This window comes from Pantoea sp. AS142, assembly GCF_037152305.1.
In the GTDB taxonomy this organism is placed as follows: Bacteria; Pseudomonadota; Gammaproteobacteria; order Enterobacterales; family Enterobacteriaceae; genus Pantoea.
This window is the reverse complement of sequence record NZ_JBBCMO010000017.1, coordinates 1-48,045: the sequence shown is the minus strand read 5'-3', so window position 1 is coordinate 48,045 and position 48,045 is coordinate 1. Positions and strand designations below refer to the sequence as shown.

At 52.7% G+C, this 48,045-nt stretch carries 40 protein-coding genes and 5 pseudogenes; 11 read left to right on the top strand and 34 right to left on the bottom strand.

Annotation, left to right across the window (positions count from 1 at the left end; genetic code table 11):
• The first annotated feature begins 338 nt into the window (after positions 1-338).
• Positions 339-1,628 (top strand): MFS family transporter, encoded by a 1,290-nt coding sequence (locus WFO64_RS21825; RefSeq protein ID WP_337014264.1) that lies wholly within the window; start codon positions 339-341, stop codon positions 1,626-1,628.
• Positions 1,629-1,633: 5 nt separating this feature from the next.
• Here WFO64_RS21825 and WFO64_RS21820 read toward each other — a convergent pair.
• The 5 genes and pseudogenes from WFO64_RS21820 to trxC all read right to left on the bottom strand — a co-directional run bounded on the left by WFO64_RS21820 (position 1,634) and on the right by trxC (position 7,435).
• Positions 1,634-1,958: pseudogene (locus tag WFO64_RS21820) on the bottom strand (YfiM family lipoprotein).
• A gap of 26 nt (positions 1,959-1,984) precedes the next feature.
• Positions 1,985-3,340, bottom strand: a complete 1,356-nt coding sequence (gene pssA / locus WFO64_RS21815; RefSeq protein WP_337014267.1) for a CDP-diacylglycerol--serine O-phosphatidyltransferase — start codon at positions 3,338-3,340, stop codon at positions 1,985-1,987.
• 119 nt (positions 3,341-3,459) lie between these two features.
• Complete coding sequence (locus WFO64_RS21805) at positions 3,460-6,117, bottom strand: bifunctional acetate--CoA ligase family protein/GNAT family N-acetyltransferase (protein WP_337014262.1); 2,658 nt, start codon at positions 6,115-6,117, stop codon at positions 3,460-3,462.
• Between the two features lie 139 nt (positions 6,118-6,256).
• Positions 6,257-6,934, bottom strand: coding sequence for a tRNA-uridine aminocarboxypropyltransferase (locus WFO64_RS21800; RefSeq protein WP_337014260.1), 678 nt, complete (start codon positions 6,932-6,934; stop codon positions 6,257-6,259).
• Between the two features lie 81 nt (positions 6,935-7,015).
• Positions 7,016-7,435, bottom strand: coding sequence for a thioredoxin TrxC (trxC, locus tag WFO64_RS21795; RefSeq protein ID WP_337014258.1), 420 nt, complete (start codon positions 7,433-7,435; stop codon positions 7,016-7,018).
• Positions 7,436-7,594: 159 nt separating this feature from the next.
• On the opposite strand from trxC, the gene WFO64_RS21790 reads away from it, so the two are divergent.
• Positions 7,595-8,776, top strand: coding sequence for a tRNA/rRNA methyltransferase (locus tag WFO64_RS21790; RefSeq protein WP_337014256.1), 1,182 nt, complete (start codon positions 7,595-7,597; stop codon positions 8,774-8,776).
• A 36-nt stretch (positions 8,777-8,812) separates the two neighbouring features.
• Here the strand turns inward: WFO64_RS21790 and emrB are convergent, their stop codons facing one another.
• The 12 genes from emrB to WFO64_RS21730 form a co-directional block, all read right to left on the bottom strand.
• Positions 8,813-10,345: a multidrug efflux MFS transporter permease subunit EmrB gene (gene emrB / locus WFO64_RS21785; RefSeq protein WP_337014254.1), complete on the bottom strand. Its 1,533-nt coding sequence runs from the start codon at positions 10,343-10,345 to the stop codon at positions 8,813-8,815.
• A gap of 16 nt (positions 10,346-10,361) precedes the next feature.
• Entirely contained in the window at positions 10,362-11,534 is a 1,173-nt protein-coding gene (gene emrA, locus WFO64_RS21780) for a multidrug efflux MFS transporter periplasmic adaptor subunit EmrA (RefSeq protein ID WP_337014252.1), read from the bottom strand.
• 149 nt (positions 11,535-11,683) lie between these two features.
• Complete coding sequence (gene mprA, locus WFO64_RS21775) at positions 11,684-12,214, bottom strand: transcriptional repressor MprA (protein ID WP_337014250.1); 531 nt, start codon at positions 12,212-12,214, stop codon at positions 11,684-11,686.
• 303 nt (positions 12,215-12,517) lie between these two features.
• Positions 12,518-13,705 carry an MFS transporter gene (locus tag WFO64_RS21770; protein ID WP_337014248.1) on the bottom strand — a complete coding sequence of 396 codons (1,188 nt, stop codon included), beginning with the start codon at positions 13,703-13,705 and terminating at the stop codon, positions 12,518-12,520.
• 148 nt (positions 13,706-13,853) lie between these two features.
• Positions 13,854-14,852 (bottom strand): glycine betaine/L-proline ABC transporter substrate-binding protein ProX, encoded by a 999-nt coding sequence (proX, locus tag WFO64_RS21765; protein WP_337014246.1) that lies wholly within the window; start codon positions 14,850-14,852, stop codon positions 13,854-13,856.
• Between the two features lie 61 nt (positions 14,853-14,913).
• A complete protein-coding gene (proW, locus tag WFO64_RS21760; protein WP_337014244.1) occupies positions 14,914-16,005 on the bottom strand; it encodes a glycine betaine/L-proline ABC transporter permease ProW in 1,092 nt (363 codons plus the stop codon).
• A gap of 2 nt (positions 16,006-16,007) precedes the next feature.
• On the bottom strand, positions 16,008-17,198 hold the full coding sequence (gene proV / locus WFO64_RS21755; protein ID WP_337014242.1) for a glycine betaine/L-proline ABC transporter ATP-binding protein ProV: 1,191 nt from the start codon (positions 17,196-17,198) through the stop codon (positions 16,008-16,010).
• Positions 17,199-17,698: 500 nt separating this feature from the next.
• A complete protein-coding gene (gene nrdF, locus WFO64_RS21750) occupies positions 17,699-18,658 on the bottom strand; it encodes a class 1b ribonucleoside-diphosphate reductase subunit beta (protein WP_337014240.1) in 960 nt (319 codons plus the stop codon).
• 8 nt (positions 18,659-18,666) lie between these two features.
• Positions 18,667-20,805 carry a class 1b ribonucleoside-diphosphate reductase subunit alpha gene (nrdE, locus tag WFO64_RS21745; protein ID WP_337014238.1) on the bottom strand — a complete coding sequence of 713 codons (2,139 nt, stop codon included), beginning with the start codon at positions 20,803-20,805 and terminating at the stop codon, positions 18,667-18,669.
• Positions 20,775-21,188, bottom strand: coding sequence for a class Ib ribonucleoside-diphosphate reductase assembly flavoprotein NrdI (gene nrdI / locus WFO64_RS21740; RefSeq protein ID WP_292991213.1), 414 nt, complete (start codon positions 21,186-21,188; stop codon positions 20,775-20,777). The genes nrdE and nrdI overlap by 31 nt, the downstream gene beginning before the upstream one ends.
• A 7-nt stretch (positions 21,189-21,195) precedes the next feature.
• Positions 21,196-21,438 carry a redoxin NrdH gene (locus WFO64_RS21735; protein ID WP_337014236.1) on the bottom strand — a complete coding sequence of 81 codons (243 nt, stop codon included), beginning with the start codon at positions 21,436-21,438 and terminating at the stop codon, positions 21,196-21,198.
• Between the two features lie 296 nt (positions 21,439-21,734).
• Complete coding sequence (locus WFO64_RS21730) at positions 21,735-22,052, bottom strand: DUF883 family protein (RefSeq protein WP_337014235.1); 318 nt, start codon at positions 22,050-22,052, stop codon at positions 21,735-21,737.
• A 152-nt stretch (positions 22,053-22,204) separates the two neighbouring features.
• Here WFO64_RS21730 and WFO64_RS21725 point away from each other — a divergent pair, with 152 nt between their 5' ends.
• From WFO64_RS21725 to WFO64_RS21710, 4 genes are all read left to right on the top strand, one after another.
• Positions 22,205-22,540, top strand: a complete 336-nt coding sequence (locus WFO64_RS21725) for a DUF2002 family protein (RefSeq protein WP_337014233.1) — start codon at positions 22,205-22,207, stop codon at positions 22,538-22,540.
• A gap of 134 nt (positions 22,541-22,674) precedes the next feature.
• A complete protein-coding gene (gene mmuP / locus WFO64_RS21720) occupies positions 22,675-24,084 on the top strand; it encodes an S-methylmethionine permease (RefSeq protein WP_337014231.1) in 1,410 nt (469 codons plus the stop codon).
• On the top strand, positions 24,074-25,009 hold the full coding sequence (gene mmuM / locus WFO64_RS21715) for a homocysteine S-methyltransferase (protein WP_337014229.1): 936 nt from the start codon (positions 24,074-24,076) through the stop codon (positions 25,007-25,009). The genes mmuP and mmuM overlap by 11 nt, the downstream gene beginning before the upstream one ends.
• Before the next feature lie 85 nt (positions 25,010-25,094).
• Positions 25,095-25,514 carry a hypothetical protein gene (locus WFO64_RS21710; protein ID WP_337014227.1) on the top strand — a complete coding sequence of 140 codons (420 nt, stop codon included), beginning with the start codon at positions 25,095-25,097 and terminating at the stop codon, positions 25,512-25,514.
• Here the strand turns inward: WFO64_RS21710 and speG are convergent, their stop codons facing one another.
• From speG to WFO64_RS21680, 6 genes are all read right to left on the bottom strand, one after another.
• A complete protein-coding gene (gene speG / locus WFO64_RS21705; protein WP_337014225.1) occupies positions 25,515-26,060 on the bottom strand; it encodes a spermidine N1-acetyltransferase in 546 nt (181 codons plus the stop codon).
• A gap of 259 nt (positions 26,061-26,319) precedes the next feature.
• Positions 26,320-26,997, bottom strand: a complete 678-nt coding sequence (locus WFO64_RS21700) for an ABC transporter ATP-binding protein (protein WP_337014224.1) — start codon at positions 26,995-26,997, stop codon at positions 26,320-26,322.
• The gene (locus WFO64_RS21695; protein ID WP_337014223.1) at positions 26,990-27,820 is read right to left on the bottom strand and encodes an ABC transporter ATP-binding protein; all 831 of its coding nucleotides are present in this window, start codon (positions 27,818-27,820) and stop codon (positions 26,990-26,992) included. The genes WFO64_RS21700 and WFO64_RS21695 overlap by 8 nt, the downstream gene beginning before the upstream one ends.
• Complete coding sequence (locus WFO64_RS21690; protein WP_010257750.1) at positions 27,810-28,667, bottom strand: ABC transporter permease; 858 nt, start codon at positions 28,665-28,667, stop codon at positions 27,810-27,812. The genes WFO64_RS21695 and WFO64_RS21690 overlap by 11 nt, the downstream gene beginning before the upstream one ends.
• A complete protein-coding gene (locus WFO64_RS21685; protein ID WP_337014222.1) occupies positions 28,664-29,716 on the bottom strand; it encodes an ABC transporter permease in 1,053 nt (350 codons plus the stop codon). Before WFO64_RS21685 ends, WFO64_RS21690 begins: the two co-directional genes overlap by 4 nt.
• Positions 29,716-31,284, bottom strand: a complete 1,569-nt coding sequence (locus WFO64_RS21680) for an ABC transporter substrate-binding protein (RefSeq protein WP_337014221.1) — start codon at positions 31,282-31,284, stop codon at positions 29,716-29,718. The genes WFO64_RS21685 and WFO64_RS21680 overlap by 1 nt, the downstream gene beginning before the upstream one ends.
• A 658-nt stretch (positions 31,285-31,942) precedes the next feature.
• Between WFO64_RS21680 and mgtA the strand changes: the two genes are divergently transcribed.
• Both mgtA and mgtU read left to right on the top strand, forming a co-directional pair.
• On the top strand, positions 31,943-34,645 hold the full coding sequence (gene mgtA, locus WFO64_RS21675; protein ID WP_337014219.1) for a magnesium-translocating P-type ATPase: 2,703 nt from the start codon (positions 31,943-31,945) through the stop codon (positions 34,643-34,645).
• 10 nt (positions 34,646-34,655) lie between these two features.
• Positions 34,656-34,742 carry a magnesium transporter protection protein MgtU gene (gene mgtU, locus WFO64_RS22640; RefSeq protein ID WP_442956173.1) on the top strand — a complete coding sequence of 29 codons (87 nt, stop codon included), beginning with the start codon at positions 34,656-34,658 and terminating at the stop codon, positions 34,740-34,742.
• Between the two features lie 58 nt (positions 34,743-34,800).
• Here mgtU and WFO64_RS21670 read toward each other — a convergent pair whose 3' ends face one another.
• The 3 genes from WFO64_RS21670 to WFO64_RS21660 all read right to left on the bottom strand — a co-directional run bounded on the left by WFO64_RS21670 (position 34,801) and on the right by WFO64_RS21660 (position 36,970).
• Positions 34,801-35,655, bottom strand: a complete 855-nt coding sequence (locus tag WFO64_RS21670; protein WP_337014217.1) for a PA4780 family RIO1-like protein kinase — start codon at positions 35,653-35,655, stop codon at positions 34,801-34,803.
• A 324-nt stretch (positions 35,656-35,979) separates the two neighbouring features.
• Complete coding sequence (locus WFO64_RS21665; RefSeq protein WP_337014215.1) at positions 35,980-36,468, bottom strand: cold-shock protein; 489 nt, start codon at positions 36,466-36,468, stop codon at positions 35,980-35,982.
• 256 nt (positions 36,469-36,724) lie between these two features.
• Positions 36,725-36,970, bottom strand: coding sequence for a YmjA family protein (locus tag WFO64_RS21660; protein ID WP_337014214.1), 246 nt, complete (start codon positions 36,968-36,970; stop codon positions 36,725-36,727).
• 306 nt (positions 36,971-37,276) lie between these two features.
• On the opposite strand from WFO64_RS21660, the gene WFO64_RS21655 reads away from it, so the two are divergent.
• Positions 37,277-39,313: a prolyl oligopeptidase family serine peptidase gene (locus WFO64_RS21655; RefSeq protein ID WP_337014212.1), complete on the top strand. Its 2,037-nt coding sequence runs from the start codon at positions 37,277-37,279 to the stop codon at positions 39,311-39,313.
• Positions 39,314-39,505: 192 nt separating this feature from the next.
• Here the strand turns inward: WFO64_RS21655 and WFO64_RS21650 are convergent.
• From WFO64_RS21650 to WFO64_RS21630, 5 genes and pseudogenes are all read right to left on the bottom strand, one after another.
• A pseudogene (locus WFO64_RS21650) lies at positions 39,506-39,784 on the bottom strand (integrase arm-type DNA-binding domain-containing protein); the annotation flags it as partial.
• Between the two features lie 121 nt (positions 39,785-39,905).
• A complete protein-coding gene (locus WFO64_RS21645; RefSeq protein WP_337014210.1) occupies positions 39,906-40,373 on the bottom strand; it encodes a hypothetical protein in 468 nt (155 codons plus the stop codon).
• Between the two features lie 94 nt (positions 40,374-40,467).
• Positions 40,468-40,854, bottom strand: coding sequence for a hypothetical protein (locus WFO64_RS21640; protein WP_337014208.1), 387 nt, complete (start codon positions 40,852-40,854; stop codon positions 40,468-40,470).
• 25 nt (positions 40,855-40,879) lie between these two features.
• Positions 40,880-41,086 carry a hypothetical protein gene (locus tag WFO64_RS21635; protein WP_337014206.1) on the bottom strand — a complete coding sequence of 69 codons (207 nt, stop codon included), beginning with the start codon at positions 41,084-41,086 and terminating at the stop codon, positions 40,880-40,882.
• A gap of 232 nt (positions 41,087-41,318) precedes the next feature.
• Positions 41,319-42,478, bottom strand: a pseudogene (locus WFO64_RS21630) (primase-like DNA-binding domain-containing protein).
• Between the two features lie 802 nt (positions 42,479-43,280).
• Here WFO64_RS21630 and WFO64_RS21625 point away from each other — a divergent pair.
• Complete coding sequence (locus WFO64_RS21625) at positions 43,281-44,633, top strand: SIR2 family NAD-dependent protein deacylase (protein ID WP_337014204.1); 1,353 nt, start codon at positions 43,281-43,283, stop codon at positions 44,631-44,633.
• 117 nt (positions 44,634-44,750) lie between these two features.
• The gene (locus WFO64_RS21620; RefSeq protein ID WP_337014202.1) at positions 44,751-46,442 is read left to right on the top strand and encodes a HEPN domain-containing protein; all 1,692 of its coding nucleotides are present in this window, start codon (positions 44,751-44,753) and stop codon (positions 46,440-46,442) included.
• Between the two features lie 232 nt (positions 46,443-46,674).
• On the opposite strand, the gene WFO64_RS21615 is transcribed toward WFO64_RS21620, so the two are convergent.
• The 3 genes and pseudogenes from WFO64_RS21615 to WFO64_RS21605 form a co-directional block, all read right to left on the bottom strand.
• Positions 46,675-47,316 carry a hypothetical protein gene (locus WFO64_RS21615; RefSeq protein WP_337014200.1) on the bottom strand — a complete coding sequence of 214 codons (642 nt, stop codon included), beginning with the start codon at positions 47,314-47,316 and terminating at the stop codon, positions 46,675-46,677.
• 312 nt (positions 47,317-47,628) lie between these two features.
• Positions 47,629-47,934 (bottom strand): annotated as a pseudogene (locus WFO64_RS21610) (winged helix-turn-helix domain-containing protein); the annotation flags it as partial.
• Positions 47,935-47,950: 16 nt separating this feature from the next.
• Positions 47,951-48,045, bottom strand: a pseudogene (locus tag WFO64_RS21605) (integrase); the annotation flags it as partial.

The window sequence follows — 48,045 nt, the reverse complement described above, 5'->3', positions numbered from 1 at the left end:
AACGCCGTAGCGCCGATGGTAGTGTGGGGTCTCCCCATGCGAGAGTAGGGAACTGCCAGGCATTAAATAAGTGAAGAAGCCCCGCACTGCCGTGCGGGGCTTTTTTACGTCTGTTATTTGCCACTTTAAGCTGAAAGAGTGACCTGTGAGTCTCTATCCGTAACCTCAATTCCCTCCGTTTTTTCCTGCTGAAGTGCCAGCAACCCACTGATTATTCGATAATTAGCGATGTAGGTCACAATAATAATCTCGGATTACACCGCCTTTACCTCCAGTAGACTTAAATGCTTTACTCACTCCTTTAAATGCTGTTGAGCAGCAAGGAACAGAGGTAAGGCATGACACCCACAAATAATAAAACTCAGACGGATGATACAAAGAAACGTATCTGGGCTATCGTCGGCGCGTCATCAGGCAATTTGGTTGAGTGGTTCGACTTCTATGTCTATTCATTCTTCTCGCTTTACTTTGCGCACATTTTTTTCCCACAGAGTGATGCCACAACTCAGTTATTACAGACGGCGGGCGTTTTTGCAGTAGGATTTTTAATGCGTCCGATTGGCGGCTGGCTGTTCGGCTATATTGGCGACAAACACGGCCGAAAAAATTCGATGCTGATTTCGGTCTGCATGATGTGTATTGGTTCATTGGTGATCGCCTGCCTGCCTGGTTATTCAACGATCGGTGTTGCTGCTCCGGTCATTCTGCTATTGGCGCGTATGTTTCAGGGATTATCAGTGGGCGGGGAGTATGGGACCAGCGCAACGTACATGAGCGAAGTAGCACTGGAAGGGCGTAAGGGATTTTACGCATCATTTCAGTATGTCACGCTGATTGGTGGCCAGCTAGCGGCGGTAATGACCGTAGTGGTACTACAATTTCTGCTCACTGATGCAGAGCTGCGAAGCTGGGGCTGGCGTATTCCGTTCCTCCTCGGCGCATTGCTCGCCATTGTCGCATTATGGTTACGACGTTCTCTGGAAGAAACTTCAGATAAGACGAGCCGCGAACATCGCGATGCGGGTAGCGTAATCGGGTTACTGCGCAATCATACCCGCCCCTTCCTGATGGTGCTGGGTTTTACCGCTGGCGGTTCCCTGAGTTTTTACACCTTCACCACATATATGCAGAAGTATCTGGTTAATACGTCAGGTATGGATCCTAAAACGGCCAGTGGTCTGATGACCGGTGCGTTGCTGGTCTTTATGCTGATTCAGCCGGTCATTGGTGCCCTGTCAGATAAAATCGGTCGCCGCACCTCGATGATGATTTTTGGCGCGGGCGCAGCCATCTGTACCGTGCCGATTCTGACCCTGCTGCAAAGCGTGCAGAGCCCTGGAGTGGCTTTCCTGTTAATACTGCTGGCATTGCTGATTACCAGTTTCTACACCGCCATCAGCGGCATTCTTAAAGCAGAAATGTTTCCGCCGCAGGTACGTGCATTAGGCGTAGGACTCTCCTATGCGGTAGCGAATGCGATCTTCGGTGGATCGGCGGAGTATGTTGCATTGCTGATGAAGCAACAGGGGATTGAGACCACTTTCTTCTGGTATGTTTCAACAATGGGCGCGATGGCATTTCTGGTGTCGCTGTTGCTGCACAAGCGCGGCAAGGGGATTAAGCTTTAACAAGGCTACTGACTCAAATTCCACAGGGCAATGCAGCTGGCAGCACCGGCGGCATCCCAGGCAAAATCTTTCCAGTTCCAGCTCCAGCTCCAGCCGCTGCCATTCGGCGGCTGTCATACCCCTCTTTTCCCGTCCCAAGACTTAACGAAAACAGGATACCGATAGTCTGGCTTTGCCGGTCAGAAAGGTGCTGACGCTGTCCATATTCACTGCCTGCAGCAGCTAAAGCTACACGACAAAGTGTTCCGCTTTATCCCGTCCGGTCCATTGGTCCTGCGCCATATGGGAGCATCCACTACACAACAGCACAGCAAGCAGCACAATTCGCATAGCAGATGCCTTATAGCAGGCGAGGATTAAAGAATACGGCTGATCAGGCGATCGATACGTATCCGGCGCAGACGGCGAATCAGTTTCCGCACTTTGGCCGGATAATCAGCAATACTCTCAAGCTCACGGAAATGGGTCACTATCGTGGTGTGCTGCCGGATTAATGTCAGCTCTTTCTCACGCTGAGCCGCTAATTGCTGATGAGGATCGTGGATTAGCACCGCATTTTCCAGATCGAGCCGCCATGCACGTGGATTGAGATTATTACCGGTAATCAACTGCCATTCGTCATCAACCCACATCCCTTTAAGGTGATAACTGTTCTCGCCATCCTTCCACAGTCTTACAACCAGCTGATCGGTCGTGACGTAATAGTGCAGACGGCTCAGAAATCGACGCAGATTGATTTCATACAGGTAAGGCAACGCGCCAATGATTTTGAACGGCTGATCGGGAGCAATATAGAAATCATTGGCCGTTTTATCACCGACAATGATCTCGACCTGTTTTCCCTGACGTAGAAGATGAATGATATTACGCACCAGCAAGGCGGGCAGGTTGAAGTAGGGGGTACAGATGACCAGCTTCTGTTCCGCACAGGGCATCAGATGGAAAATGGTTTTATTGAGCAGGCTATGCTTACCCAGACCGACCAGCGGGGTGACCGCCAGCTCATCATTGCCGGCATTCCCTTCAAACTGATAATTGAAGCCTCGCAGATCCTGGCGAAACTGGCGCGTCTCATTTTTAATTTCTGGACTTGAGGGGCGCTCAGCAAAATCGAGTCGGTTGACCGCTTCCGCTGGCTTCAGATTGTGCGTGATCCAGTCATACATGGTATCGGTCAGCTGGGAATTACGGATAACCTGGTAGCGGTCATAGCGATATTTATCATGCTGATGCAGGTAAACATCATTGATGCTGGCACCGCTATAGAGCAGCATATCATCAATAATGAACCCTTTAAGATGGAGCACGCCTAGCGCTTCGCGGGTATTGACCGGGATACCATAAACCGGGATGGCGATGTCGGCATATCGGGTCGCCATTTCGCAATACCAGTCGGCATTGGTAACGCCTCGCGCTGCACCGATTCGCCCGCGCTGCGCACGGTGCCAGTCAACCAGAATGGAGATATCCAGCTCTGGCCGCGCCAGCTTCGCACTATAAAGCGCATCCATGACGGCACGCCCGGCGTCATCGTTTTCCAGATAGAGCGCGACAATACAGATGCGGGTCTGCGCTGCCGCAATTTTCTCCAGCAATGTCTGGCGAAATTCGGCAGGCGAGTAAAGTGTCGACATATCCGCAACGGATTGTGACAGTTTGGGCAGCTGTGCGAGGTGTTGTTGGTGTTTGTTACGTTTAAATTTAGACAACATCACAGTGCACTTCTTCTCTGTTCATTGTATGGCCTTTTGCCATCAAATCAGGATTATAACCATAAATAATAACATCAACTCCGTCGATTCGAACGTTTTTTACCTTTCTCTACACAAGGTTAGTTGATCTCATTCTGTAAAGACAATTTCAGGCTGACAATACCGTCATCCAGTTGAACATCCACATGAAAATTGAGCTTTCGTGCCAGCGTAATCATGCCTCGGTTATGGGGCATGGTGATGCCGTTCAATTGTTGCAAGCCGTGATGTCGGGTATAGCGAATCATCTTTTCCAGCAGACGACGGCCCATACCTAACCCTTTCAGGTCGGAACGGACCAGCACCGAAAACTCCGCATCAAAGTTATCCGCATCAGAGATAGCGCGGGTTACGCCGATAATTTCGGGGCGTCCCTGATGCTGACGTACCGCCACAATCGCCATCTCGCGGTCATAATCGATCTGGGTCATATTGGCGAGATCGTCATGAGTAAACTCATTAATTTCACTGAAATAGCGGTAGTAAAGATCCTCTTTAGTTACCTGACTAATAAAATCACGCAGCAGGGGTTCATCCTCCGGCAGGATTGGCCGGAACAGGCAGAATTGCCCATCATTTAATTCCACCTGCTCTTCCAGATGTTGAGGATAAGGACGTATTGCCAGCCGAGCTTCATTATCACCGTGGAACGATGCCAGCGTCAGGGTGACATCCAGCAGGGTAAAATCATTGCCTGCCGCCAGCAGCGGATGGATATCCAGTCGCTGGATCTCCGGGCAATCTACTACCAGGTTAGAGACCTGCACCAGCAGCTGGCTTAAACCGGGGATATCCAGCGGGTTCAGGGCGCTGCGGCTACGAATTTTTCCGCTCTTAATTGCCTGAATTACCAGATAGCGTGCGAGCGTCATATTCAGCGGGGGCAGGGCAACGGCCGCCTGTTTATCGGCATGCCATTCAACACCGCCTTCTCCCAGCATAATGATTGGGCCAAACAGGGCATCCTGTTCAACCACGACCCGAAGCTCCTGTGCGCCTGCACGGCTGGCCATGCTCTGAACCAGTAACCCTTCGATACGTGCCTGTGGCAGCGTCTGTTTTACCCGATCAAAAATAGCCTCGGCGGCATGCTCCACTTCGCTGGCATTGCGCAGGTAGAGCATCACGCCCTGAACCTCCGACTTATGGGCGATATCGGGTGAACGCAGTTTCAGCGCCACCGGATAGCCAATCTGATCGGCAATTGCCACTGCTGCTGCGCTGTCGCTGGCGATCCAGGTTGGTAGCGTGGCCAGCCCATACGCCTGCAGCACCGGCTGCACTTCGTGGGTATCCAGCGTGGTAATACCGCGCTCCAGCGCCAGGGAAAGCAACTGATGAGCATGGGCGCTATCCTGGTTCAGCGTGGCGGGCAGAGCAGGAGTTTCGCGCAGTTGCTTCTGGTTACGCCGGTATTCAACCTGATGCATAAAGGCGGTCACCGTTCCTTCTGGCGTTCGCCAGGTTGGTATACCCGCCTGCGTAAAAGCACGACGCGCAGCCTGCGATGAGAACTCGCCGCTCCAGTTGGTCAGCAGAGTTACCCGCTTACCGCGCGGATGGCGGGCAAGGGTTTCGATCAGATGTGTGGCCGTTTCCGTTGCGGGTGCGACCGCGCTGGGCGCATGAATAATCATTAATGCATCAAGTTCATGGCTGTCGAGCAGGATCTCTGTGCAGGCGGCATAACGTTCCGCGGTGGCATCATCTTTTAAATCAAGCGGGTTGCCGCGACCCGCACCGGCTGGCAATAGCGCCTCAAGCTGCTGGCGAGTCTTGTCGCTGAGCTGCGCCAGTTTCCCGTTGCGGGTATAGAGCGCATCCAGCGCCAGCGCGGCGGGCGCGGCGCCGTTACTGATGATCATCAGCCGATCGCCACGCAGCGGCCGCATATGACTCAGCGACTCAACGGCGGAGAACAGCTCATGGGTATCCTGCACCCGCAGTAATCCGGCACGCTGGATGGCCGCATCCCAGGCGGCGTCCAGACCGCTGTGAGTGCCAAGCAGCGCCTGGGCTTCATGGCTGCGACCACTCTTGATCACCAGAATCGGTTTATTACGGGAGGCGCTGCGTGAAGCAGAAACAAAACGACGGGCGTCACTGAGGTGCTCAAGATAGAGCAGGATGGCGCTGGTTTTACCGTCGCGAGCCAGGAAGTCGAGCAGGTCATCGACATCGGTATCCAGACTGTCACCCAGCGCGATAAACCAGGAGAAACCGAGGTTGCGCTGCTGCGCCCAGTCAAGAATGGTATTGGAAACCGCTGCGGACTGGGAGATAAATGCGATACGGCCTTTCTCAATCGGCACCGGCGAGAAGCTGGCATTCAATCCTTGCCAGGGTGCCAGCAGGCCAAGACTGTTCGGCCCCAAAAGACGTATCTGCCACTGGCTGGCGCAGGCTTTGAGTTCAGCCGACTGGCTGGCGGGCGCAGAGAGGATAATGCAGGCTTTGCAACCTTTCTCGCCGAGCTGTTGCAGCAGTGCGACGTTACGTTTTGAGTGGGTGCAGATCACCGCCAGGTCTGGCGCGAAAGGTAAGCTATCAATGGTGGGCCAGGCCAGTACGCCGTTGACCGCTTTATACTTTGGCGTCACCGGCAACACCGGCCCGCTAAAACCACCCGCCAGCAGGTTACGCATCATAAAGTATCCGGCACGCCCTGGCGTAACCGAGGCACCAATTACTGCAATCGATTTAGGTCGTAGCAGTGCTTCCAGTCCGCGTTGGCTCATCTCGCCCTCCTGAGATCGGGATTTGCGTGATTGTAAACGCTTTTTGCTGGCAGTGCTTCCTGACAGATCGCAGGCTGAACATCCAGATCTTATGAATTGTCAGAGCAGGCTCTCTCCAGCCATAAGAAGAGGGGTGCGGTTAAGCCTGCCCGCAGTGATGCGGTTTTCCGGCCAGGTAGGCCGCGCGGAACTGGTCAAAATGGTGAGATAACGTCTCTGCCGCCCGCCGATCGCCCGCCTGCGCCAGCAGCGCCACGGCCACTTCAGCGGTACAATGCTGACCTTCGCCATGGGCTTCACGCAGCGTATAACGCGAAGGCGTACTGACATCCAGCGACATCACCGGCAGGGCGTCGAGCCAGGGGCTTTTGCGGAACATTTTGCGCGCTTCAGTCCAGGTACCATCCAGCATAATAAACAGCGGCGGCTTGCCGCGGGAGGGGGGCGTTGTCAGCACCTCGCGCCCGGGATCCGCATAGGCGGCCGGAAAGACCACCAGCGGCTGATAATCAGGATTGCGCACAGCTGCCAGCAGCATCGGATCCGGCTCGGTGCGTGACCAGCCAAAAGCCTGGGTATTTGGCAGAATATCGGCAATCAGGCGGCCGGTATTGCTCGGCTTCATTGGCTCGGTATCAAACATCACCAGACAGAAGCGGCTACGGGCAGACTGCTGCACGATCTGACTGCAGAGACAGTTGACCTCTGGCAACAGGCATGACTGGCAGCGAATGACTCGATTTCCGCGTGCGAGAAAAGGGCGTGTGGCACGGGCGAGACGTTGGGCGCGCAAGCGTAAAACAGCATTATCAGACATGAGTATTCAGGGCAGGAAAAACATCAGTGTAATCGAAGCGCAGGCTAAAAGGAAAAGGCCAGACAGGCTGGCCTCCGAAGATTATAGTGACTCATCCAGCCATTCATTAAAAGGCGCTTTAGGCATGGCACCATTCAGCATATCGACACGCTCGCCGTTCTTAAACAGCATGATGGTCGGGATACTGCGAATGTTGAAACGTGCGCTCAGAGCCGGTTCCGCTTCGGTGTTGACTTTAATAAAGCGAACTTTACCACTGCGTTCTCTGGCGACATCTTTAAACACCGGTGCAAAATTGACGCATGGGCCACACCAGGGCGCCCAGAAATCGATCACTACCGGCAGATCGTCCTGCAGATATTTATCAAAGTTGGCGCTGGTGGCATTCACTACTTCGCCATCGAACAGCTCATTTCCACAGCGACCACATTTCGCTACGTCGGCAAAGCGTTCGTCAGGAACGCGATTGGTTGCCTGACAGGAAGCGCATACCGTATTCATAGGAACCTCTGATGTTGAAAAGTGTCAGTCTGGTAAATATTGTCCATTATGAAAGGGGACGGATTCCCTCTCAATCTGGATTGCTCTATAGGTTCAATAGTTGATAGCTAAGCGCCAGCACATCAGGTAATCTGCGCGCTCTCAATGCAGGAGGAAGACATGAACGACGAATTTAAAGGCAAGAGCGGTAAGGTTAAGGTGATGTACGTGCGTGGCGAGGACGATAAAAGCGCGCGCGCGCCTAATCCTCGTACAGGCAAAGGTGGTCACTCTGCTGCCCGCCCGGATGATAATCGTCGTTCGTCTGGTCCCCGTACTGAACGCGGTCAGGAAGGGGAGCGCTCCGCTGGCCGTCGCAGCGACGACGCCGGTCGCCGCACTTCACCGCGCCGTGACGAAGGCGGTCGTGGCGCACCACGCCGTTCGGACGATGGCGCAGGCCGCCGCAACGATCGTGATGATAATCGCGGTGCCTATAGCAGCAGCGATTCCCCGTGGCGTACCGTCTCACGCGCGCCTTCAGCCGATCGTGCGGCATCGCCTGAGAGCGATAAGCCAGATCACGGCGGCATCAGCGGTAAGAGCTTCGTCGATCCTGAGCAAATCCGTCGTCAGCGTAATGAAGAAACACGCGTGTATGGCGAGAACGCCTGTCAGGCGCTGTTCCAGAGCCGCCCGGAAGCGATTGTTCGCGCCTGGTTCGTGCAGGAAGTGACGCCGCGTTTCCGCGAAGCGCTGCGCTGGCTCGCGGCTAACCGCAAAGCCTATCACGTCGTTGAAGATGCAGAGATCACCAAAGCGTCAGGCACTGAGCATCATGGCGGCGTCTGCTTCCTGATCAAGAAACGCATGGGTATGGCGGTTTCTGAATGGCTAAGCCAGGCGAATACCAAAGATTGCGTACTGGCACTGGAAGATGTCAGCAACCCGCATAACCTCGGCGCGATTATGCGCAGCTGCGCGCATTTTGGCGTAAAAGGTTTGCTGGTGAACGACGCTTCACTGCTGGAGTCTGGTGCAGCGGTACGTACCGCAGAAGGCGGAGCCGAGCATGTGCAGGCCATCAGCGGCGCAACCTTCAGTGAAGGTCTGGAAGCGTTCCGTAAAGCGGGTTACACCATCGTGACGACCTCTAGCCATCAGGGCACGCCGCTGGCGCAGGCTGAGCTGCCGGAAAAAATGGTGCTGGTTTTAGGGCAGGAGCGCGAAGGTCTTTCAGATACTGCTTTCAAGCAGGGTGACATGAGCCTGTCGATTGGTGGCACTGGCAACGTGGAAAGCCTTAACGTGTCAGTCGCAACCGGCGTACTGCTCGCCGAATGGTGGCGTCAGAATGCATAACAAAACGGGCCGAAAGGCCCGTTTTGTTGTGTAGCATCAGTGCGCGCCATCGCCACCGCCTGCGCCAAACGGCGGGCGGGCAAACCAGATCAGCACCAGCAGGATTAAAAAGACCCCCGCCGAAGCCCAGAAAATTTCATTCGCCGAAATAATCAGTCCCTGATTGGTAATCTGCTGCGCGATATAGGCCGACGCCTGCTGTTGCGTCATTCCCATGCTCTCCAGCTGGCTATACATCTGCTGTGAATTGACGTTGTACGGGGTGATCGACTCCGTCAGGTAGCTATGATGCATCGACTCGCGGTTAGTCCACATGGTGGTGGTAATCGACGTCCCTACCGAGCCTGCAAAGGTACGCATAAAGTTCGACAAGCTGGAAGCTGCGGCCAGTCGCTCTGGGGGTAATCCCGACAACGTAATGGTGGTCAGTGGCATAAAGAAGCAGGCCACGGCAAAGCCCTGGATAAACTGCGGCCAGGCTGAGGCACCAAAGTCCATTCCCGGTTCAAATGTATACGCGCGCCAGTAGAAGCAGACGGCATACATGATGAAGCTGAATGTGACCAGCCGTCGCATGTCGAGCTTATGGGCGAATCGACCAATGATTGGCGACAGGATAACCGGTAAAATCCCCACCGGTGCAGATGCCAGCCCGGCCCAGGTAGCCGTGTAGCCATACACCTCCTGGAGCAACTGCGGCAACAGAACGATCGAGCCAAAGTAGAGCATGTAGGCAAGACTGATGGATAAGCAGCCAATGGTAAAGTTGCGCGATTTAAACAGCGAAAGATCGACTATCGGATGATCATCCGTCAGCTCCCATACCAGCAGCACCGCCAGGGCGATGACGGCAATGACGGCAAGCACGATGATCTCCGTTGAGCTAAACCAGTCGAGCTCTTTGCCCCGATCCAGCATCACCTGCAGGCAGCCGATCCCCACGACCAGCAGCACCAGCCCGACCATATCGATCCGCCGGATTTCAGTTTTAGTTTCCCGGCCACGCAGCGTTTGCAACGTCAGTATCACCACCGCCACGCCAATCGGCACGTTAATAAAGAAGATCCAGCCCCAGTGATAGTTATCGCTGATCCAGCCGCCCAGTATCGGGCCACAGATCGGCGCGACGATCACTGTCATCGCCCACAGCGACAGCGCAACACTGCGCTTAGCGGGCGGATAGTTGTTGAGCAGCAGACTTTGCGACAGCGGAATCAACGGACCCGCCACAATCCCCTGGATGATGCGGAAGAAGATAAGCATTTCCAGGCTGTCTGACATGCCACAGGCCCAGGAGGCGATAGCAAACAGAATGGTCGCCCAGGTGAAGAGCTTCACTTCACCGATACGTTTTGCCAGCCAGCCGGTCAGGGGGATCGAAATCGCATTGGCCACGCCAAACGAGGTGATCACCCAGGTTCCCTGCGAGTTCGATGCGCCCAGGTTACCGGCAATGGTGGGGATAGCCACGTTGGCGATGGTCGAGTCCAGAACCTGCATGAATGTCGCTAGCGACAGCGCAATGGTCATCAGGACCAGCGGCATGCCTTCGAGCGGTTTTTGTGCCATTACAGCCTCCGCGTCATCATCCGGCGTTGGCGCGGACGATATCGGTGATCAGCTGATTGACCGGCGCAAGGTCAATCGCCAGGGCATTGCTGCTGTAAGCGGCTTGCTGACGGGCACGGGTGGCCAGCGCGCTACCCTCTTTACTGGTAGTATCGATTTTAACCAGCGTGGAAAGGCCAATGCGCAGCGGATGTCTGGTGATATCTTCCTGATTCAGTTCGATACGAACGGGCAGGCGCTGAACCACTTTGATCCAGTTACCGGTGGCGTTCTGTGCTGGCAGCAAAGAGAAGGCACTGCCGGTGCCCATATCCAGTCCCGCGACTTTGCCCTGATAAACCACTTTGTCACCGTAAATGTCGGCGACCACGGTAGCAGGCTGACCAATCCGCACACCGGCCAACTGGGTTTCTTTGAAGTTAGCATCGACCCACAGATTGGTAGCAGGCACTACAGCCAGCAACGGAGTGCTGGTGGAGATTTGCGAACCGACCTGTACGCTACGGCGGGAGACAAAACCCTCCATCGGGCTGCGAATTTCAGTACGCTGCAGCGCCAGCCAGGCGTCACGCAGCTCGGCCGCGCTCTGTTGTACGGCAGGCTGATTTTCCAGCGAGGTATTGAGGATCATCGCCTGATTGGCATTGTATTGCTGAATTGCCACGTCCAGCTGCGCTTTGGCCGTTGCAACGGCATCGCGGGCGTGCTGCAACTCTTCACGGCCAATCAGATTGGCAGCACCCAGCGGCTCACGGCGTTTCAGGTCGGCCTGTGCTTGCGCCAGAGCGGTCTGCTGCAGCGTAATGCTGGCCTGATACTGTTTGCCATTAATCATCAGCTGATGCGTTTGACGCACGCTGGTGGCCAGTGCCGTCTGCGCTTTTTCAAACGCCTGCTGCGCATCGGTCTTATCCAGTGAAACCAGCACGTCGCCTTTTTTGACGAAATCGGTATCTTCAAACCAGACTTTGTTCACACTACCGGAGACCTGTGCCATCACCTGCACCTGATTACCCGCAACGTAGGCGTCATCCGTTTCCTGAAAATGGCGCAGGACCAGGAACCAGTAAACTCCCCAGGCAATACCAATCAGCACAAAGATCAGCGCCAGCACAATGAGCACACTTTTGCGCTTCTTCTTTTTGCTGGATGAGGGTTGCGGGCTTTGTGCTTCTGCCGTTGCACTCATGACTTTCTCCACGTTTTCCATTTAGTCGGGCGGCAGACATCCTTTTCTGCCAGTGCCCGAGTCGAAAAAGCCAGCGACTGAGCGCTGGCCAGATAAAAAGGAAAGTAAAATAACGATTCCGACAGGTGATTGTGTCGCACTTATTGCTATTAGCGGGACAGCGAGGCGATTAGCTGATCTTCATCCATTTTATCAAGACGATTAAGCAACTTACGGGTGATGCCTTCCAGCTGGGACTTCTCATCGATAGACAGCGACGACCAGAGGTACTGCAGGCTCTGATGCTGAGGTGGCAGAAGCTGACGCAGGAACTCCATACCTTTATCGGTCAGATGCAGGTGCAGGCAGCGACGGTCATGATCGCTTTCGCGACGCTCAATCCAGCCGCGCTTTTCCAGCTCATCAGCAATGCGCGTGGCATTGGTGCGTGAAGAGCCAAGGGCAGAGCTGAGTTCAGAGGGCTGAATGCTGTGATTTTCCTGTGCATCCAGCGTAATCAACGCCATGAACAGGGTTTCATTAATACCCTGTGCTTTCAGCATCTTATTGCGGTTGTCCAGCAGTTTACCCTGCATATGCATACAGAGACGCGTCAGAATAATTTCCTGCAACGGAAAATCCTTATGGCGATTGGCACGGATGTTTAGCATCTGCTCAATGGGAGTAAACGAACTTTCCATTAAAAAAAACCTCACTAATTGCAACTTGTATAATAACTATGGTGACAGGGTAAGCGTAGTCACTTTTTGGCAGGTGGTCGCTGACAGATTCATACGCTGCACCATCAAAGGCATTCCAGGCCACTCCCTGGCCCTGGGTCAAAAACCCGTACGCCCGGCGGCAGTCGCTGTGCCGGGACGTCATCAAAAGGGGACAGATTTAATAATATCGCGAGGAAAAATAACTGAAGTGAATAGGTTTGCCACTAACCATAACAAACCTAATCATTTGTGACCAGACGCAATGCGCTGTCCGGGCAGGCTTCAGTTGATTTTTTCTGGTTCAAAACGCGATCCGCCCGCCCAAATCAGCAGATTAAGCAGCGTCAGCAGCACGCCCGCGACACAAACACCATACCAGCCCGAAAGATGGTAAGCGGTGGCAGAGAACAGCGAACCCGCTGCGCCGCCAATAAAATAGCTGGTCATGTAACCGGCATTGAGACGGTTGCGCGCCTCCGGCATCTGCGCATAAATCACGCTTTGATTGGTGATATGAACGGCCTGCACCGCCAGATCCAGCAGCAGAATGCCGACGATCAGCGGCGCAAGTTGTTCCGCACCCCACGCAATGGCGGCCCACGACAGCAGCATAAGCAGCAGGCCCAGTCGGGTGGTCAGCTTCGCTTTACCTTTGTCCGCCAGCGAGCCTGCCTGACGTGCAGCCAGCGCACCCGCAGCACCGACCAGCCCCAGCAATCCAATCTCGCCCTCAGAGAAGTAATAGGGTGCCCCGGAGAGCAGAAACGCCATTGAGGTCCATAGCAGGCTGAAATTGGCAAAGGAGAGGCAGCCGGTCCAGGCGCGGGTGCGGATCACGCGATTGCCTGCATAAAGACGGAAGATGGAGACCAGCAGTTGCGGATAGCTCAGGGGCACGGACTGTTTTACGCGCGGCAACGATCGCCACAGCGCCAGCGCCATGATCACCATCAGCAGACTGGCGGTCCAGTAGACGGTACGCCAGCCGCCAAGCTGCGCCAGGCCGCCTGCCACGGTGCGGGCCAGCAGAATCCCCAGCAGCAAACCGCTCATTACCGTACCAACGATTTTGCCGCGCCGTTCCGGCTCCGCCAGCGTTGCGGCCAGCGGCACCAGGATTTGTGCGGCGACCGAGAACAGGCCAGTCATGACCGTGCCCAGCAGTAAAACGGAGAAGGAGTGCGAAAGGGCGATAATCACCATGCCTGCGGCAGCCAGCAGGATCATCGTTACAATCAGGCTGCGCCGTTCAAACCGATCGCCCAGCGGCACCAGCAACAGCAGTCCGCAGGCGTAGCCCAGTTGCGCCGTGGTGACAATAAACCCGGCGAGGCTAACAGAAAGATCAAACTGTTGGGCGATAGTATTCAGCAGTGGCTGAACGTAGTAATTACTGGCTACGCAAAGGCCGGTGGCTACCGACATCAGTATTACTAAAGCAGGCGTCAGACCCTGGCGAGTCGCATTCATAAACAGCATCGGTCGCTAATAATTATTTGAAGTTAATAGTAACCCAAAAAACTATTTCACACGCATGTTTATTAACAGGCCATACCAGTGCGTTTAACAGAGACAAAAAAGGGCGGAAGGGAATCCGCCCTGCAGGAAACAACAGAACTTATTGAGCAGCGGCCTGAGCGTCACTAACCCATTTATCAAATTCGGCCTGGTGTGCTTTGATCCAGCCATCAACGTGACCGTTGATCGCCTCTTCTGACGACTGACCGGCATGCATCGCGGCGTTTTCAGCGTTGATGTCCGCCAGTGGCAGTTTCATTTCGGCGAACAGTCTGGCTGCCGCTGGATTTTTCTCTGCCCAGGCTTTGTTGGCAACAATGTGCATGGTATTCACCGGGAAGCCGTAGTTCGCACCATTTGGCAGTTTAGTATCGACGTTTTTCTGCTCACCGGGCATTGAGGAGAACGGCACCTGCAGCCAGGTGACATCGCGGCCCGGCTTCATCACATCGCTGACCCAGTAAGGCGTCCAGGTGTAATAAAGGATAGGTTTAGCCTGTTTAAAGCGGGTGATGGTGTCAGCAATCATGGCGGAATAGTTGCCCTGATTGTGTTCAACGGTTTTGCTCAGGCCAAATGCCTCGATCTGATGGTTAATGACCGCTTCACAGCCCCAGCCTGGGGTGCAACCGGTCAGGTCCGCCTTGCCGTCGCCATTGGTATCAAACAGGGCGGCTATTTTAGGATCTTTTAGCTGCTCAATATTGGTGATGTGATACTGATCGGCGGTTTTCTTATCGATAAGATAGCCCTGGGCGGCACCCGTGACGAAAGTCCCCTGACGATAGAATTTCGCCTCTCCGCCTGCCGCTTTATACATATCATCGTGCAGCGGTTGCCAGTTGGTAGCGATAAAGGTCGCATCGCCGGCGGCGATCGAGGTATAGCCCACGTTGTAATCCACTTCACTCGGTTTCTCGACCTGATAACCGAGCTTTTCCAGCCCGCGGCTGACAATCAGGGTCTGAAAGGTTTCTTCAGAAATGGTGCTCTGAATCGGTTTCACCGTAATCCCTTTGCCGGGCAGATCGGCTGCAGAAACCTGTGAAACAATAATTGTGGCTAACACGGCGGCCAGCAGAGGAGCTGTCTTGCGCATAGTGATTCCTTATTTTTTCGGTTGTAGCGGAGCGGGCGACACGCAGGTGCCGCCCGACAACTTATTTCTTACGAAACGGGGAGAGCATCAGACCTATCGGGCCGCTGTGGTACCAGTGACGGTTGCCGCGGCTGCGGTTATCACGGCCAAAGGATTGGGTCAGGCGGTCGAGAATGATGGCGAGGATCACAATGCCGACGCCGCCAACGGTCGCCAGGCCCATATCAAGACGACCAATGCCGCGCAGCACCATCTGGCCCAGTCCGCCGACGGCAATCATCGAAGCAATCACCACCATCGACAGCGCCAGCATCAGCGTCTGGTTAACGCCAGCCATGATGGTCGGCATCGCCAGTGGCAATTGCACTTTAAACAGCAGCTGACGCGGACTGGCACCAAAGGATTCGCTCGCTTCGATCAAATCGGCGGGCACCTGCTTAATACCGAGGATAGTCAGACGCACAATCGGGGGCAGGGCGAAGATAATCGTTACCACCACGCCCGGCACGTTGCCGATACCAAACAGCATCACAATCGGCACCAGATAGACAAAGGCGGGCGTGGTTTGCATCGCATCCAGCAGCGGCCGGACAATGCGCGCGGCGCGCTGACTCCGGGCCAGCCAAATCCCCAGCGGCAGACCAATCAGAATACAGAACAACAGCGCGGTAAGAACCAGTGCCAGCGTTACCATCGCCTGCGACCAGGCACCAATGGCGCCAATCACGATCAGCGATACCAGCGTGGCGATACCCATGGCGGGCGTAGCGATTTGCCAGGCGATCAGCGCAAACACCAGAATCGCCACCGGCGCTGGCATCCCCAGCAATAGTTGCTGGAAGGCGCTGAGAATATAGTCAACCGGCACCCGTATGCCCTGAAACAGCGGGCGGAAATGGTTGACCACCCAGTCGATGCCGGTGGTCACCCAATGCTCAAGCGGTATCCAGGTTTTATGGAACGGATCCATGATGCTGAAATGTTCCGGCGCGGGCGCAGGGGCGCTGTTGAGCCAGTCACTGCTGCTGGCTGGATTGGGTGCCGCACTGCCATCGGGCGTACCCCAGGCATCGGCACCACCGTTGCTGGTGGGCGCAGCCTGACTGCTGGCGGCGGTGCCGCTATCCCACGGATTGGTGGTTTCCTGACTCATGGCTAAGCTCCTTCACGATCTAACGCGCGCAATAGCGTGCTTTTGGAAATGATACCGACATACTGATTCTCCTCGCCGACCACTGGCACCGCACAGGGCGCCTGAGCGACGTGCGAGAGCAGATCGCTCAGTGACGTATCGGCGGGCACTGCGGCTGGCGAATCGAGCAGGGCGCTATCCAGTCCCAGGCCTGCCGCCAGCGCGGCTTTCAGCGAGTCGGTGGAAACCACACCAACAAACTTCTGCTTTTCCAGCACGTAGCCGTAGTCGCGGTCTTCATCCTGCAGCAGCTTAATAGCGGAGCGCGGGCCGAAACCAGGCGCTTTGCGGATCAACGCCCCCGCGCTACGACGGGCAATATCTTTGGCGCTGAACACGTGGCTGATATCGACGCCACGGAAAAAGGTGCGGACATAATCGTTGGCTGGGTTATTCAGGATTTCATCCGGAGTGCCAACCTGTACCACTTCGCCGCCCTGCATAATGGCAATACGGTCGCCAATACGCATCGCTTCATCAAGATCGTGGGAAATAAAGACGATGGTGCGCTGATGCCTGGCCTGTAAATTAACCAGCTCATCCTGCATCTCAGTACGAATCAACGGATCCAGTGCGGAGAAGGCCTCATCCATTAATAAGATATCGGGATTGATTGCCAGCGCGCGGGCTAATCCGACGCGCTGTCGCATCCCGCCAGAAAGTTCATCCGGGTAAGCGTGCGCATAATTCTCCAGCCCGACCTGACGTAACGCTTCCAGTGCTTTTTCCTGGCGTTCAGCCAGTTCAATTCCCGCTAATTCCATGCCAAATGCAGTATTATTTAATACATTCATATGCGGCATCAATGCAAATGACTGGAATACCATACTGATTTTATTTCGGCGCACGTCACGCAGTTCACTGGCAGATATTTTGGCAATATCCACGCCGTCAATAATCACCTGGCCGCGTGTCGGCTCTATCAGACGATTGAGAAGGCGAACCATGGTCGATTTTCCTGAACCGGACAACCCCATGATGACGAATATCTCGCCTTCTTCAATGGCCAGACTGGCGTTCTTTACGCCAAGAGAGAGACCGGTCTTCTCAAGAATGACATCTTTGGTCGCACCTTTTTCAATATATTTAAACGCGCGATCCGGATTGTCGCCAAATATTTTATAGAGATTCTTTACTTCGAGCTTAATAGCCATGCAGTCATTAAATCCTGGTTGAAATATCTAATATTATCCTGTCGTTCTCGCTGAAATTTAAGCAGGCCATACCGTAGCACACTGACGTTATCTGACAACCCTGAAGTGGGATATTTACCGGCCGCGGGACATTCAGATAGCGATTATCTTCAGTGCTCACAAGGGATGAGCGCAGATTAATTTTTTGTGAAATTATTGGAGATTTATTGGCCTTTCGTCGCATTTTCACCGTCAAATGGCGAAAAGCGCGGTTCGCTGAGCGAAAATAGCGTGGAAATAGCGGGGCATAGAGCAGGGAAATAAACTCGCCTGAAAAGTTGAGCTATAACAAATTAATCGGTAATAAAAATATAAAATGAGAGTAGGGTAGGCATTAATAACGGGCGAAATAGTCAGGCTGTTTTGCAGTAATATTTTTTCTTATGAATAGCCGTTACGGTACGGTTGACGCGGCACTGCCAACGACAACCGGATGCTGATAAAACAGCATCCGGTGGCCATCAGAAATTCCAGTCTTCGTCTTCGGTTTCGACCGCTTTACCCATCACATAGGAGGAGCCTGAACCGGAGAAGAAATCGTGGTTTTCGTCGGCATTGGGCGACAAAGCCGACAGAATCGCCGGATTTACCGCCGTCAGTTCCGCCGGGAACAGCGCCTCGTAGCCCAGATTCATCAGGGCTTTATTGGCATTGTAGTGCAGGAAGGTTTTTACCTCTTCCACCCAGCCGACATCAGCATAGAGCGCCTCGGTATAAGCCACTTCGTTTTCATAAAGCGCCAGCAGCAGATCGTAGGCAAACTGCTGCAGCTCTTCGCGACGCAGATCGTCAACGGTGGCCAGCGCCAGCTGATATTTGTAACCGATGTAGTAACCGTGCACCGCCTCGTCGCGAATAATCAGGCGAATCAGGTCAGCAGTGTTGGTCAGCTTGCCACGGCTCGACCAGTACATTGGTAGCCAGAAGCCGGAATAAAACAGAAACGACTCCAGGAAGACGCTGGCGATCTTCTTCTTCAGCGGATCATCGGCCCGGTAGTGCTCCAGGATGATGCGCGCCTTATTCTGCAGCGGCACATTCTCTTCGCTCCACTGATAAGCAGCATCCACATCCTGAGTATTACACAGAGTTGAGAAGATAGAACTGTAGGAGCGGGCATGCACCGCTTCCATAAAGCTGATATTCGACAGCACTGCCTCTTCGTGCGGGGTAATGGCATCTTCCATCAGCCCCGGCGCGCCGATCACGTTCTGGATGGTGTCGAGCAACGTCAGGCCGGTGAATACCCGGATGGTCAGCTGCTGCTGCTGTTTATCCAGCGTCTGCCAGCCCGGCAGATCGTTGGAAAGCGGTACTTTCTCCGGCAGCCAGAAGTTGCTGGTGAGACGGTTCCACACCTCAAGATCTTTGTCATCCTGAATGCGGTTCCAGTTAATTGCCTGAATCTGTTTTAGTTTCATTATTTTCATCACAGGGAGCATGAGACGCAGCCCTGAACCTCTGTGCCCTGAAGCGCCATCTGACGCAGTCGAATGTAATAGAGCGTTTTGATGCCTTTTTTCCACGCGTAAATCTGCGCTTTGTTGATATCACGCGTAGTGACGTCATCGCGGAAGAACAGCGTCAGCGACAGGCCCTGATCGACGTGCTGGGTCGCTTCTGCGTAGGTATCAATAATCGCTTCCGGCCCAATCTGATATGCATCCTGATAGAGGTCGAGATTCTCATTGGTCATAAACGGCGCGGGATAATAGACGCGACCGGTTTTGCCCTCTTTACGGATCTCAATAGGGGAGACAATCGGATGGATGCTGGAGGTGGCATGGTTGATGTAGGAGATTGAACCGGTTGGCGGGATCGCCTGCAGGTTCTGATTAAACAGCCCGTGCTGCATCACCGCGTCACGCAACGCCCGCCAGTCCGCCTGCGTCGGCAAGCTCAGTCCGGCCTCGGCAAACAGTGTCGCTACCCGTTCAGTGCGCGGCAGCCATTCGTGCTGCAGATACTTATCGAAGTAAACGCCGCTGGCGTAGTCCGAATCTGCAAAGCCGTCGAAGGTCTGCTGACGCTCCTGTGCCAACTGATTGGAGGTGCGCAGCGCATAGTAGGTAATGCTGTAGAAATAGAGATTGGTGAAATCCAGTGCTTCCGGGGAACCGTAGGTGATGCCTTCACGCGCCAGATAGCCGTGCAGGTTCATCTGGCCCAGGCCAATGGCGTGCGAACGGCGATTGCCTTCAGCGACCGAGGGCACCGAACCGATCTCGCTCATCATCGACACCGAGGTCAGGGCGCGGACCGCCACATCCACGGTGCGCGCCAGATCGCGTGAATCCATGGCGTGCGCAATATTAAGTGAGCCAAGATTACAGGAGATATCTTTGCCGACCCGGCGATAGCTGAGATCGTCATGGTACTCACTGGCGCTGTTCACCTGCAGGATCTCTGAGCAGAGGTTGCTCATATTGATGCGACCGGCAATCGGGTTACTGCGGTTTACGCTGTCCTCATACATGATGTAGGGATAGCCCGACTCAAACTGAATCTCCGCCAGCGTCTGGAAAAAGTCGCGTGGCTGAATATACGTTTTACGGATGCGATCGTCCGCCAGCATCTCGTCATACTTCTCGCTGATGCTGATGTCGCCAAAGGCCTGACCGTAAATCCGTTCAACGTCGTAGGGTGAGAACAGTGCCATTGGCCTGTTCTCTTTTGCCAGCTGGAAGGTGATATCGGGGATCACTACACCCAGCGACAGCGTTTTAATGCGGATCTTCTCATCGGCGTTTTCGCGTTTGGTATCAAGGAAACGGAAAATATCGGGATGGTGCGCATTGAGCCACACCGCGCCCGCGCCCTGACGTGCACCGAGCTGATTGGCATAGGAGAAGGCATCTTCCAGCATTTTCATCACCGGAATGACGCCCGACGACTGATTTTCAATACGCTTGATTGGCGCACCGGACTCACGCAGGTTCGACAGCAGAAAGGCGACACCGCCGCCCCGTTTTGACAGCTGTAATGCCGAATTTACGGCGCGACCAATCGACTCCATATTGTCTTCGATGCGCAGCAGGAAGCAGGAGACCAGCTCACCGCGCTGCTGTTTACCGCAGTTGAGAAAGGTCGGCGTAGCGGGCTGGAAACGGCCGCTGAGGATCTCCTCCAGCAGCGCCCGCGCAAGCTTTTCATCGCCCTGGGCCAGTGTCAGCGCCACCATGCAGGCGCGCTGTTCAAAGGTTTCCAGATAGCGTTTGCCGTCAAAGGTCTTCAGGGTATAGCTGGTGTAGTACTTCCAGGCACCAAGAAAGGTTTTAAACTCAAATCCCCAATTCTCCGCGACCTCATGCAACCCAAGCAGAAACGCAAAATCGTACTGGTTCAGCACTTCCGCTTCGTAATAGCTTTCCGCCACCAGATAGCGTAAACGCTCGGCGCTGCTGGCGAAGGAGACAGTGTTGGGTTGCACATGCTGCAGATAAAACTGCCGCGTTGCTTCGCGATCCATGTCGAACTGGATGCGGCCCTCCGCGTCGTAGAGGTTGAGCATGGCATTGAGGGCGTGATAATCAAGCGTCACGCCGTTGAGGGTATCTGTTGTTGCCAAAATTGGGTTACTCCCGCTTTAACTTTCGCGATATCGTCAGGCGTTCCCATCAGCTCGAAGCGGTAGAGGCAGGGAACCTGACATTTTTTTGCAATGATGCTGCCCGCCAGGCAGTAACCGGCACCGAAATTGCGGTTTCCCGCCGCGATCACGCCACGGATACCGCGTCGGTTTGCCTCATCGTTAAGAAACTGGATCACCTGACCGGGGACCGCACCGCGACTGCTGCCACCGCCATAGCTGGGCACCACCAGAATATAGGGCTGGTCAATATGCAATTGCTGCCGGGCATCCAGCGGAATGCGCCGGGCGGGCAGGCCGAGGCGCGTCACAAACCGGTGGGTATTTTCCGACTGGCTGGAAAAATAGACCAGCGGGAACATCATCCGATTATCCCCCGACAGCAGAGAGTGAGCGCAGGGTAGCGATTTTGTCCGGGCGGAACCCGCTCCAGTGGTCGTTATCCGCCATCACCACCGGCACCTGGCGGTAACCCAGTGATTTCAGGTTGTCGATCGCTTCTGGCTGGCTGTCGAGATTAATCAGCTGATAGGCGAGACCCCGGCGGTCCATTGCATTTTTGGTCGCTGTACACTGGACACAGTTATCTTTAGTGTAAATAATAATGCGCATGATTCGTATTTCCCTCTGTATGCGGTTCTGATACCAGGAAATGAAGCAGGAGGTGCAGGGTGCGGGCTTCATTCTGCTGGACAGGGTTATCGTTCTGATGAGGTAAATACTAGATGTAGTGGTTTTAGTGGTCAAGCCCACCAGATATAGGGTTTTACGATTTGTATTTGCGCAAACACAGCAAAGCCAGCAAGGATGCGCCCTGCAGCCTGGAAAATTATTTTGTAAATCTCACCGGTCAGAAAAGGGGCAAAAAAAAAGCCCCGCATAAGGCAGGGCTTGGGGATTTTCGGGACTTAGCGGCGTGAAGCCAGCAGCACACCCACGACAATACCGAAAGCGGCACCGATACCCACACCGTGCCATGGCTTGTCATGGACATAAGTGTCAACCTGCGCACCGGCATCACGGGCAACCTGTGATACACGGTTACTGCCGCCGTTCAGTTTAGAGCGGGTTTGCTTCAGCAGCTTTTCTGCCTGACTACGGGCAGAATCCACGTCGTCTTTGGCGTCACTGCCATAAGATTTCAACAGCGCTTCCAGTGAATCGGCCAGTTCGTTAACATCCTGATTGATATCAGTGTCATCGTTTTTTACAGTGCGATTAAACATTTTTTAGCTCCCTTTAATTTAAAAACGTAATACTAGTGTAGACGACCTTGAGATAAACGAGACGCGGGAGTGTTCTTTAGGGAAAATTCCGAATGCCCACTCTGTCATGCTGTTGTAAGGTTGCGAAGCTTTTGAAGAGGAGAGGATCGAGCATGTATTTACGACCAGATGAGGTAGCGCGCGTACTGGAAAAAGCGGGTTTCGAAGTCGATGAAATTACCCCACGGGCCTATGGCTATCGCCGTGGAGATAACTATGTCTATGTGAATCGCGAAGCGCGCATGGGGCGCATGGCACTCGTGATTCACCCGACACTGAAAGAGAAGAGCCAGCCGTTCGCTGAACCTGCTTCAGAAATGAAGACCTGCGATCACTACACCCAATTCCCTCTCTACCTGGCGGGTGATTCACAGGAACACTACGGCATCCCACACGGCTTCAGTTCCCGCATGGCGCTGGAACGTTATATTCAAAGCGTTTTCGGTTAACGCATCAGGCCCCGCTGGGACGGGGCACTGAACCGACTTTACTTCCTCCCTTTTTCCTGACGTTGCAATTACCGACTGTGACGCGTATAAAATTGTCCACTTTAGATGTTTAGACGTCCATATGGATAAAAGTGATGAGCGAACAGCCAACCCCCTCGCAGGAACAATTTAAACGCACCATGAAAGTGCGCCATCTGGTGATGTTATCGCTGGGCGGCGTGATCGGCACCGGCCTGTTTTTTAATACCGGCTACATCATTTCAACCACCGGGGCGGCCGGTACGCTGCTCGCCTATCTGATTGGCGCGCTGGTGGTCTGGCTGGTGATGGTCTGCCTGGGCGAACTCTCCGTGGCGATGCCGGAAACCGGCGCATTCCACGTTTATGCCGCACGCTATCTCAGCCCGGCAACGGGCTACACGGTGGCCTGGCTCTACTGGCTGACCTGGACGGTAGCGCTCGGCTCCAGCCTGACGGCAGCAGGCTTCTGTATGCAGTACTGGTTCCCGCAGATCCCGGTGTGGATCTGGTGCCTGGTCTTCTGCTGCGCCATCTATCTGCTGAACGTGATCTCAACCCGCTTCTTCGCGGAAGGGGAGTTCTGGTTCTCGCTGATTAAGGTAGTGACGATCATCGCTTTTATCGTGCTTGGCGGCGCGGCGATGTTTGGGTTTATCCCAATGAAAGATGGCACACCGGCACCGGGCTTAAGTAACCTTACCGCGCATGGCTGGCTGCCCAATGGCGTATTACCGATTCTGATGACCATGGTTGCGGTGAACTTCGCCTTTTCCGGCACCGAGCTGATTGGGATTGCGGCCGGTGAAACCCAGCAGCCGGAGAAAGTGCTGCCGCTGGCGATACGCACTACTGTGGCCCGGCTAATTATCTTTTTCATCGGCACGGTATTTGTGCTGGCGGCACTGATTCCCATGGATCAGGCGGGTATCGTGAAAAGCCCGTTTGTGCTGGTATTCGAAAAGATAGGGATTCCCTGGGCCGCTGATATCATTAACTTTGTGATCCTGACCGCTATCCTCTCAGCGGCCAACTCCGGTCTTTATGCGTCCGGACGTATGCTCTGGTCGCTGGCCAATGAAAATACGCTGCCCCGTGCTTTTGCCCGGGTGAACAAGCGCGGCGTACCCCTGCTGGCCATCACCGTCAGCATGGGGGGCGGTTTGCTGGCGCTGGTTTCCAGCGTGGTTGCGCCAGACACGGTTTTTGTGGCGTTGTCCGCCATCTCTGGCTTTGCCGTTGTCGCGGTCTGGCTCAGCATCTGCGCCTCGCATTTTGTTTTCCGTCGCCGTCATCTTCAGCAGGGCAAATCGCTGACTGAGCTGGCCTATCGTGCGCCGTTCTATCCACTGACACCGATCCTGGGGTTTTTGCTCTGCCTGCTGGCCTGTGCCGGTCTGGCGTTCGATCCGACCCAGCGCATCGCGCTGTGGTGTGGCATCCCGTTTGTACTGCTCTGCTATGCCGCTTACCCTCTGACCCACAAATCATCCCCGAAGCCTGAGGAGGCCAACGATGTCGTATAACCCTGTCGCGCAGGCTTTAACCGAGTCGCCGCTGCTGATTCTGGATGGCGCACTGGCCACCGAGTTGGAAGCACGCGGCTGTCATCTGGCCGATGCGTTATGGTCAGCAAAGGTGCTGGTGGAAAATCCTGAGCTGATCTATCAGGTGCACTACGACTATTTTGTCGCCGGGGCGCGCTGTGCCATTACCGCCAGCTACCAGGCAACACCACAGGGCTTTGCCACCCGTGGCCTTGATGAGGCAGAGTCACTGGCGTTGATCACCCAGAGCGTCGAACTGGCGCGACGCGCCCGTCACGATTATCTGGCGGTGCGGCCTGATGCGAAAACCCTGCTGGTGGCGGGATCGGTGGGGCCGTATGGCGCTTTCCTGGCGGATGGTTCGGAATATCGCGGCGACTATGCGTTGCCGGAAGCGCAGATGATGGCGTTTCACCGCCCTCGCGTGCAGGCGCTGCTCGCGGCGGGTGCCGATCTGCTGGCCTGCGAAACCCTGCCTTCCTTCGCCGAAGCGCAGGCGCTGGTGAAGCTGCTGGCTGAATTCCCTGAAAGCCGCGCCTGGTTTACATTTACCCTGCGTGATGCCGGACACATCAGCGACGGCACGCCGCTGTCAGAAGTGGTGAGCTGGCTTAATCACCAGCCGCAGGTGGTGGCACTGGGGATCAACTGTGTGGCGCTTACGAGCGTGACGCCTGCGCTGCAACAGTTGCAGAGGCTGACCGACAAGCCGCTGGTGGTCTATCCCAACTCCGGCGAACAGTATGATGCGGGCAGCAAAACCTGGCACTCTGCACCCTCAGGCTGTACGCTGCATGACAAGCTGGAGGAGTGGCAACAGGCGGGCGCCAGGCTGATTGGCGGATGCTGTCGCACCTCACCCAATGACATCGCGGCTATCGCCCGCGCTTGTCAACCGCAATAAGCTGGATGAATCGGGCGATGAAAGCCCGATTGAGGTGAAAAGGGCGGTCTACACTCTGATCACTGATCACTCTGTGGACCCCTTCATGAAACAGCGAATTCTGGCTCTGGCCGCCGCGCTGCTGCTTAGCGGCTGTGCCACCCTTGTCGGCACTGAAACCCAAATGGTGCGCATCGACTCTCTGCCGCAGGGCGCGCGCTTTACCGTGCAGGATGAGCGTGGCTATGCGGTTGCGCAGGGTTTCACGCCGCAGACCGTTGAACTGGCCAAATCCACCGGCCGCTACTTCGGCAAAAAGCACTACCTGCTGATGCTGGAAAGTCCGGGCTACGTGCCGGTCACGGTGCCTATTGAGGCACGCGCTAACCTCTGGTATCTGCTGGGCAACATTCCGCTGGGTGGATTTCCCGGCTGGCTGCTGGTCGATCCCTTCTATGGTGGCATGTATGACCTCAGGCCGGAACACCCGCGTCCCTTTATGAACCCCGTTGGCGCACGCGGCTGATTACTGCGCGGTTGGTTTCACCATTCCGCCTGGCGTTTTATGGCGTTCCAGATACTGTTGCTGGAAAATGCACATGCGGATGGTGTTGCGATACGCCCCATTGATAAAAAACTCATGTTTGAGCACGCCTTCGATCTCGAAGCCGAGCTTGGTGTAGATGTGGATAGCTTTTTCGTTTTCCTGATCGACAATCAGGTAGAGCTTATAAAGATTCAGCACGGAGAAGCCGTAATCCATCGCCAGCTTTGCCGCCTGAGTTGCCAGCCCTTTGCCCTGATGCGCCGGATCAATAATGATCTGAAACTCGGCGCGGCGGTGCACATGGTTAATCTCCACCAATTCAACTAATCCTGCTTTCTGCCCGCTGTGCTCCACCACAAAGCGGCGTTCAGTTTGATCGTGAATGTGCTTGTTGTAGAGATCGGAGAGCTCCACAAACGCCTCATAAGGCTCCTCGAACCAGTAACGCATCACGCTGGCATTGTTATCCAGCTGATGGACAAAGTGCAGATCTTCCCGCTCCAGCGGACGCAGTTTTACCGTCATTGCTTGTTCCTCTTGTAAAATAACGGTCGTGAGTATACCGCATCAGCCTGTCGCTGCATTTTGCGCTATCGCTTACCAGGGTTCGCTTCAGTGTGCAAAGGTAAAGAGCGGGCGGTTTACTGTGTGGCAACAGGGAAAAGCAACAGAAAGCAGTTCTGGCAATGGATGGAATGCGTTGAAGGCGGAAAAGGCGGTTTCGCAGAAAGGTGCGGTGGGTGCCGCAGCGCCGGACGGCAGAAAAACGCCGTCCGGCCTGGCTTCAGGCAGAGACCTGTTCGATGATCCGGCCCTGCGCCATGCGTACCGCCCGATCGCACATGTGATCGATAACGTCGGGATCGTGGCTGACCAGCACCATGGTCAGGCCATCCTGCTGTTTCAGATCGTTGAGCAGATTTAGGATCTCGGCCTGCACCGACATATCCAGCGCTGAGGTCGGCTCATCGAGCAGCAGGATCTTCGGCTGCAGCAGCAGGGCGCGCACGATGGCGACGCGCTGACGCTGACCGCCAGAGAGCTGATGCGGATAGCGATCTGCCAGGGCGGGATCAAGTCCAACGTGACGAAAACCCTGATCGATGCGATCATTGATATTGTCGCGTTTTAGCAGCTTCAGTGGTTCTGCCAGCGTGCGACGCAGCCGGTGACGCGGATGCAGCGAGGCATAAGGGTCCTGAAACACCATCTGCACCTCCTGACGCAGCGCACCGGTGAAGGCTTTTCCCGGCTGAACCTCATGACCGGCAAGTTGCATCTGGCCCTGCCAGTGTGGGTTCAGACCCGCCAGTACCCATAGCAGCGATGACTTGCCGCAGCCCGACGGACCTACCAGACCAAAACACTCCCCGGCGTTAACGTCAAGGTTAACCTCATGTACCACAGTACGCAGCTCGTAACCCTGTTTATGGGCGACGCTGAGATTCTGTAACTTAATCATAATTCGCCTCCAGCGCAGCACGATCCAGCACCGGTAACGTCTGTCCGTGAGTCGCTTTACCCGGACGGCAGGCCCACAGCGTGCGGGTGTAGGGATGGGTAGCACGCGACAGATCGGCGGCGGGCAGCGTATCCAGTAACCGTCCCTTGTACATCACCATCACGCGTTCGCAATGCTCCGAAACCTGCTGTAAATCATGACTGATCAGCAGCAGACCCATGTTGCGTGCTTCCACCAGACCGCGAATCAGGGCCAGCACCTGATCGCGCATCGCATGATCCAGCGCGGAGGTCGGTTCATCGGCGATCAGGAAGTCGGGATCGGTGATCAGGGCGATCGCCAGCATCACGCGCTGACCCATGCCGCCAGAAAGCTGATGGGGGTACTGCTGTATCAGACGACGCGGATCGGGCAGGCCGACTGCATCGAGCATTTCGCACACTTTCTCTTTGCGCTCGGCACGGCTCAGACGGCGATGCAGGATCAGCGGCTCTTCCACCTGCCAGCCAATGGTGCGCGTCGGGTTAAGGGCATATTTCGGGTCCTGCATCACCATCGCCACGCGGTTACCGCGCAGCTGGTTCCAGTGACGCTCACTCAGTGTCAGCGCATTCTCGCCGGCAACCTGGAGCTGACTGGCCTGCAGATGCAGTGCGGGCGACAGTAAGCCCATCAGGCTGCGGGCGGTCAGCGACTTGCCGGAACCGGATTCTCCCACCAGCGCCACGCGCTCGCGGCCCACGGAAAAGCTGATGTTATTGACCAGCTGCGCATCATCGCTGCGAATGGTCAGCCCCTCGGCATGGAGCAGATTATTTTGCATGACGGGTATCCAGTCGGTCGCGCAGGCCATCGCCTGTCAGGTTAAAGGCCAGGCTGGCGAACAGAATGGCCGCGCCCGGTGCAGCAGCAACCCACCACTGATCGAAGATTACTTTACTGCCTTCGGCAACCATCGACCCCCATTCCGCCGTTGGCGGCTGTACGCCCATGCCCAGGAAACCGAGTCCGGCAGCGGCCAGGATAATCCCGCCCAGGCTCAGCGCAGCGCGGACAACCGCGGTCGGCATGCAAAGCGGCAGGATATGACCGAACATCAAGCGAAAGCCGGTGATGCCTTGCATCCGGGCGGCAGCAAGGTAGTCGCTGCGGCGCAGCGCCAGGGTTTCAGCGCGTGCCTGGCGGGCAAACGGCGGCCAGCTGGTCAGCGCCAGCGCCAGCGCGCCGTTCATCAGGCCAGGGCCAAGAATCGCTACCAGCGCCAGCGCAATCACCAGGTTCGGCAGTGACAGGAAGATATCGGTAATGCGCATCAGCAGACGTTCAGTCCAGCCGCCCACGTAACCGGCAGTGATGCCGATCAACAGTCCGGCCGGAATTGTCAGCACCAGGATCAGCGACACCAGCAGCAGGGTGGGACGCGCACCGTAAATCACGCGTGACAGCAGATCGCGGCCAAAGCCGTCGGTGCCAAACCAGTGCTGCGCCGACGGTGCCAGCAGACGGCTCGACATGGTCTGCACATTCGGGTCGAATGGCGCGATCAGCGGTGCCAGCAGCGCCATCAGGATAAGAATTGCCACCAGCGTTAGCCCAACGGTTAACGAGGTCACGCGTTGACGGCGACGGCGTGGTCGCAGCGTTTCGAGTTCAGAGAGTTGTTGCGTCATCGGGTTCTCGGATCGGTTAACCAGGTTAAAACATCCGCCAGGGCGTTAATCAGGATAAAGCAGCTGCCGATCAACAGGGTTGAGCCCAGAATTGCCGGTACATCGCCGGAGAACAGCGCATTGGTCATGTAGCGACCGACACCAGGCCAGGCGAAGACGGTTTCGGTCAGCACGGAACCTTCCAGCAACGTGGCGTAGGAAAGGGCGATCACCGTGACCAGCGTGCCCAGCACGTTAGGGAAGATATGGCGCAGCAGGATGCGAACCCGACCCGCGCCTTTGGCACGTGCCAACACCACATACTCTTTGCTGCTCTCTTCCAGCAGCGCAGCACGCAGCAGACGGGTAATGCCTGCCATCGCCAGCAGGCCGAGGATCACAACCGGCAGCCAGAGGTGCGCAATTGCGTTGCGGAACATCTCCGGTTCACCTGACAGCCAACTGTCAATCAGCACAAAGCCGGTTTTCGGCTCCAGGGTATAGACCCAGATATCATCCAGCCGTCCCGGTCCAGCGGACCAGTGCAGCACCGCATAAAAGAGCAGCAGACCCAGCAGACCGAGCCAGAACACCGGCACCGAATAACCCAGTAGCGAAATAAAGCGGGCGAGGTTATCGATCCAGCTGCCCGGTTTCCAGGCCGCCAGCAGCGCCAGCGTGACGCCAAATACCACCGCGAAGATCATCGCACAGGTTGCCAGTTCGATGGTGGCCGGGAAGGTGGTCATCAGATCGCCGCTCACCGGCTGATTGGTCAGACGTGAGACACCCAGATCGCCCTGCGCCAGATGTTCAACGTAGCGCCAGAACTGCATCAGCACCGGCTGGTCGAGACCGAGGTCGTGACGCACCTGCGCATAGGTCGCTTCACTGGCGTGATCGCCGGCGATCTGCTGCACCGGATCGATTGGCGAGAGATGCGACAGCATAAAGGTGAAGGCCAGCAGGCCCAGCAGCGTGACCAGCAGCGACAACACGCTACCGATCAGACGCCCGCCACGCTGCCAAAAAAGCCGGGCGAACCCGGCTGAAGGGACAGACTGTGCCATTACTTAGAGACCTGCGAGTAATACACCATGTCAGGGTTGATGCCCTGCACATAGCCTTTCAGGTTGTCACGCAGGGCGATCAGGTTCTTCGCCTGCATCCCAATCACATACGGTGAATTCTTCATCACTTCACGCTGCATCGCTTCATATAGGGCCACGCGTTTCTTCGGATCGCTCTCGGCGGTCGCCGCAATCACCTGCTTGTTCAACTCAGGAATGTGCCAGTCTGAACGGAAGGCGATGGTTTTGCTGCCATCTTCCGGGTTGTAAGCAAATGAGGCGGCATTGGTGTTAGGATCGAAATAGTCGGAGCCCCAGGCGTTCAGCGTTGCTTCATATTTATGCGCTTTCACGTTGGTTGATACTTCTGAGCTCAGGCCTGGCACCACTTCTACTTTCACGCCGCCTTTGGCGAAGCTGCCCTGCAGCGCCTGCGCGATATCAAGATAAGGTGGCTGGTTGCTGGTGGAGAGCTTGAAGGTAACGTTACTCAGGCCCGCTTTCTTCAGAATCGCTTTGGCTTTTTCCGGATCGTAACTGTATGGCGTGTCGTTGAGCGCGCCCAGGAAGCCTTTCGGCAGGAAGGTCTGATGCACGTCGAACTGGCCTTTCAGCAGCTCGTTGGCGATGCCTTTGTAATCCCACAGGTAGCGTGCTGCTTCCCAGAAGGCCGGGTTCTTCAGCGTTTCGTTCGCGCCAATATTGAACTGGATGTAGTAGAGCGACGCCATTGGAATCGCTTCCGTCTTCACGCCCTTCTTGCCGTTCAGCGCAGCAATCTGATCGGCACCCAGGTTACGGGCGATATCCGCATCCCCCTGTTCCAGCAGCAGACGACGCGCAGCCGGTTCCGGTACGTTTTTGATCAGGATGTTCTTCATTTTTGGTGCGCCCGCCGGTGAAGTCGGGTTAGCGCTGAGCAGCACAACCTGATGCATTACCACTTTGCGGATCTGATATGGTCCGCTACCTGCGGAGTGGGTCGCCAGCCAGGCGTTACCGAAGTCACCGTTCTTCTGGTTCGCCATCGCGGTTTTTTCATCGATGATTGAAGAGACCGGTGCGGAGAGCAGGCTCAGGACGTAGGTCGGGCTGACGTTAGCGGTCCAGCTAATCTGCACATGATTGTCGTCGACCTTCTTCAGGAAGCTATCGACGTTATCTTTGGTCCAGCCGAGCTGAGTCAGGATAAAGGAAGGATCGAGGTTCAGTTTCACCACGCGGCCCAGCGAGAAGATTACATCTTCAGGACGCAGCGGGTTGCCGGTAGAGAATTTCGCATCTTTGCGCAGTTCAAACGTCAGGCTGCGGTTGTCGCTGCCAGGCTGCCACGACGTGGCCAGCGTGGGCTTCAGATCCACCGGATTCTGCGGATCAGACTGCACCAGACGCTGATAGATGTTAGTAAAGGCCTGTACGCTGGTGAGTTCAAACCCTTTAGCCGGGTCAAAGCTGTCGGCGTCGTCAGTAGATTGTGCAATCACCAGCGTATCTTTGGGTGTTGCGGCCTGTGCTGTGAAGGCGGCAGCCAGCGTCAGCGCCAGCAGTGATGGAATTATAGTTTTCATGAAATTTCCTTGCCTCTAAAAAGTTACGCGAGTTTACGAAAGGGCTGATGCGAAGAATAGTCGAATATGGGCTAATCATATGCTAAAAGGTTATAAGAGTTGGGTTGTGGTTATAAGAAAATGACCACCCTGTTACCGAAGCGGTAATCTGAGTAGAAACAAATCCTCAACGAAGCGGTTATTTCACCCATAATAGCTTTACCCTTATTTTTCTCTCTTTATAATGGCGGCAGATAATTTCAGGAGAATTCAGTTGGACAGTCATACGAGATTAACTTTTATTCTGGCAAGCTGAATTTCCTCTGCTGCTTGCCAACCGGCGAGCAGCGATCCCCGCTTTAATTAACGATCCCGCTCCTTGTTTTTAATCCTGCTATCCTCAGGAGCGCGCGTTATGTTGCTGTTTATCTTAGCTCTTTTCCCTCCACCCCGACTGGCGTAGCCCAGGCTATGCCCGAACACTGACATCAGACCTTTAAAATGCTGCTTTTAACTGGCGTTACGTAACCCTGTGCACGTCATTATTTCTCGCACAGGCGGAATAACATGATTATTCCTGAAGGTCTCAGCATTAAATAACCCGGCCACGCCAGGTTTTCTCCATGCACATTATTTTGCGTGCAGGACAACTATTGCTTTAAATCAGGGAGATGTCGAAATGAGCGACATGAAACTGGAACAGGTTGCGATCACTTCATCCGGCAACCGTAACGTTAAAAAAAGTAAAAAAACTTTTGCGGTGGCGCAGCAGGCAGGCCAGCACGTTGAGTTGACGCTGGCGAATCTGCGTAGCCACCGTCAGGGTCTGAGTCAGCCTGAAGCGGCAAAACGACTGGGCCTGTATGGCCGCAATGAGGTGGCATATGAGAAAGCGCCACCCGCGCTGGTTCAGCTGCTGATGGCGTTTAACAACCCGTTTATCTATGTATTACTCGTCCTGGCGCTGGTGAGCCTGTTTACCGACTATATATTGCCGCTGCGCGCCGGTCAGGAGACCGATCTCTCCGGTGTGATCATCATCTGTACTATGGTGATGCTGAGCGGGCTGCTGCGTTTCTGGCAGGAGTTTCGCACCAACCGTGCGGCGCAGGCGCTGCAGTCACTGGTTCGCAGCCAGGTGACCGTACTGCGGCGGGAGCCGGACAGTGAAACCGCACAACGGCAGGATGTGGATATGAGCGAGCTGGTGCCGGGCGATATTATTCTGCTCAGCACCGGCGATCAGGTGCCAGCCGATGTCCGCCTGCTAAGTTCACGTAATCTTTTTATCAGTGAAGCGGTGCTGACCGGCGAGTCGGTGCCGGTTGAAAAGCACAGCAGCGATGCGGGTATCGATGCCGAAGGCCAGACCGCCCAGGATCTGTTGGCGTCACCGAATATCTGCCTGATGGGCACCAGCGTGGCCAGCGGCACAGCCAGTGCCGTGGTGGTAGCGACCGGTGGCGAAACCTGGTTTGGTTCTCTGGCCTCAACGCTGACCGGAAGCCGTCCGCAGACCGCGTTTGATCGTGGAGTGAATAGCGTCAGCAAGTTGCTAATCCGCTTTATGCTGGTGATGGTACCGGTAGTGCTACTGATTAACGGCTTCACCAAAGGTGACTGGATGGATGCAACGCTGTTTGCACTGGCGGTCGCGGTCGGACTGACCCCGGAAATGCTGCCGATGATTGTCAGCGCCAACCTGGCTAAAGGCGCGATTGCAATGTCACATCGCAAAGTGATCGTTAAAAAGCTTAACGCCATCCAGAACCTCGGCGCGATGGATGTGCTTTGCACCGATAAAACCGGCACCCTGACCCAGGACACTATCCTGCTGTCGCATCATCTGGACGCGCAGGGCAATGAAGATGCACAGGTGCTGCTGCTGGCATGGCTTAACAGCGGTAGCCAGAGTGGCGCGAAAAACCTGATGGATCGCGCCGTGCTCTGCGCGGGCGATAAAGTCATTTCACAGACTCAGCGTAGCCAGTTTCAGCTGGTTGATGAGCTGCCGTTTGATTTTACCCGCCGTCGGGTTTCAGTGCTGGTAGAAGATCTGACTCAGCATCGTTCACAACTGATCTGCAAAGGCGCAGTGGAAGAGATGCTGGCAGTCAGCATCGCCGTGCGGCAGGGCGATGCGGTAGTCGCACTGGATGAGTCTCAGCGTACGGCGCTGCTGGCGCAGACCGAACGCTATCATCAGCAGGGGTATCGCGTGCTGCTGGTAGCGACTCGTGATGGTGAACTGCTTGCGCCGCTCAGCGACAGTGACGAGCGCGATCTGATTATCCAGGGAATGCTGACCTTCCGCGATCCACCCAAAGCCAGTGCAGGCAAGGCAATTAAGGCCCTGCGCGAGAGTGGCGTGGCGGTGAAAGTGCTGACCGGAGACAATCCGCTGGTCACGCTGCGGGTCTGTGCTGATGTCGGGCTGACCGATCCGGCGATGCTGACCGGGGATCAGATTGAGGCGATGAATGATGATGAACTGGCGCAGGAAGCAGAACGTTGCACCCTGTTTGCCCAACTGACGCCGTTGCAGAAGTCTCGTCTGGTGCGCCTGATGCAGCAGAAGGGTCACACCGTCGGGTTCCTTGGCGATGGTATTAATGACGCACCTGCGCTGCGGGCGGCCGACACCGGGATTTCCGTAGACAGCGCGGCGGATGTGGCAAAAGCATCATCGGACATCATCCTGCTGGAGAAAGATTTACAGGTGCTGAATGAAGGTGTCCTCAAAGGACGCGAGACCTTTGGCAACATCATCAAGTATCTCAACATGACCGCCAGCTCCAACTTCGGTAACGTTTTCTCGCTGCTGGTAGCCAGTGCCTTTATTCCGTTTCTGCCGATGCTGTCGATTCATCTGCTGATTCAGAACCTGATGTATGACGTTTCCCAGCTGGCGCTGCCGTGGGACAAGGTTGACCGTGAGTTTTTGAATAAACCGCGTAAATGGGATGCTAGCAACATCAAACGTTTCATGCTGTGGATGGGGCCGACTTCATCAATTTTTGACGTCACCACTTTTGCGTTGATGTGGTTCATTTTCGCCGCTAACCATGCGGGCGTGCAGTCGCTGTTCCAGTCTGGCTGGTTTATTGAAGGACTGCTGTCACAGACGCTGGTGGTGCATATGTTGCGTACCCGCAAGATTCCATTTATTCAGAGTCGCGCCACCTTACCGGTGATGCTGACCACGCTGGCGGTAATTGTGCTGGGCATCCTGATCCCGTTCTCTCCGTTGGGCACGATGGTCGGACTGGTGCCACTGCCATGGCAATATTTCCCCTGGCTGGTGCTGACGCTGTTTTGCTACTGCCTGGTGGCGCAGGGTATGAAACGTTTCTACATCCGTCGTTTTGGTCAGTGGTTCTAAGGAGGAGAGGATGAAAAAAGGCAGGCTCGATACGGTATTTGCCGGGGTGATGATCATCGGCTTAACTCTGATTGCGCTGACGGTCATCGTGCGGTGATAGCGCGTTAATACTAAGGTAATTCAGAGGCAGCGAGGCGACTCGCTGCCTTTATTATTTACTCTTCGTTGCGCTCCCGGCTGGCGCGCTGGCGCTCGTAAAATTCATCTTCTGCGGTGATGATCTCATCCAGCAGCGAATCCATATCCACCACGCGTTCCACTTCGACAAACTGTCCGGTAAGCGGCGTTTCCGGGGTTAGCTTGCCATCTTCATAAAGCAGCCAGATCTCTTTGGCATAGCGCGTCTGCAACAGGTGCGGAGCGAACTGACCGTAGTATGAGGTGATGTTGCCCACGTCACGCTCGAACATCGATTCGGCATGGTTATTTGCCGCAGCGTCCACCGCCTGTGGCAGGTCGATAATCACCGGTCCCTGGTCATCAAGCAGCACATTGAACTCCGATAAGTCACCATGGACGATCCCGGCACAGAGCATGCGAACGATGTTGCGTATCATGGTGTTGAAATCCGTGATCGCTTGCTCTTCGGAAAGTGTGACATCACTGAGGCGCGGCGCGACCGAGCCATTGGCGTCAGTAACCAGCTCCATCAGTAACACGCCGTCGATGCAGAGATAAGGCTGGGGCACGCGAACACCGGCGTTAGCCAGACGGAACAGGGCATCCACTTCGGCGGTCTGCCAGGACTCCTCCTGCTGCTTACGGCCAAACTTTGTGCCTTTCTGCATGGCGCGGGCATTACGGCTGTTACGGGTTTTACGTCCTTCCTGATACTGCACCGCCTGCTTGAAGCTACGCTGGGTCGCTTCTTTATAGACTTTAGCGCACTGCACCTTGCCGCTGCAAAGCACGGTATAAACGTCGGCTTCCTTGCCGCTTTTTAGCCGCTGCAGCACATCGTCAATCAGGCCGTCATCGACCAGGGGCTGGATTCTGTTTGGGATTTTCATGCGGCTTTATACCTTATTTCACCCGCTTTTCGTATCAATTTGCGATGATGGAAAACATTGGCAATGACTGAACAAAGTCTCTCATTCTACCCTGGAAAGTCGCTTTGTGGGATGATCCTTGATGACCTGCGCTTTTGGCCTTTGTTTTATCATAAACAATGGATTAGACGGGAGAACAGGGTGGTTTATCTGGCCATAGAATCGCTTTATCGTGAATCAACGAACAGGTGGAGATTACGTGACATAGGAATGAGCCTGAATAGCAGGCTAGTGCTGGCTGTAAGGCTGGGACCCTGCTCACAGAATCCCAGCTTGCCTGCAGGATTACTTCAGGCTTTTTAGCAGCTTAACCGTGCTCTCTACGTCGATCTCATCTTCTGAGAAGATCAGCGTCGACCCCTGGAAGGTGGTCACCGCCAGCTTTTTCAGCGAGCGCATCTCATTCGCTTTCTGATCCGATTTCGGCCGGATATTATTCAGCAACAGACCGACTGACAGCACCGCGTTCTCTTTGTCGACACCAGTATCGGCCGGCACTTCTTCGCTGTAAACCAGGTAAGACTTAATCGAGGTGATCTTCAGCCGCTCGCCAGCGATATAGATGTATTTGCTTGTCGGCGCGACTTTCACCGCATAAGCAGATAAGCCTTTGTTGTTGGCAGTGGGTTCAAACGTCACCGCCGCATCTTTCTTGATCAGATCAGGATTGGCGACCTTAATCACATGAAAATAGCGGTTATCACCATTTTCATCTTTGATAAAGCCAAAACCTTTATCTTCAAACCACGTTGTGATCGTTCCGTTCATCGCCATTTTTGCCTGCTTAATCTACTCAGTTTTTTACTGCGCGCAGTGTAAAACACAATGCCTGCGCAGACTATATAAGTCTGGATGATATTTCTGACCCGGCATTGCAATGCAGCCTAAGTGTAAACGGACAGCGGAATGAATAAAATCTCACTGGTCAGTGTCTCTCCCGGTCCCGACAGTTCATCGGCCGTAATAAACGGAGCGCGTGACCCGCAATGAGGGACACGTCACAACAGGCATCGCGTGTTATGACGGATAATCACTCATTACCCCACTGGTTCAGGAAGGTCGCGATCTCATCAATACGCTGCTCTTCGATACCCGCTTTATGAGCCATCTCCTGCTGAGACGCTTCACTGATCTCCTCGTTGTTCATCAAACGGGTGATCAGGAGCTGGAAGTAGTGCGCCAAGGGGGTGCGTTCTGCTTCGCTCACCGGCTTAGCGCATTCCGTCGCATACTCATCAGCAACGTCATAATATTTAAGTGGTATTTCAGTATTCATAGGTCTTCCGCTAAGTTAATGAGGGGGCAATGGCTGCCAGGCTCTCTGCCAGAGCGTGCAAGGTTATTATTTCGTTTTTCTATTGTGGCTGTAAAGGTCAGCGGGCCATAGGGCTATTAACAAAATTAATCGCTCAAATCGCGGGTTCAGCCTCTCCTCAGCACCCAGCCCTTATGCTGAAGTAAGGCGCGATAAGAGGCGTTGACCCGATCTTTTTACGCAGCCATTCTCCGAAATATTTCGGTTTTTGACACTAAATCAGCCTCACCGGTTCTGCCGGCTGAGCGCTGGACATAAGGACTTGTTATGACACATTCAGCGCATCAGGATTTTCTGCTCAAACTTGAATCACCTCAAAATGCGGCTGCTCTAAAGTGGGTAGAAAAGCAAAATCAGCGAATCAGAGAACGGTTTACTGGTGACGAGCAGTTTCGGCAAATCCAAAAGACTATCCTTCTTTCGTTAAATGATAAATCGAATATCCCCTGGGGAGAGCACTATCACGACAGGGTGTATAACTTCTGGCAGGATGAGTATCATCCTCGCGGCATATGGCGGCGTACCCCTGAAGCAGACTATTTAACAGAGGAACCCGAATGGGAAACCGTGCTCGATATCGACCGACTGAATGAACAGGAGGGGATAAAATGGCACTTCCAGCGAGCAAAACTGCTTTATCCTGCTTTCACCCGCGCATTGATTTTTTTATCGCAGGGAGGCGATGCCTGCGAAATTCGCGAGTTTGATCTCATCAGCAAGACTTTTATTCAGCCGGGCTTTTTCCTTGCCGAGAGTAAAAGCGCAGTTGACTGGCTGGACGAGGATACGCTATTGCTGGCGCTGGATGCGGGCGGCGATACCCTGACTGCATCAGGCTATCCGCGCTGTGTCAGCCGCTGGCGGCGTGGTACCGAGCCTGATGAGTCGGAGAGGCTTTACCGGGGCCAGATGAGTGACATGATGGTAGCAGCCTGGCATGACCACCGGCCAGGTTTCGAACGAACGGTCATCGAATGTTGCACCGACTTCTATCGCAGCCATACCTATCTTTTGACCGAGGCGGGCACCCTGGAATATATCGATATTCCTGACGATGCTTCGTGTGGATTTTTTAATGAGTGGCTACTTGTGACGCTTGTGAGCTGCTGGCAGATTGCCGATCAACGATATCCTGCAGGCGCGTTGCTGGCCGTCAGACTGGCGGATTTTCAACAGGGTCAGCGCAACTTCACTCTTCTGTTTACCCCTGATGAGCATACGATGCTGCAGGATTATAGCCCGACGAAAAATTATCTTTTACTCAATCTCATTAGAGATGTTGTCAACGAAGTGGAGATAGCGGGAGTGCATAACGGGCAGTGGCATAGGGTAAAAACAGTAAAATTACCGGACTTCACCACCCTCTCTGCCTATGCACTCAATAACGTGAGTGACCGTTATCTGACAATCAGCTGTGGATTTCTTCAGCCCTACAGCCTGAGTTATGGCGATATCAGCGACCACTCTCTTCATATCGCTAAGCAGGCGCCAGCCTGTTTCGATGCCAGAGAGTTCGGTGTCACTCAGCACTTTGCTTTATCTGCTGATGGTATACCGATTCCCTACTTTCAGATCGCCGTTAAAGGGCTTGAGCTTACCGGAGACCATCCGACACTGCTATATGGCTATGGCGGTTTCGAAGTCTCACTGACGCCAGAATATATCGGACCCAAAGGTGTAACCTGGCTGCAAAGGGGGGGCGTTTATGTGGTGGCAAATATTCGCGGTGGGGGGGAATATGGCCCGGCGTGGCATCAGGCCGCGCTTAAACAGCATCGACATCGGGCTTATGAAGATTTCGCGGCCATTGCCGCAGATCTAATTACGCGTAAGGTCACCTCTGCTGCAAGGCTGGCGGCTCAGGGGGGCAGTAATGGTGGGTTGCTGATAGGTAATATGCTAACAGATTACCCTGAGTTGTTCGGTGCCCTGGTATGCGAAGTACCGCTTTTGGATATGACCAATTATCACCGCTGGCTTGCTGGCGCCTCATGGATTGCTGAATATGGCGACCCTGAGATTGCTGAAGAGAGACAATGGCTGACAAAATACTCCCCATATGACAACGTCGCCGCCGATAAATATTATCCGCCGGTGCTGTTTACTACAGGCACCCGCGATGATCGGGTCTCGCCGGCACATGCACGCAAAATGGTGGCTAAGATGCAGCATCAGGGCCACAGCAATGTCTGGCTTTATGAAGAAACCGATGCCGGACATGGTAATGCACCAGAAAATAGCCAGAAAGCCTTTTACTCTGCTCTGATTGAAGCGTTTCTGTGGCAGATGCTTAAAAAGCATTAATTCAGACCGTTTCATTTATAAACACCGGCTGGAGCTTTTCGATATTCAGGCCGGTGTGAATTGCCTGGCTTATTTGCAGCGCCTCACCCTGTTAAAATTTTATTATTAGTAGCAGTGTAAAAGAGAACCCGATCTGCATGGCTATCAAACTTTAATAGGGGCGGGAGATATCTGGCATAGTTCCGAAACCTACTCCTTTTGTTTCTGTGGATTAATCCCCTGCACAACCAGCGATAGATAATTGGTCACGCATTTGTCGTGCAGCAGCGAGCGTTAGGGCACGGTAAGAGCCTGGGCTAAGATGTGTTCGGCTGCTACTTGCTGGGCGCTGGTAGCGAAACCTCCATAGCTTCTGGTCAGACGTTTTGATGAGCAAGGAAAGCCCACGCCATCATGTAGCGTGAAGTCTTTCTCTTGAGGTTTTGCTTTAAGGATGTCGTTATTAGTGAGGGGGCGTGCAATCCGCACCATAACGGATTCAGACGGCGCTGGCGAGTCTGAATTATTCTTATATGTAGTTAATTTTATTTTTTATATAATTCAGATTTTATTGGTATACCTAAGCGTATACCAATAACGTAAAGCGTTACCATTATTTGGAGGGGGCTGGAATGGGGTCTGCCATGATTGTCATATAGGTTTTTAAGCCTGACGCTCGCTTAACTCCGCGCGGATCTGAAAAGAAGGGAAGGCGTAAACGCGGTGAATTGGCAACCTTTATCGTCCAGAATGCATCACCAATAAAGTAGAAGTGAACACTTTCACGGCTTGTACTGAGCTTTTCAAAAAAGCCGGAGGAATATTCGTTAACTAACTGCAAAGATTCAAGAACGCCATCATTGAGACTAATCAGCGTTACCGCAAGGAACTCTTCATAAATCACATCATCCGTGGTGAAAATAAGGTAGCGGTCATCATCAACCTGAACTGCCGCCTCCAGTACATGGCCGGAAACAATAACACCGGTTGTTTTCCCTGCAACAATCACTTCTGACTTCGCTTGTTTAAATTCAGTCGCCGGACTGTTTTCAATCAAAGCCACTGTATTAACCGGCTGCATACTTATCTCCATATACGTCCCATCTCCCACGCGGCGAGTGCGCCTCCCACAAATCCACCGATGACAACGCAGACTGGCGCGCCCGGACCGCACATCAACCCAGCCATCGCTCCGCCAGCAGCTCCTCCGGCAATGCCCGCACCGTTAATAGCCAGTTGTCTCCCCATTTCTGAAACCTTGTTCTCAGCTGTATAGATTTCATAAAAGGAGTGGCAATAGAAAGCACTATTAGCCCTTTTCCTGCGCGGGAAAGCCGCATCATCCTCAGATTAACTTGCGGGTTGGATTTACCCGCTGATTCTACAATGCTGGCATAAACCTGATTTTTTTGCGTTTCAGAAAGGGTATTAAAATTGGCCGTGGGACCGAAAAGTGAAGTTGCTTTTTTCGCTATTAACTCATTCAGCGTTTTGCCAGATGATTTCATCTGCTCTGCCATTGCACGGCCCAGCGGTGTACTTCGCGATCGGGCCATATCCATTATCAGGTTCCGGGTTTCCTGAGCCTCACGTGTAGCCTGTTCCCATGTGATGAGGCCGTGATCTGAGGTCTTCAGCCATTTCTTTGATGCGCTTTGAATATTCAAGACGTAAACGAGGATCTACTGAAAGCCGCGCCGCTGCCGCTGAAACATCCCCCTGAAGCGCATTAACAGCTGCTTCAAATCGCTCGCGTCCGCGACTATCCATTGAGTTCAAAAAAGAAGTGTCCATTTTTACTCCATTCCCCGTGTTTGCCTGACTGTACCAAAACAAGCTAGGGATCAGAAATCAAATTATCCTGTTAAAAATGATTTTATAGAAAATCCTTCACACTATTCGCTATTGGATTTTTACATTTATAAACATTGAGTTAAATGGTGATAAATGGGTGTAGTATAACGGATATCCTTCATCCGCGATGAAGCATGAGCGTAAAAAAACCGGCTTTCGCCGGTTCTGATAGTCATGCTGCTGAAGGCTCGTCGCACTTCGGCAGCCAGTCAGTGCTGCTTTCTTCCGTCAGGTCAAGGTTGGTCTGTATCCCCAGCTTTGTCCGCCGCTTCATGTAGTGCTGTCCGTACTCCCGCATGATGCTGTCCAGCGACAGGCCAAACATTTTCATGCTGAGCGGATTCTTGTAGCCGTTGGCCTCCATATAGGCCAGATAGGCATGTAGAGGTAACGCCTGGGCTGAAGCGGCCTGATGCTAGCGTTCCCCATGTAAAGCGCGTTTGGTTCCGGCGTCGTGAACAGGTAGCCGCAGAAATCCACCATCGGGTCAGCGTCGCGCTTGATGCGCATGGCCTCGTCGGAATTCTGCTGCGACTGAAGCAGCGACCGGGCCTGCTGCGGCTGGCTGAATTGCTGCATCAGGTGACGAACAATTACGATCAGCTCGGTGCTGATTTTGTCCAGCAACTGAGGGCCACGTTCTGTTGCCGGGATGATCTCCGAAAAGTGCAGGATCACCCGGCTGCGCGACACGTCCCCGCTGCGGTCTGTAAAGCGCATCGGGTTGTTATTAACTGCCAGAATCACCGCTGGAATGTGTGTTGAATAGGCGTCACGGTACTTCGGGTCAATGGAGACCGCATCGCCGCCGGGGCGGGTGACCTCCAGAAACAACTGCCAGTCATAGCGGTTTGCCAGCACCATAAATAACGCCGCGAGGATGTGCTCCTGCTTGTCGTGATTATGCCAGGCGGCCCGCGTTAACCAGCGCCAGAAGGCCGGGGCGTGGTTTGTGAGGTTATCACCCGGACGCGGTGCAGTGTAGTCCACGCTATTGACGGTGCGCAGCCAGTGCTCGCGGCGGTGCGGACTGAACGTGCCGGTAGCCGTATCAAAAACGCCGTTACGGAAGCCAATCAGTCGGCGGGACGGTTCACGCATCTGACGTGCAGCAGCGAGCGTTAAAGCAGGGTATGACCCAGGACTGAGATTTATGCGGCTACTGCTTGCTGGACGTTGGTAGCGGAAACGCCACAGCTTCTTACCTGATGTTTTGAAGAGCAGGAAAAGCCCATCTCCATCAAGCAGCGTGATGTCTTTCTCTTGAGGCTTAGCTTTAAGGATTTCGTTATGGGTGAGGGGCGTGTCATCCGCACCATGACTGATTTCCATCCATTATTAGTACACGTTTTTGGCCTACATTATAGCGTGTACTAATAATCACTGGATTCAGGTGGATTGTCACGGACGATTACAGACACAAAAAAAACCGCGGGGCTTGCGCCGTGCGGGCTTTCAGGACTTCAGCGGACGAGCTGGCGGAATCTGAGAAAGTTTCGCAAACTTATGAAATTAAATATTTTTCGCCAATTCAACTTTGGATTGTGTACCTAAACGTGTACCAATTATTGGATCTCATACCTCGCAACGGCAGGGCAGGGATCACAAATGCCCGGCGCTCAATCTAAAATAAAATGATTTTAGAGAAAAGTGTTCACACTGTTCACCTTTGATTTTTATTTATAAATTTCAATTCCTTAAGTGGTTAATAGTTTGAGGCGAGATGTACACTAGTGTGCACTTTTGGTGATCACATTAGCCAAGATGACAAAAAGCGACAAGAGCCGCTACGTGTGATGTAAAGTTATTAAACGCTGCTGTCTTCAATAGTCCGCTTTGTGCCAGAAGCGGACGTTTCCAACATCTGCATGAAATAATCCATGGAGAAACGATATCATTGCATAGTCACGCAGACATGCCGGAATCATTGGGGGTGTTTTCAAGGTTCAGGCAGGTAAAGCAGTCGTAAAAGGCCTTCTCGCCGCAGGATCGCGCTGAGAGGTCGTAAGCCAATAGCGGGAATATCTATTATGTTAAGTAGGACCATTTTGGTGAAATTATCTCCGATAGCCCTATGCAGACTTTTCCGTATACTAAGAATCACGTGTAGGACATCCATCATTGAGGTAACCTTATGGAATTTCCAGAATATAAAGAAGAAATAATTGAAGATATAAAGTCTTGCCTTGAAAACTTACAAGTGCAACCTATTTTATTTATGGGTGCAGGAGTCTCACAAAGATATATCAAAGCACCTGACTGGGAGGGACTTTTAAAGCAGCTTGCTGGAATCTGCCCATTAATCAAGCGTCCTTATGGATACTATAGTCAAACTAAGGGAGACAACAAACCTTTGATTGCTAGCGAATTCTGTGATTTTTATGCCGAGTGGGCTTGGGATGATGGCAAAGAACGTTATCCCAATTCATACTTTGAGGGAAGCACATCGAAAGATATATATTTAAAACATGAAATATCATCGCTTCTAAACAACTTATCTAATTCAGTTGACTTTTCAAATTGCGAATATGCGGAAGAGATTAAAAAGTTAAAAAAAGTAAAACCTCATGCAATAATCACAACCAATTATGATGATACTTTAGAAAGAATATTTGAAAACTATCAGGCAATCGTAGGCCACAATGTCGTAAAAGTTAACTACACATCTTACGGTGAGATAATGAAAATCCATGGCAGCAGCCATGATGTAGATAGCATTGTAATAACCAATGAAGATTATATTGATTTTTATAAGAGAAAGAAATATATAAGCGCGAAACTCCTTACATATTTTGCTGAACACCCTCTATTTTTCTTTGGTTACAGCATTAACGATGAAAATATAAAAGCAATTCTTTCCGATATTGATGAAATAATTGCACCTAACAACGCCTTGATACCGAATGTTTATCTTGTCTCTTTCAGTAGAGATTGTGAAAGCACAGGTTCTCATCAGAAGGAACTGCTTATTGGAGTTGGTGAAAATAAGAGCGTAAGGATAAAAGTAATCTATGCAAATGATTTTGGATGGATCTTCGATGCTTTGTCATCTAACACTCCTGAAATCAGCGTCAACCCTAAGCTTGTCCGGGCTTTTTTAGCCAGAACATATACATTCGCATCTGAATCTCTTGTAAAACAAGAGCTTCCTTATGATTTTGAAATGTTCCGTAATATTGCTGAACACGATGATGCCTTAGCAAAAATGTATGGTATAGCCGAACTAAACAATGGACAGGCTTTGAATGCGAGTTTTCCTTACATAATGTCTGACCTCGCAAAAATGGTCGATCTAGGTTCGTGGCATTATGTTAATCAAGAGTTTGAAAAGTTGAGGAAATCTACTGGCTTTGACATCAAAGCTTCCGATAATAATTACCATGTTTTTATAAAGTCTGGAAAAAGTGGAATTGGTAAATATTCTACCGAAGCATTGGATTTACTAAAGAAACTCATCAATGGTGAGGAATATGAATTAAAGCCTTAATTATTTAGTTGCTTAAGTCCAGAAATGTGGCTGGGTTACAGATTTGCGATGCGTCATTTCTCGTGGAGACTTAATGTAAGTACTTCAAATCACAATTGCGTTAGAAGGAACTTTAATATGAATAGTGAAGAAAATAGTTTTTACCAGAAACAGGTAGTTGATGTGCATGTCGAGGCTGGAAGCGAAACCATTTATGGAAAATTGGAGTATGGTGACTTTGGGATCCCAACGCTAAGACTTAATACATTACCCGAAACAACAAATTTTTATAATCACGTTCGTGATAACGTAGAGCTTATTTGTACCACATTTCCGGAAGGAAAAAAAATTATCCTGCATGGAATAACACTAAGTGAAAATTGTGTTTTTGCAGATTATCTCACAAAAGGGAAGATGCTGCCTCAATTCGATAAATTAGAACTGAATCTGACAGGATTATCTGTCTGGATAGAGGGGCGTAGAGGTTTTCAGCGTAACAGCGATCGACTGGAAAGGGATGTCAGCACGGAAAGATTTAGTGAGCAGTTCTCTTTTCGCTCTCAAAGTTACTTTCTTACAAACAATTTTCACATAAACACTCATAATGAATCACCAGTTAAATGCCATTTTGAATTTGAACACACGTTAGTTATTCAAAAAAAAGAGGGGAACTTCGATTTTAAAGAATGTAGGGAGATAGTTCACGAACTACGCAACCTGTTTTCCCTATTGATTGGACATGCACTGTCAGTGCGTGACGTATGGATTTTTAGTCATGCGAACCCAGCACAGTATCAATGGCTCTATTTTCCTTCGGTATTATATGCAAAATATCCCTTACAATATGATTTTTATGCACTCTGCGACTTCTCAGGCTTGATTGAGGGTAAAAAGTGGGAGGGGATACTTTCTAATTATTTTGGCAATGATACTTTCAGGAATATCTTGAACAGACTTGTTCCTTCATATGGAGAAATGGGCGCATGGGAGTATGATATTTTATCTCGAGTCATAATATTGGAAATGTATGCTGGTGTGAAAACTGCCCACAGGAAACTCAAGCTAAGTAGAATAATTAACCGTGATTTTATGAAGGCACTCCAGCAAACAATAGAATCCTTCTCAGCATCAAGAGATTTATCCGGCGATGACCGTATTGTTTATGAAGGAATGGCAAAAGCGATCCTGAGCACGAAAAACACATCACTCCCTACTCTCAGAGAAAAGTATGACGCCTTGATGGAGGAACTCAGCGCTTGCTTTAGAAATGCCATCTCATTTACTGACAGTGACTTCAATAGAATAAAAAACCTCCGTGACAGTACAGCACATGGTGGTGAATATGAGAGATACAGCCAAAGCGACGATATTAGTTACGAAATACAGCTAAGCGACCGTTTGTTAGTTTTGTTGATGTGCTTCGTCTATTTGGAGTTGGGGTTTTCTGAAAGTGAGATCGCTTCGTTCTTTCAGAAAACTCATTGTTCATTTATTCGTAACGCAAATTTAAATACGCGTGAATTAGATCGGTTAAGCGGTGGAGTTGCGTTCATAAAACTTACTACCCCACCTAGAGAAACAGTTTTAAAAAAATATGACATGGTGATATTAGATCATTCTAAGGAAGCTGGAACATGGTATCTGAATGAAGAAATTACAGAGAATCTTCATATGAAATGGCATAAGAGCGGAATACCTATCCTGCTTGATTATATTAAGAGTAAATATCCTCAAAAAGTTGATGAGGATTTTGAAATTGTGAATAAGGCCTACATTGAAAGCGGTGGTATAGAGACTGAGCACTTTGGTACAGTTATCATCCACCATTAGCACTTTCTATGCCCTTATTTAAGCAAGCTAGGCAACATTAAAAATTATGAGGCAATGCTTCAAATTCATTAATAAACGGCTAAGGTTAGTAGTATCATCAAATATCTATCAGAATAACTGCGCATGTCGCTGTCCGCTCACAACGGACGGTGGCTTACGCGTCCGCTTTGTGCCAAAAGCGGACGTCGTTAACTGCCGGATATAAGTATTAATGGGAAGTAGATCAGCCTAGCTACGGATATCTATTATTGAGTATTGAACTGAAATCGTTTGTACTGGATTTTAAATCGTTTGCGGGTGGGATATAGGAATTGAGCTTTTTACTGATGCTTGATACTTTCAAAGCACAAGCAGCGACCCAACACCAAACTATAAAAGCCACAACAAAAACTAATACAGATTTTAAAATCTCTATGCCATCACTCTGTGAAGAACCTCTGTATATCTCAGTACCGATAAATAATAGCAACCATAGTAACACAAAAGGTACTAACCACTTATGGAATTTATGAGGGTATATATTTCCCTCAGCAATTGTATACATGCCCTGATAACGTAAGATCGCCTTCAAGGACGGAATTAATGACTGCGCATGGTCTGAGTAGAAGCATATGATTTTATAAGATAAATCTCGATCCCTATGCAGTCCGAACGACTGTAGACGAAACTGATGCTCCGCCTTAGCTAACGGATCGGACGTTGGTGCAGAAGAGGTTCTAAACCATTCGACTGCTTTTATCTGCTCGGAAGATGAGCGTGAAAAAAAATCTCTGCGATGAAACTGAATATACTTTTTTGTAATCGCTCCGATGATGGTGAGAATTACTGCGGAAACTACCGGGATACTGAAGATGTCCTTTATTAACGCTATCATAGCTTTTCTCCTGCTTATCTACATTCTAAAAGAACTATTATCTCATTTTTTAAAATTTAATTAGAATCTGATTCCTCAAAAAAGTAAATTCTATAGCGATTACGTTCCCTATCAAAAAATATCGGCCTAAAGAATGCCTGTATCTTCGACTACAACTTCATTACCTAGGGATTAACACGAACCTTAGAGTCATCTATGGAGTAATCCCGTTCCCGAACTTCCTCTCCTCGCTCTTAGCAGACCTTGGCTGACATTGATAATTGCATCAAATATAAAAAACCGGCCTAAACCGGTTTACGTGGAATGATATTATCAGACGCTACTTGCGGGCAACCAATCTGCCTCGCTGTCCTCATGCAACGTCAGATTAGTTTGTATGCCATTATTCGTGCGGCGCTTGAGCAACACTCGCTCATACTCCTTCAGCGTTTGCGGCACTGCCTGGCCGAACGCCGTCAGACTAAGCGGGTGCTGATGCCCTCGCGATTCCATAAACGACAGATACGCATGATAGAGATAGCGCTTTGGGTTTATCGGGCGAATATTGGCATTGCCGATGAACAGCCCGTTCGGCGTGCTCAGTGGCATCAGGTAACCACAGAAATCGACCAGTGGGTCTGTAAACAGACCCGTTTTAGTTCCACACACTTTTTGAGATTTCCGGTTTCTCAGCCATCAGCCGATATTCTTCCGGCGTCAGGTTATTCAGGGATTCATGAGGCCGCTCGC

Coding starts and splice junctions, on each gene's coding strand:
- WFO64_RS21825 (WP_337014264.1), top strand. CDS start 339: ATGACACCCACAAATAATAAAACTCAGACGGATGATACAAAGAAACGT.
- pssA (WP_337014267.1), bottom strand. CDS start 3,340: ATGTTGTCTAAATTTAAACGTAACAAACACCAACAACACCTCGCACAG.
- WFO64_RS21805 (WP_337014262.1), bottom strand. CDS start 6,117: ATGAGCCAACGCGGACTGGAAGCACTGCTACGACCTAAATCGATTGCA.
- WFO64_RS21800 (WP_337014260.1), bottom strand. CDS start 6,934: ATGTCTGATAATGCTGTTTTACGCTTGCGCGCCCAACGTCTCGCCCGT.
- trxC (WP_337014258.1), bottom strand. CDS start 7,435: ATGAATACGGTATGCGCTTCCTGTCAGGCAACCAATCGCGTTCCTGAC.
- WFO64_RS21790 (WP_337014256.1), top strand. CDS start 7,595: ATGAACGACGAATTTAAAGGCAAGAGCGGTAAGGTTAAGGTGATGTAC.
- emrB (WP_337014254.1), bottom strand. CDS start 10,345: ATGGCACAAAAACCGCTCGAAGGCATGCCGCTGGTCCTGATGACCATT.
- emrA (WP_337014252.1), bottom strand. CDS start 11,534: ATGAGTGCAACGGCAGAAGCACAAAGCCCGCAACCCTCATCCAGCAAA.
- mprA (WP_337014250.1), bottom strand. CDS start 12,214: ATGGAAAGTTCGTTTACTCCCATTGAGCAGATGCTAAACATCCGTGCC.
- WFO64_RS21770 (WP_337014248.1), bottom strand. CDS start 13,705: ATGAATGCGACTCGCCAGGGTCTGACGCCTGCTTTAGTAATACTGATG.
- proX (WP_337014246.1), bottom strand. CDS start 14,852: ATGCGCAAGACAGCTCCTCTGCTGGCCGCCGTGTTAGCCACAATTATT.
- proW (WP_337014244.1), bottom strand. CDS start 16,005: ATGAGTCAGGAAACCACCAATCCGTGGGATAGCGGCACCGCCGCCAGC.
- proV (WP_337014242.1), bottom strand. CDS start 17,198: ATGGCTATTAAGCTCGAAGTAAAGAATCTCTATAAAATATTTGGCGAC.
- nrdF (WP_337014240.1), bottom strand. CDS start 18,658: ATGAAACTAAAACAGATTCAGGCAATTAACTGGAACCGCATTCAGGAT.
- nrdI (WP_292991213.1), bottom strand. CDS start 21,188: ATGTTCCCGCTGGTCTATTTTTCCAGCCAGTCGGAAAATACCCACCGG.
- WFO64_RS21735 (WP_337014236.1), bottom strand. CDS start 21,438: ATGCGCATTATTATTTACACTAAAGATAACTGTGTCCAGTGTACAGCG.
- WFO64_RS21730 (WP_337014235.1), bottom strand. CDS start 22,052: ATGTTTAATCGCACTGTAAAAAACGATGACACTGATATCAATCAGGAT.
- WFO64_RS21725 (WP_337014233.1), top strand. CDS start 22,205: ATGTATTTACGACCAGATGAGGTAGCGCGCGTACTGGAAAAAGCGGGT.
- mmuP (WP_337014231.1), top strand. CDS start 22,675: ATGAGCGAACAGCCAACCCCCTCGCAGGAACAATTTAAACGCACCATG.
- mmuM (WP_337014229.1), top strand. CDS start 24,074: ATGTCGTATAACCCTGTCGCGCAGGCTTTAACCGAGTCGCCGCTGCTG.
- WFO64_RS21710 (WP_337014227.1), top strand. CDS start 25,095: ATGAAACAGCGAATTCTGGCTCTGGCCGCCGCGCTGCTGCTTAGCGGC.
- speG (WP_337014225.1), bottom strand. CDS start 26,060: ATGACGGTAAAACTGCGTCCGCTGGAGCGGGAAGATCTGCACTTTGTC.
- WFO64_RS21700 (WP_337014224.1), bottom strand. CDS start 26,997: ATGATTAAGTTACAGAATCTCAGCGTCGCCCATAAACAGGGTTACGAG.
- WFO64_RS21695 (WP_337014223.1), bottom strand. CDS start 27,820: ATGCAAAATAATCTGCTCCATGCCGAGGGGCTGACCATTCGCAGCGAT.
- WFO64_RS21690 (WP_010257750.1), bottom strand. CDS start 28,667: ATGACGCAACAACTCTCTGAACTCGAAACGCTGCGACCACGCCGTCGC.
- WFO64_RS21685 (WP_337014222.1), bottom strand. CDS start 29,716: ATGGCACAGTCTGTCCCTTCAGCCGGGTTCGCCCGGCTTTTTTGGCAG.
- WFO64_RS21680 (WP_337014221.1), bottom strand. CDS start 31,284: ATGAAAACTATAATTCCATCACTGCTGGCGCTGACGCTGGCTGCCGCC.
- mgtA (WP_337014219.1), top strand. CDS start 31,943: ATGAGCGACATGAAACTGGAACAGGTTGCGATCACTTCATCCGGCAAC.
- mgtU (WP_442956173.1), top strand. CDS start 34,656: ATGAAAAAAGGCAGGCTCGATACGGTATTTGCCGGGGTGATGATCATC.
- WFO64_RS21670 (WP_337014217.1), bottom strand. CDS start 35,655: ATGAAAATCCCAAACAGAATCCAGCCCCTGGTCGATGACGGCCTGATT.
- WFO64_RS21665 (WP_337014215.1), bottom strand. CDS start 36,468: ATGGCGATGAACGGAACGATCACAACGTGGTTTGAAGATAAAGGTTTT.
- WFO64_RS21660 (WP_337014214.1), bottom strand. CDS start 36,970: ATGAATACTGAAATACCACTTAAATATTATGACGTTGCTGATGAGTAT.
- WFO64_RS21655 (WP_337014212.1), top strand. CDS start 37,277: ATGACACATTCAGCGCATCAGGATTTTCTGCTCAAACTTGAATCACCT.
- WFO64_RS21645 (WP_337014210.1), bottom strand. CDS start 40,373: ATGCAGCCGGTTAATACAGTGGCTTTGATTGAAAACAGTCCGGCGACT.
- WFO64_RS21640 (WP_337014208.1), bottom strand. CDS start 40,854: ATGGATATGGCCCGATCGCGAAGTACACCGCTGGGCCGTGCAATGGCA.
- WFO64_RS21635 (WP_337014206.1), bottom strand. CDS start 41,086: ATGGACACTTCTTTTTTGAACTCAATGGATAGTCGCGGACGCGAGCGA.
- WFO64_RS21625 (WP_337014204.1), top strand. CDS start 43,281: ATGGAATTTCCAGAATATAAAGAAGAAATAATTGAAGATATAAAGTCT.
- WFO64_RS21620 (WP_337014202.1), top strand. CDS start 44,751: ATGAATAGTGAAGAAAATAGTTTTTACCAGAAACAGGTAGTTGATGTG.
- WFO64_RS21615 (WP_337014200.1), bottom strand. CDS start 47,316: ATGATAGCGTTAATAAAGGACATCTTCAGTATCCCGGTAGTTTCCGCA.